We start from the raw sequence: 56,028 nt of genomic DNA on the forward strand, positions 1-56,028 counted from the left end.
AGGCATGGACAAGACCCACACCCGTAACAGCGAGATCACACCGTTCGTCGTCCGCGTCCAGCACCAGGACGGGGGAACCCGCGACCACACCGTGGCCGGGGTCATTGACGCCTCGGGCACCTGGTCCACCCGCAACCCGCTGGGGACCTCCGGGCTTACCGCCATCGGCGAGGACTCCGCCGCGGACCGGATCTCCTCGCCGCTCCCTGACGTGACGGGCCGTGACCGTGGCGCTTTCGCCGGACGCCGTGTCCTGGTCGTCGGCGCCGGCCACTCCGCCGCCAACACCCTGATCAGCCTCGCGGACCTGGCCAAGGACGAACCGGGCACCCGGATCCTCTGGGCGGTCCGCGGCGCGTCCGCCGAGAAAGTCTACGGCGGCGGCGACGCTGACGGGCTGCCCGCCCGCGGCCAGCTCGGTGCCCGCCTGCGCCGCCTCGTCGAGGCCGGGACCATCGAACTGCACAGCGGTTTCGGCATTGCTTCCCTCAAAGCCCTGGATTCCGGCGTGACCGTGGAATCCGTTGACGGACGCACCCTCGAGGCCGACGTCGTCGTCCCCTGCACCGGCTTCCGCCCGGACCTGGACATCCTGCGCGAACTCCGCCTGAACCTCGACCCGGCCGTCGAAGCACCCGTGGAGCTCGGCCCGCTCATCGATCCGGAGTTCCACTCCTGCGGCACTGTTGCACCGCACGGCGCCAGGCTCCTGGCCCACCCGGACAAGGACTTCTACATCGTCGGCATGAAGTCCTACGGCCGTGCGCCAACATTCCTGCTCGCCACCGGCTACGAACAGGTCCGCTCCGTCGCCGCGGCCCTGGCCGGCGACCGCGAGGCCGCGGACACCGTCCAGCTCGAACTCCCCGGAACCGGCGTCTGCTCCTCCGACGCCGGCACCAGCTGCGACGTTCCGGCGGCCGCCGCCACCGCATCAGAGTCCTCGTGCTGCGCCGCTCCCGAGCCGGTGCTCGTCGGCTTCCCCACCGGACTGTCCCACGGACGCTCCGGCGAAGACCGACCGGCCGCATCACTGCTCCACCAACCCAGCTCAGAGAAGGAAGAATCAAACGCATGACCGAGACCACGAAAACGCCCACCGTCCTGTTCGTTTGCAGCAAGAACGGCGGAAAGTCCCAGCTCGCCGCAGGTTTGATGAACCATCTGGCCGATGGGAGCGTCACGGTGCACTCCGCCGGGACCAAGCCCGGTCAGTCGCTGAACCCCCAGGCCGTGGAGTCTCTGAATGAACTCGGCATCGGCATCACCGGCGAATACCCCAAGCCCGTCACCGACGAGGTCCTGGACGCGGCCGACGTCGTCATCGTCTTGGGCAACCAGGCTAAGGTCGAGCCCCGCGAAGGCCAGCGGCTCGAGTTCTGGGATACGGACGAGCCCTCCGAACGCGGCATCGAAGGCATGGAGCGCATGCGCCTGGTCCGGGACGACATCATGGCCCGGGTCCGGAAACTGCATGCGGAGCTGGCTGGAAACTGACCGGGCCCGCGACACCGGAGTGCACATCGTGGACCCGACGAAGGAAGAGATCCTGGCCGGGTACAGCCGCGCCCGCCGCCACCTCGACGCCCTGCTGCAGGACGCGGCGCCCAAGGACCTCGGCCGCAAAAGTACGGGCACCCGCTGGACCAACGAGGAACTGCTCTTCCACATGGTCTTCGGCTACATGGTGGTCCGCGCCTTGCTTCCGCTGGTCCACGTCGTCAGCCGGCTCCCCCGCCCGGCGGGCCGGGCATTCGCTGCTGTCCTCAACGCGGGCACCGGTCCTTTTGATGTGGTGAACTACTGGGGCTCCCGGGCCGCCGCCCTCGTCTACAACAGGCGCAGGATGAGCCGGAAACTGGATAAAACCATCGCCGCGCTCTCCCGCCGGCTCGAACATGAGAACCCGCAGTCCCTCGCCAGGTCGATGCCGTTCCCCGACAGGTGGGACCCCTTCTTCACGCCGCTGATGACGCTCAACGATGTTTACGCCTACCCCACGCTTCATTTCGACTTCCACGCCAAGCAGTTGAGCCTTCGGCATCCGGACGCGCCGGAATCGTCCTGATGGCCACTAACGGTATCCCGTTGATTCGATCGTCTTGAGTGGAGCGGGGTTATATGTAAGTATCTGCGTATGAATGCAGATAATGAGGCTTGCGCGCTCACCGCGGACAGCCAGTACGTCGAGCTGGCCGTGGAGGTGTTTGCCATGCTGGCCGACGCCACCCGGGTCAGGCTCATCCTGGCCCTGCGCCACGGTGAACTGCCCGTCAACGTGCTGGCCGAAAAGGCCGGGAAATCGGCGGCTGCGGTCTCCCAGCATCTGGCCAAGATGCGGCTGGCGCGCATGGTCGCCACCCGCCAGGAAGGCACCAAGGTCTACTACCGCCTGCAGGACGGGCACGCCTGGCAGCTCGTGGCCGACGCCATCCACCAGGCCGAACACACCCTCGGCACGGCCCCGCATCACAGCACAGCCCCGCACAGCCCCACAAGGGAGGCCGGCGCATGAACCGGCCCCCGCACCCCGGCCACGATGTCCACCCGCACGCGCACGGACATGCCCACGACGACGGCCATCACCACGACCACGGCCCGCACGGCCATGTCCACGCGGCCGGTTTCAAGGGGTGGCTGCAGGAGCTCTTCGTGCCCCACTCCCATGACTCGGCCGACTCGATCGACTCCGTCCTGGAGACAAGTTCCCAGGGCATTCGCGCCGTCAAGGTCTCCCTGCTCGGACTGGGGGCCACGTCGCTGTTCCAGCTGGTCATCGTCCTCATCAGTGGCTCCGTGGCGTTGCTGGCGGACACGGTCCACAATTTTTCCGATGCCCTGACCGCCGTTCCGCTGTGGATCGCCTTTCTGCTCGGACGCCGCCGCGCGACCCGGACGTACACCTACGGTTTCGGCCGCGCCGAGGACCTCGCAGGGCTGTTCATTGTGGCGATGATCGCGCTCTCCGCCGTGGTGGCCGCCGTCGAATCCATCCGGCGCTTCTTCGAACCCCAACCCGTCCAGAACCTGGGCTGGGTGCTCGCCGCCGGCCTCGTGGGCTTTGCCGGCAACGAACTGGTCGCGATCTACAGGATCCGCGTGGGACGGCGGATCGGGTCCGCCGCGCTCGTCGCCGATGGCATTCATGCCCGCACCGACGGCTTCACCTCGCTGGCCGTCGTCGCCGGAGTCATCGGCATATGGCTCGGATTTCCGCTTGCAGATCCGATCGTGGGCCTGCTCATCTCCGCAGCCATCGCCGTGCTCCTCTGGGGAACCATTCGCGACATCGGGCGCAGGCTCATGGACGGCGTGGACCCGAACCTTACGGAACGCCTGGCGGCGGTTGTCACTGCCCACGCCCCCGCGGGCGCAACATCCCGGCTGCGCTGGTCCGGCCACCGGCTTCACGTCGAGGTCTCCATCCCCCTGACCACGATCACCGACCTGGGCGAACTTGCCACAATCCACGACGAAATCGAGCACGCCACCCGCCACGCACTCCCGAACGTGGGATCCGTGACAACGGTCCCCACGTTCGGCCAGGCCGCGACGGCCGGACCACCGCCTCCCCCGAGCCACGGATAACGGCGGCCTCGGAGGCCCTGATCCGCACCGGCCTCCACCGCCTCGAGCCTCGCGTCCGGTCCTGCACCCCCGCCGCTCCGAATCACCTTCAAAGACCACGAACAGAAGGTGACCATGGGTGTTCAGCAGGAAACCGCAAGTACGGGGGCTGCCACGCTGCGGCGGCGCACCCTTGCCACGGAGCTGGGCCCCTGCACGGTGCATGTCCAGGAAGGCACCGGGGGCCCGCACGCCGTATCCGGGACGGCGGATGTCTACCTCCACGGCGCCGCGGGCTCCTGGACGTCCTTCCGGGAGCTTCTTCACCCGGCAGTGGCACATGACCGGGTGCTGATAGACCTGCCGGGCTGGGGCGAGTCCACGCAGGACGCCCGGATGGCGAATTTGAGCATCGAAGCGATGGCACGCGCCGTCACCGGTACTTTGACCTCGCTCGGCTACCGGCGGTGGAACCTGGTGGGCCACTCCATGGGAGGCTTCCTGGCATTGCACATCGCCGCGGCGTGGCCCGGGCGGACCGCCAGCGTGACCGCGATTTCGGCGACCACGTTCGGCGTGTCCGAAGCGGCCGGCAAGCCACTGCGCAGCCTGTTCCGGTTCCCGATGTTTCTGGGCATGCTGCTGGCCATGCGCGCCGCGGCAGCCCTCGGCCCGGCAGGGCCCGCGCTGGTCCGTGCAATCGGGTCTACCGCCGTGATGCGGCCGCTGTTGTCCCCGTTTTTCGCAGAACCCGCATCCATCTCCGCGGGGGTGCTTAGAGGGCTTGGCGAGGACGCCCGGCCGGCATGTTTCTCCGCGGCAGCCCGGGCCGCGGCGCACTACGATTTTGGCCAGTGGCGGGGCATTCTGTGTCCGGTGCTGGCGATCCGCGGGGACAGCGATGTGTTCACACCACCCTCTGACCTGCTCCGACTGGCCGAGATAATCCCACGCGTCCAGACGGTGACACTCCCGCATTGCGGCCACTTCGCGAACATCGAACGGCCCGAGCATGTGCAACGGCTGCTCGATGACCTGCTGTATCCGTGACCTGTACGGCAGCGGCTGGCAGCGTCCGTGAGTCAGCGGACGCCGGGTGAATCGACTCTTGACCGCCGATACTCACCGATATATCGTTAATTATCGCCGAACAATCGGCGACCATCATTGATTTCAACTGATTGGGAAGGTCGATGCCGCTATGAAAGGCATGCATGACGACAAATTCACGGAGGGCGGACCCGCCCAGGCACGCTTCGGGCGCGGCAGGAGCCGCCGCGGACCCCACGGACACGGTGGTTTCGGCCCGGGCCGCGGGTTTGGACCGGGCTTCGGACCGGGCTTCGGACCAGGTTTTGGCCCCGGCGGGTCGCGGCGGGCCAGCAGGGGCGATGTTCGTTCGGCGATTCTGTCCCTCTTGGCCGAATCACCGTCCAACGGCTACGGGCTGATCAAGACCATTGCGGAAAAAACCTCGGGCGCCTGGCGTCCGAGCCCGGGCTCCGTCTACCCGACGCTCCAGCAGCTCGTTGATGAAGAGCTCATTGCGCCCGTAGGTGATGGCCGGCGCACCGAGTTCACCCTCACCGATGCGGGCAAGGCCTACGTGGCCGATCACGCCGAGGAGCTGGGGAACGCCTGGAACACCGACCCGGAGGGATCCGGGCCGGCGTTTCACCAAAGCGTCGGAAAACTCATGGGAGTCATCCACCAATTCCGCTTCTCGGCAACCGAGGAACAACGCAATGCCGCAATGACGGTAATCGATGACACCCGCCGCGCGCTCTACCGCATTCTTGCCGACTAACACCGCCGCTTCTGCCGGCGCACTGCCACCGCTGCCAATGGTCCCTGCCAGAATACTCCGGCTGCCGGCATTTGTATTCTGGAACCGTGATCGCCTGACCTGGATTGTTGTCCCGGAGCCGGGAATGGCCCGGACCGCACCAAATGGCCCCCGCTTTCCACGGTTCCGTCCCTACAATTAAGTGTGGCCTCCATGGCATTCACGTCGCGGGGGCGACATAAATAAGGAGGTTCATCATGGGCCTGAGTGACAAGATCCACAATGCCGCCGAGAAACTCCACGGCAAAGGCAAAGAGGCGGCCGGCAAAGCCACCGGCGACGACAAGATGAAGGCCGAGGGCAAGAGCCATCAGGTCAAAGCAGACCTGAAGCAGGCCGGCGAAAAGGTCAAGGACGCTTTCAAGAAACACTGAAAACAGGCCCGCCGGAGGGCGGAGGTGCGGCCCGGATCGCGCCTTCGCCCCGGCATTTGCCCACACGCCCCAGGGACTTCCCTAGCGACGCAGGTCGAATGCCTCAAGGAGCCGGCTGACCGAACCGCCGAGGTTCCATTCTGTGGCGAGACGCTCAAGCTCGGCCCGCGAACCGCCGGAGACAGGGTGCAACTGCGCGCCTGCCTCCTCAAGCGTCGGCAGTTCCAGGTCTCGCACGATCTTCACGACGGTGGGCGCGACCGTGAGGTAGTCCGCCGCCGCGGCGAGTTTGGACCGCACTGCGGTGGACAGCCCACTCGCTGCGTCCGCGGCAGCCGCGAGCAGCCCGTCGAGCGTGCCGTACTCGCCGAGCAGCGACGCGGCGGTCTTCTCCCCGATGCCGGCGACGCCTGGCAGCCCGTCGGAGGTGTCGCCGCGCAGGGTCGCGTAGTCGGCATACTGCACGGGCAGCACACGGTACTTGCCGACGACGTCGGCGTCGGTCAGGACTTCGAGGTTCTTCATGCCGCGCGCGGTGTAGACCACCCGCACCTGACGGGCGTCGTCGACGATCTGGAAGAGGTCGCGGTCGCCCGTCACCACGTCGACCGGAAGATCGGCGTGGCTGGCGTAGGTGCCGATGACGTCGTCGGCCTCGTGGTCGGCAGCCCCGACGACGGCGATGCCGGCGAGCTCGAGCACGCGGCGGATCATCGGAATCTGCGCCTCGAGCGCTTCCGGCACCACCTCCACATCGGGGGCGCATGCCACCTCCTCGGCGACCCGATGCGCCTTGTAGCTCGGGATGAGGTCTACCCGCCACTGCGGGCGCCAATCGTCGTCCCAGCACGCGACGAGATGCGTCGCACCGTAGTCGGTGGTGAGCCGTGCGATCATGTCGAGCAGCCCGCGAACAGCGTTTACCGGGGTGCCGTCGGCGCGGCGGATCGTGTCGGGCACGCCGTAGAACGCGCGAAAGTACAGCGACGCGGTGTCGAGGAGCATCAGGCGGTCGGTCATGACTGATCCTGACACGGATGCGCCCGCTGGCGGTGGAACGTCACGGTCCATCTTCGGAGGGCACAAAGTAATGCTGGCGTCGCTGAGGTCCCCCAGGCACTGGGCATGAACGAACACGGCCGCGAGGTCCTCAGCTTCATCGACGGCGATGCAGCACTCGACGCGTCCAGGATCAGGGTCGCAGCCGCAAGCGGCGAAGCTTCTTCCCTGCCTTGCGGGCTTTGTTCTCCGTCTTCCGGGCAATGCGTTCTTCCATCTCCAGCAAACCCTCGAAGCCGAGGTCGGTATCGGCGGGCCGGTCCGGGGTGGCCGCGAGTCTGCGCAGGAGGGCGGTCGCCATGACGCTGTCCTGATGGTCGCCGAGCACTGTCTGGAGCCGTCCGGCCGCTTTGGTGAGTTTGGCGGCGCGCTTGCCGTGGATCTCCAAGACCGACTCACCCGCGTGGCGGAGGCGCTTGGCGTCTTTTCGGACCTCATGCAGCGCTGTGTCGCGCGCGGCCGTGTCGGCCGAGCCTTTGACGGCCTTCCGGGCACGCTCCACCCGCTTTGCGGCCTTGTTGACCAGCTTGGCCGTCACCTTGCGCGCGGGCCGGAAGGCGCGTGGCTTGGCAGGCGGGTGGTCCCGGAAGTCCTCCAGGGAGCCCAGGAGACGGAAGTAGCGGCCGGTCCGGAGGGTCTCCAGGACGTTTCTGTAGCCTGCGTCGTGGGCTGCGACCAGCTCCTGATCGATCATCTGGGCCAAGAGGCCGGACCTCTGTTCTTCCGGGAGCTCCAGGATGTGCTGGCGAAGCCGCTCCAGCATGACTTCGGCATCGCGGGCCGGACCCAGGATCTGGCCCAGCCACTTCAGTTCAGCCTGGAGTGCTCGCACCGCTGAGCGCTTGAAGAGTTTGCGGTAGGTGGCCAGGGCGGAGCGCGCCCGGCGGGTCGCGGACCGCATCTTGTGGACGGAATCCGGTGTGCCCATCCGCACACCCGGATCATTGGCGATGAAGTCGCCAATCCGCGCGTCTAAATAGGCGGTCACGACGTCGACCGCCGGTCCCTTCTTCCGGGGCTTTGGAGTCCGGGGACTGAACTCGGCCGGCCAGGCATCGCCCAGGGCACGGGCGATCTTGGAAGGATAAGCGGAGTGGCTGGCTCCGGTAGACGTCAGAGTTGCGGCGGCAGCCTCAAAGAGCCCCGCTGTACCGTGGACGAGTTCGAGCTCCCATTCACGCCAGTCGACGGCCGGCCCCGGCGGCCGCAGGGCCTCGGCGTGAACGTGGTCGTCGGCGAAGTCGGCCAAATGCTCACCGCCCGGCCCGTAAAGCCGGTAGGTGGTGCGCCGCGTACTCAGCCGGGCGACGGGCACGAGTTCGTCGCCCCGAATGAGGACCTGCAGATGGTCGGACAGTTCTTCCGGAACGGTCTCCGGCTGCCCGAGCGGCGCATGGATCTCCTCCCGCTGGTCCGCCCCGGCGGGAAGCTTGAGGTGCCAGCCCTCGTCCGCCCCGCCCGTGCGGCGCCGCAGGGTAATGCGCCGTGCCGCGAGGACCAGGGCCGGAGTATCGAAGTACACAGCCTCTAGCTGATCCGTCACAGGCTCCGCGACGTGGTCCACACCCTCGATTTCCTGCAGATCCGGCAGCGCCGCAGAGGTCCCGGCGTCGTACTTTTGTTCCGTTTCAAGTTTTCCCATGGTGTCCATGGCGGTCAGGACTCCCCGCGGGACGCGCGTTCCCGCGGCAGTGAACTGATGGTCCTGTTGATGACTGCCATGGCGGGCCTCCCCTATCGGCACCGCTGGAACATGGACGTGATCTCCGGCGGGCGTGTCCGGCCGGTGCCTTGGCCCGGTGCGCCTAGCCCGATTCTAGGCTCTGCGCGAATCGGCGACCAGACCGCCTATGGCGTGCCGGCCGTTGACAACGTCCGTCGCGGGCTTCACCTAGGGCCAGAGGCTCGTGACACCAGCGAGACCGGGGACCTCGACGGGGGTGCTCGTGCCGGAAGTGGTGCCGTTGCCGAGCTGCCCATGGGGGCCGGCACCCCAGGCCCGGACGGATTTGTCGCTCATCAAAGCGAATATTGCGCGTCCGTTGACCGTGATGGATGTGACGCCCGTAAGTCCTTTGACCTGGACGGGGGCACCGGTGTAGCTGGTGGTGCCGTCACCGAGCTCGCCGAGCCTATTGTTGCCCCAGGCGCGAACGGTGCCGTCGCGCAGCAGCGCGTAGGCGGCGGACTCTCCTGCCGCGATGGAGGTGGCCCCAATAATGCCCTTGACCGGGATAGGCGTGCTGGCGTCGTCGGTGGTGCCGTTGCCGAGCTGGCCGTACCCGCCGCTGCCCCAGACGCGGACCGTTCCGTCCTTCAGCAGTGCGTAGGCGGTGCCTTTGCCCGTCGCGATGGAGGCCACGCCGGCGAGGCCGGCGACCTGGACCGGCACTGTGCTGTCGGTCATCGTGCCAGTGCCGAGCTCACCGGAAGTGCCGCTCCCCCAGGCGCGGACGGTACCGTCGCCCAGCACCGCATAGACCACCACATACTCTGACAGGCTGACCTTCAACGACGTCACCCCGCTGAGACCCTTGGCCTGGACGGGGATGCTGCGGCGGTCCGTCGTGCCGTCGCCGAGCTGGCCGAATTGATTGCCGCCCCACGCGCGGACGGTTCCGTCCAACAGCCGCGCGTAGGCGGTGCCGTTGCTCGCCGTGATGGAGCTGACGCCGGCCAGGCCCTGAACCGGGACGGGCGTGCTGCTGTCGGTCGTTGTGCCGTTGCCGAGCTGGCCCCTGGAGTTCTCTCCCCACGCCAGGACGGTCCCGTCCGCCAGCAGCGCATAGGCAGTGCCGCCGTCCGCCATGACCGACACGGCTCCCGTGATGCCCCGGACCCGGACCGGAACACTCGAGTCGTAGATGGCCATGCCGCTGCCGAGCTGGCCGTACGAGTTGCTGCCCCACGCCCAGACTGTGCCGTCAGCCAGGAGTGCATATTTGGTAGCGGCGCCCTGTGCGGCCATGGCCACACCCGACAACCCCGAAATGCCCACAGGCAAGCTGCTAAACGGCGCTGTGCCACTGACGCCGAGCTGCCGGTCGTAGTTGTCGCCCCAGGCATGGACAGTCCCGTCCGCGAGCAGAGTGAAGACCGAGAACGCAGTGGCGGTGATGGAGGTGGCGCCGGAGATCGTCTTGACCGGGCCGGGGATGTTGCGGTCGGCGTGGGTGCCGTTGCCGAGCTGGCCGACTCGGTTACCGCCCCAGGCGCGGATTGTCCCGTCGTTTAGCAGCGCGTATGCGGTGCCGATGGCGGCAGTGACGGCGCTAACGCCGGTGAGCCCGTCGACCTGGACTGGCACGTTGCTGTCGCCGGTGGTGCCGTTGCCGAGCTGGCCGTACCAGTTGCCGCCCCAGGCACGGACCGTCCCGTCCAACAGCCGCGCGTAGGCAGTGCCTCCTCCGGCCGTAATGGAAGCGACCGCGTTGAGTCCTTTGACTTGGACGGGAACGTTGCTGTTGCCGGTGGTGCCGTTGCCGAGCTGGCCGCTCGAGCCATAGCCCCAGGCACGGACGGTCCCGTCTTTCAGCAGCGCGTAGGTGACTCCACCGTCAGCCGTGAGCGTCGTGACGCCGGTGAGGCCCTGGACCTGGACCGGAGTGCGGCCGTCGTCTGCGCCGCCGCCGTTGCCGAGCTGGCCCCCGTTGTCGAACCCCCAGGCGCGAACGGTTCCGTCGTTCAGCAGCGCGTAGGCCGTGGACGACCCGACAGCGATGGACCTTACACCGGTGAGCCCTTTGACCTGGACGGGCACGTAGCTGTTGACGGTGGTGCCGTTGCCGAGCTGGCCGCCCCAGTTGTAGCCCCACGACCGTACCGTCCCGTCCTTTAGCAGCGCGTAGGCGGCGCCAGAGCCTGCGGTGAGGGCGGTAACGCCGGTGAGGCCCTTGACCTGGACGGGACTGCTGCTCGCGTAGACCGAGCCATTGCCGAGCTCGCCACTCGTGTTGGAACCCCAGGATCGAACGGTCCCGTCCTTCAGAAGCGCATAGGCCGTGGACCAGTCGGCGGCCATGGACGTTACGCCGGTGAGGCCGCTGACCTGGACAGGCGTTGTGCTGCTGCTGGTGGTGCCGTTGCCGAGCTGGCCGTACTCGTTCGAGCCCCACGCACGCAGGGTCCCGTCGGACAGCAGCGCGTAACTCGTACCCCCGGCCCCTGCAAGGGCTCTGACTCCCCTCAGCCCGCTCACGGCAGCCGGGGTGGAACGGTAGGGCGTGGTGCCGTTGCCGAGCTGGCTGAAGCGGTTGTCGCCCCAGGTGAGAGCCAAGTTTCTGGATGCCCCGGGCAGGTAGTAGCCGGAGACGTCGGCAATGAGATGGGTGGTGCCGTAGGAGCGGTTGAACAAGGTGACCTTGCCGTCGGCGCCGACGGGTACGGTGACGGAGTTCGCGACTGTCTGGCCGGCGAGGAAGTTCACGTTGGACGAACCGGGCCGCTGTGTCCCGGAGGCGTAGGCGGTGATAAACCCGATCAACCGTGGCTCGGTGACGGTGAGGTTGAAGGTCACGGCGGAAACCTTCGCCGGAATCCCGTGGGCCCCGCCGGCCTGAAAGGACACGGTCCCGTCCGGGCGCACTGCAGCAGAAGTCCGCGTGTCCAGTGCCCGGAAGGGCGTGACCGGGACCAAAGCACCCGGCACGGTCGGCTTCGCGTACGTCTCGGCCACCGCGACAGGGGACGTCAGCACGTCGTTTGCCTTCGCCGCTGGCGCGGCCACCACTGATGCTGCAAGCAAGACACCCAACGCGGCAGCCAGACAAGCGGTCCGCCGCCGAAATTGCGCACTCAAAGTAGCCATGATTCCCCCAAAACATGGCCCCGGGACAGCAGACCTCGGATACTTCTGGCGAAGCTACCACATAAGCGCGCCCCGTCAAGGTCTACTCCCCGGCCCGGCCGCCGCCACTTCGGCGTCGACCGGTCCGCGGGACGATCAGCGCGCCGGCGACGTGCCTGGTGTCGTCGGCGGCATTCCTCCCGAGGCGGCTACCCGATCAGCGCGAGCACCGCGCCGGCCGTGACAACCCCGCCCGCTTTGGTGCGGACGTCGGTGACGGTGCCGTCCCGGTGCGCGGAGACCTGGGTTTCCATCTTCATGGCCTCAAGGACCACCACCGGGTCCCCGGCCGAGACTTCGGCTCCCGGCTCGACGAGCCATTTCACGACTGTCCCTGCCATGTCCGCGCGCAGCTCCCCAGGGTCGCCAGCGGCGGCGGCACCGCCGTCGGACGCTACCGACACCCCGGCGGGCGCGGAGCTGCCCGAGCGGGCCCAGGCGTCCAGCAGATCGGCCGGAAGGCCGACGGCGAGGCGCCTGCCGTCCACGTCGACAGTGATGGTGCGGCGTTCGCCGTCGGGCGCGGTGGTGCTGTAGTCCGGATCGGCAGGGATGCTGTCCGCGAAGTCGGTTTCGATCCATCGGGTGTGGATGCCGAGGCCGTCCTCGGAGGTGAAGTCCGGGGATTCCAGCACGGCCCGGTGGAAGGGCAGCACGGTGGCGACCCCGGTGATCCGCATTTCGGCGAGGGCCCGGCGGGCACGGCGCAGGGCCTGCTGGCGGTCCGCGCCGGTGACGATCAGCTTCGCGAGCAGGGAATCGAACTGCGGCGCGACGAAGGACCCGGAGCGGACGCCGGTGTCGAGGCGGATGCCCGGGCCGGTGGGACCGGCGAATTCGCCGATGGTGCCGGGCGAGGGCAGGAAGCCGCGGCCCACGTCCTCTGCGTTAAGCCGGAATTCGAAGGCGTGTCCGCGCGGTGCCGGGTCTTCGGCCAGGCGCAGCGGCTCGCCCGCGGCGATCCTGAACTGTTCCTGGACGAGGTCGATCCCCGTGGTTTCCTCGGTGATGGGGTGCTCCACCTGGAGCCGGGTGTTGACCTCCAGGAAGGCCACGGTGCCGTCCGCCGCGACGAGGAATTCCACCGTGCCGGCGCCGGAGTAGCCCGCTTCCCGGCAGACGGCCTTGGCGGCGTCGTAGATCAGCGTGGTCTGCTCGTCGGTCAGGAACGGCGCGGGGGCCTCTTCGAGGAGCTTCTGGTGCCGGCGCTGCAGGGAGCAGTCGCGGGTTCCGACGACCACGACGTTGCCGTGCGCGTCCGCCAGGACCTGCGCCTCGACGTGGCGCGGACGGTCCAGGTAGCGCTCCACGAAGCACTCGCCCCGCCCGAAGGCGGCAACGGCTTCCCGGACGGCGGAGTCGAAGGCTTCCTCGACCTCGTCGATGACCCGGACCACCTTCATGCCGCGGCCACCGCCGCCGAAGGCGGCCTTGATGGCGATCGGCAGGCCATGCTCTTCGGCGAAGGCGCGGGCCTCGGCCGCCGTGTCGACGGGACCGTCGCTGCCGGCCACCAGGGGTGCGCCGGCCCGGACGGCCGCGTCGCGGGCCGTGATCTTGTTGCCGAGCAGCCGGATCGCGTCCGGCGTCGGACCGATCCAGGTCAGCCCGGCGTCGAGGACGGCCTGGGCAAAGTCGGCGTTCTCGGAGAGGAAGCCGTAGCCGGGGTGGACGGCGTCCGCACCGGACTGGGCCGCCACGGCGAGGAGCTTGGGGATGTTCAGGTACGTGTCCGCGGGCGAGTTGCCGTCCAGGCTGAAGGCCTCATCCGCGGCCGAGACGTGCAGGGCGTCGGCGTCGATGTCGGCGTAGACAGCGACGGACGCCAGCTGCGCGTCGTCGCAGGCCCGGGCTATGCGGACCGCGATTTCTCCACGGTTGGCGATCAGGACCTTGCGCATCAGTTACTCGCTTCTTCTGTGGTGGTGGCGGATTCGGTGGGGTGTTCGATGGTGGCGGATTCGGCCCAGCGGAAGCGGATCCTGCCGCCGATCGGGACCTGGGCGGCGAGGTCCAGCTGGGAGTCGACCACCACTGCGATCACCGGGTAGCCGCCGGTGATCGGATGGTCGGCCAGGAAGAGCACGGGCAGGCCCTCCGGCGGGACCTGCAGGGCGCCGGCGACGGTGCCTTCGCTGGGCAGTTCGCCCTGGCGGCTGCGCTGCAGCGGCGTACCGTCCAGCCGCATGCCGACGCGGTTGGACTGCGGCAGCACGGCCCAGTCCTGGGCGGTGAAGGAATCCAGTGCCGCCTGATCGAACCAGTCGGCGCGGGGGCCGGGGACGACGTCGAGGACGGTCACCCCGGTGCCCGGGTAGTCCGGCTGCAGTTCGGGATTTCCGACGACGCCGGTCTCGGCTTCTCCGCCGGCGCCCAGTTGCTGCCCGGCGGCCAGGGGCGCAGGACCGATCCCGGACATGGTGTCCGTGGAGCGGCTGCCCAGTACCGGGGCGGCATCCACCCCGCCGCGGACCGCGAGGTAGCTGCGGAAGCCGCTGTGCGGCGCACCGATGCTGAGCGTTTCGCCGTCGAGCAGCGCGAAGGCAGTGGCCACCGGCACGGTGCGCTGCCACGTATCGCCGGCGTCGTCCGGTGCGGACGCGATGCTCAGTTCCGCCGGCGCCCCGGCGACGGCGAGGACCTGGTCCCCCATGGCCTGGACCTTGAGTCCGCCCGCGACGGTCTCGATGCCGGCTGCGCCGGGGGCGTTGCCGACGAGGCGGTTGGCCCGGCGCAGTGAGGCCCGGTCCAGCGCGCCGGCGGCGGAGACGCCCAGGCCGGAGTGGCCGTCCCGGCCGAGGTCCTGGATCAGGCTCTGAAGGCCCGGTGAAACGATCCGGATCCCGGCCGTGACGTCCTGCCCGGCAACCGGTTCCGGCGCGGTGCCCTCGGCCGCAGGCGCCGCGGCCGGCTCGACAGCTGGCTCGGTGGCTGGCTCGGCCGCGAGGGCGAGTGCATCCCGGACCGGACGGAACTGCACCCGGTGGCCGGGGGCGGCCAGGGCGGGCGGCTCCCGGTCCAGGTCCCACATCTTGGCGTTGGTGCGCCCGATCAGCTGCCAGCCGCCCGGGGAACGGCGCGGGTACACGGCCGAGTAGTTGCCGGCCAGCGCCACGGAGCCCGCGGGAACTGCGGTGCGGGGCGAGCTGCGGCGCGGCACTTCCAGCTGCTGGTTCTCCCCGATCATGTATCCGAATCCGGGGGCGAAGCCGGCGAAGGCCACGGTCCAGACCTGCCCGGAGTGGGCGGCGATCACGCCGTCGGTTCCCAGGCCGGTGAGCCGTCCGACTTCGGCGAGGTCCTCGCCGTCGTACACGGTGTCAATGACCACCAGCTCGCCGTCGCGTTGCACGGGTGCGGTGAGGTCTAGCTGCATCAGGCGGGTGGCGATGCGCCGGGCCGAGGCCGGGGATTCGGCCTTGACCAGGACGGTCTCGGCCGCGGCCAGGATGTCCTGCTGGCCCGGCAGCGGTTTCTCGAGGAGCAGCGCCTGGAGGGCGAGCACGTCCTGGGTGCCGGAGAGCTCTGCGAGGACCGCGCGCGTCCCCACGGCCCGCACGGAGCGGACCTTGTGAACTGCGGTTTCGCCTGCTGCGGCGGCTTGTACCTTCAGGGGTTCCCCTGCTGTCTCAATCACGAGTTGCCTCAATCATTGTGCCGGTGAAATCATGCCGGCGGACAGGATCCGCCGAAGAAGATCCGCGCCGCTCAGGCGCGGGCTTCCTGCAGGAGCCGCTCCTCCTCGTCGGTATGCGGGTTGCGCCCGATGGCCAGCCCGATCACGGTCACGATGGAGGCGACCGCGAGGTAGCCGGCGATCAGGAACCAGTTGCCGCTGACAGCGAAGAGGGCAGTGAAGACCAGCGGTGCGATAGCGCCGCCGACCACGCCGGCCAGGGTGTAAGCCAGCGAACTGCCGGCGTAGCGCAGCCGCGCCGGGAACTGTTCGGTGATGTAAGCCGCCTGCGGGCCATACATGAAGGCGTGGAAGGCCAGCCCGATCACGATTCCGATGGTCAGCGTGAGGACCGACTTGTCCTGAATCATGAGGAAGAACAGCGGAATGTAGACGGCGGTTCCGACGGCGGCGATGCCGTATACGAGTCGGCGGTTGACGCGGTCCGTGAGGGCGCCCGCCGCCGGGATCAGGAACAGTTGGAAGGCTGAGCCGATCAGGATGGCGGTCAGTACGTTGCTGGTGCTCATGCCCAGTTCCTTGGTGGCGTACACGGCCATAAAGACGGTGAGCAGGGAGTACAGCACGTCCGGGCTGATGCGGGACAGGGCGGCCGAGACGAGGGCGCGCGGCTCCTTGGTGAAGACCTCCTTGATGGGGGCCTTGGGCTGTTCGCCGTGGGCCTGGATGGCCTTGAAGACGGGAGTTTCCTCGAGCTTCAGCCGGATCAGCAGGCCGAAGCCCACCAACACCGCCGAGGCGAGGAAGGCCACGCGCCAGCCCCAGGAGAGGAACTCTTCGTTGCTGAGCGTCGCGGCGAGCACGGCCAGAACGCCGTTGGCCATCAGGTTGCCGGCGGGCGGGCCAATCTGCGCGGCGGAAGACCAGAAGCCGCGCCGCTTCGCGTCGCCGAATTCGCTCGAGAGCAGCACGGCCCCGCCCCACTCGCCGCCGACGCCGATGCCCTGCGCCAGGCGCAGCAACACGAGGATGATGGGTGCGGCTATACCGATGGTGGCGTAGCCCGGGAGCGCGCCGATCACCACCGTAGCGATGCCGATCAGCAGCAGGGTGGTCACGAGGACCTGCTTGCGGCCGATCTTGTCACCGAGCCGGCCGAAGATCACGCCGCCGATGGGACGGGCGAGGTAGCCAACCGCAAAGGTCGAGAAGGACAGCAGCAGCCCGACGTATTCGTCGTTACCCGGGAAGAAGACCTTGGGGAACACGAGGGCCGAGGCCACGGAGTAGATCGCGAAGTCGTAGTACTCCAGCGAAGTGCCGGTGAGGCTCGCGACATAGGCCTTGAGGGCACCAGGCGGGATCCTCCTCTTGCCGGCGGCCGGGGTGGCCTGATGCGGTGCTGCAGTCATGGTTTTCCTCCAGGTGTGCGGGGTGCTGCCTGTTGCTTGGGTTTAGGTGCGGGTGGTCCCGGCAGAACCGGGGTGTGAAGCGTGAAGCTGCGGCCTAGACGAAGGCGGCGGTGGTGATGTCTGCGGCGTTGAGCGCTTCGCGGACGGCAGCGGCCATGGCGACGGCCCCCGGGGAGTCACCGTGCACGCAGATGCTTTCGGCGCGGATTTTCAGGATGGAGCCGTCGATGGTGCGGATGGCGGAATCGGTGGCCATCCGGAGGACATGCTCAGTGACGAGAGCGGGGTCCTCCAGCACGGCTCCGGGAAGCGTACGGGACACGAGGGTGCCGTCCGGGTTGTAGGCCCGGTCCGCGAAGGCTTCGGTCACCGCGCGGAGGCCGGCGGCCTCGGCCAGGCGCAGCACTTCCGAGCCCGGCAGGCCCAGGATGGGCAGGTTCGGGTCAACGGATTTCACGGCGTCGACGACGGCCTTCGCCTGGCCGGTGTGCGAGACGATCGCGTTGTAGAGGCCGCCGTGCGGCTTGACGTACTTGACCGTGCCGCCCTCGACGGCAGCCAGCGCCTGCAGCGCACCGATCTGGTAGACGACGTCGTCGGCCAGTTCGATCGGGTCGATGTCCAGGAAGCGGCGGCCGAAGCCGGCGAGATCGCGGTAGCCGACGTGGGCGCCGATCACGACGCCGGCGGCAACCGCCTCGCGGCAGGTCCGGCGGATGACGCTGGGGTCGCCCGCATGGAATCCGCACGCCACGTTGGCGCTGGAGACCGAGCGGAACATCGCCGAGTCGTCGCCCAGGGTCCAGCGGCCGAAGGACTCGCCAACGTCGCTGTTCAGGTCAATGGTTGCCATTTGTGATCCTCGTCTCATGATAGCCCCCTACTAGGATGCATCAATTTCTCGGATTGTTCAACAATCCGACGATTCAACATTGGGACAATCGTGTAGATTCGGCACTATGACCACTCCCGATGCAGCTGCCGGCTCCGCCCTTGGCGCAGCTGCGGCGCGGCTGCGCGTGGCCGTCCCGTCCGTGGCGGACCGGGTGGCGGCCGAGCTGCGCCTGCAACTGGCGGAGGGCCTGCTCCTGCCGGGAGCCCGGCTCACGGAGTCGACCATCGCCGAAGACCTGGGCGTCTCCCGCAACACGGTCCGCGAGGCCTTCGCCGAACTGGCGGCCGAGCGCCTGGTGGTCCGGCACCCCAACCGCGGCGTCTTCGTGGCCAGACTCGAGGCCGGCGACATCCACGACGTCTACACCGTGCGCCGCGCCATTGAAGTCAGTGCGATCCGCGGCGGCGGGAGCCCGGAGCGCGTGGCCGCGGTCCGCGCTGCCGTTGAAGAGGGCAAAGCCGCCGCCGCCGCCAATGACGAGGAGGGCCTGGGCAGCGCCAACCAGCATTTCCATGGCGCGATCGTGGCCCTGGCGGGCAGCCGGCGGCTGGACACGATCATGTCCCAGGTGCTGGCCGAGATGCGCCTGTTCTTCCACAAGGCCACCGTGGACGCGCACTTCTACCGGGGCTACCTGCCGGACAACGAGGAAATCTGCACCGCCCTGGAAGCCGGAGACCTGGACCGCGCCGGCGCGCTGCTGCTGGCCTATTTGAACCGGTCCGAGGAGCGCCAGGCCGCCGTCCACGGCGAGTGAACGATTCCATGGAATCGATTCCATGATTCGTTTTGAGCGCGGGAGGCGTCAGCAGTGACGGGACCATCCATCACCATCAAGGACGTGGCGGCACTGGCCGGCGTCTCCCCCGCCACGGCGTCCGGGGTGCTCTCCGGAAACCCGGCGACCTCCGCCGAGTCCCGCCAGAGGGTGGCCGCCGCCGTCACCCAGCTGGACTTCCACCCCAACGCCCAGGCGCGCGCGCTCCGTTCCACCGGGACCAACGTCATCGTGACGGCAGCGCCCCTCAATTCCGCCCCTATGTACTGCGGCTTCGGGCACCGTCCCGCACCACCGAAGGAGCAGGTCCAATGAGCACGGTTTTTGTGGTCGGAAGCCTCAATATCGACCAGAACATCCGTGTCAGCGCCCTGCCCCGGGCGGGCGAAACCGTCCGGGGCTCGGACGCAACGTACAGCCCCGGGGGCAAGGGCGGCAACCAGGCTGTCGCAGCCGCCCGGGCCGGCGCCGCAGTGAAATCCCGACGGCGCTGGTCCGGCAGGCCGCGCGGACCGCGAAGAATCGCGGGGCATTCGTCATCCTCAACGCCGCGCCGGCCCCCCGGCAGATCGAGGCGCTGCTCGACGACGTCGACCTCCTGGTGGTGAACGAACAGGAAATCCAGGTTCTCGCGGCCCTCACCGGCCTGGCCGGAATCCAAGGAAACCACCGGGACCTGGTCGTGTCGCTCCCGCCCGTCCTAGGGCCCGCCATCGTGTGCACCGCAGGCGCGGAAGGATCCTTCACCGTCGTCGACGGCAGTCCCGTGCACGTGCCGGCAACGAAAGTGGACGCCAGGGACACCACCGGAGCCGGCGACACGTTCGTGGGCTACCTCGCCGCATCCCTCGCCGGCAGCGACCGCGAGATGCCTGCGGCAATGCTCCACGCCACCCATGCCTCCGCTGTCGCCGTGACGCGCCCCGGCGCTATGGAATCGATTCCATGGCGCGATGAAGTACCGGCGTAGCCGCCAAACCCCGCAACACCCCGCCTGAACGTCCCGCACTAAGTCCCACACGAAGGAGACCCATGAAAATCGCACTCGGCAACGACCACGCCGGCTGAACACCCGCGAAACCTGGGGCGCCAAGGAAAAGGCTGAAGTGGACGCCATCATCGCCGGCGAGCCGGCCGCCGCCGCGGAGGACCAGACGGCGCCATCGGCTGCCCGGTAGCCGCACAGCAAAGACCCGCAATAAACGTCCGACCGGGGCCGGCCTCTTGGAGGCCGGCCCCGGTCGCAGCAGTCTGAAGTATCCCGTGCTACTTTCCGGCCGCTACCGGGACCGGATGCTCTGCCGCCGGCTTCCCGGCGTCGACATCAGCCGCGGGCGGGGTTTTCAGTTTGAGACGCTCGATGATCGAGATCCCACCGCCCTTGCCGCTGCGGTTCTTGTTGAAGATGTCGAAGCCGACGGCGAGGAGCAGTACCAGGCCCTTGATGAGCTGCTGGTAGTCGGTGCCGAGGCCCAGGATCGACATGCCGTTGTTGAGGACACCCATAATGAGACCGCCGATCATTGCCCCTGCCACGGTTCCGATGCCGCCTGTGACTGCGGCGCCGCCGATGAACGCCGCTGCGATGGCGTCCAGTTCGAAGCCCGTGCCGCCGGCCGGCTGGGCGGAGTTGAGCCGGGCCGTGAACACGAGGCCGGCCAGTGCGGCAAGGACGCCCGTGTTCACGAACAGCCGGAAGGTGACGACCTTGGTTTTGATGCCGGACAGCTCAGCCGCGTGCAGGTTGCCGCCGAGTGCGTAGGTGTGCCGGCCGAAGACGCTGTTGTTCATCAGGGCCGTGTAGACGATCACCAGGACCGCCAGCACGATCAGGACGATTGGGGTTCCCCGGTAGCTGGCGAGCAGGAAGGTGATGGTCAGCATGAGCAGGGCAATGAACGCGGTCTTGGTGGCGAACCAGGCCATCGGCTCGTTCTCGAGTTCGAACTTCTTGCGGATCCGGCGTTCCTTGACCGCCTGGATCACCAGCGCCAGGGTGGCGCCGACGCCAAGGATGACCGTCAGCCACTCCAGCACCGACGTGCCGCCGGAAATGTCCGGCAGGAAGCCGCCGCCCAGCGCCCGCAGTTCGCCGGGGAACGGCGTGATCTGCTGGTTTTTGAGAACGATCAGTGTCAGGCCGCGGAAAATCAGCATCCCGGCGAGGGTGACGATGAAGGCGGGAATGCCGACGTACGCGATCCAGTAGCCCTGCCAGGCACCCACCAGCGCGCCGATCAGCAGGCAGGCCGGAATAGCAAGCCACCACTCCCAGCCCCAGTGCACGATCATGACACCGGCACAGGCGCCGATGAAGCCGGCGACCGAACCGACGGACAGGTCGATGTGGCCGGCGATGATCACCATCACCATGCCGATGGCCAGGATCAGGATATAGCTGTTCTGGACCACCAGGTTGGTGACGTTCTGCGGCTCCAGCAGGATCCCGTCCGTCAGGATCTGGAACAGCAGGACGATCAGGATCAGGGCGACAAAGATGCCAACCTGGCGGAGGCGGCTTGTCAGGAAGCCCAGGGATTCTCGGAGGGCGGACATGTTCGCTATTCCTTCTCTTTGGTCATGTAGTGCATGAGGGTTTCCTGTGATGCTTCGGCGATCGGGACCTCGCCGGTGATGTGCCCGGCAGACAGGGTGTAAATCCTGTCGCAGATGCCCAGCAGTTCGGGAAGTTCGGAGGAGATCACAATGACCGCCTTTCCTTCCGCGGCCAGCTTCGCGATGATCGTGTAGATCTCAAACTTCGCTCCGACGTCGATGCCGCGGGTGGGTTCGTCGAGGATCAGCACGTCCGGATCGGAGTACATCCACTTGCTCAGCACCACTTTCTGCTGGTTGCCGCCGGACAACTTGCCCGTGACGGCGGCAACCGAGGGGGCCTTGATATTCATGCTCTTCCGGTAGTCGTTGGCCACCACGGTTTCCTGGTTCTTGTCCACCCAGCCGCCCTTGACCAGCTTGCGCAGCGCCGCCATGGATACGTTCCGCTTGATGTCCTCGATGAGGTTCAAACCGTAGAGCTTGCGGTCCTCAGTGGCGTAGGCGATGCCGTGCTTGATGGCGTCGGAGACGGTGGAAGTGTTGATTTCCGTGCCGTGTTTGAACACCTTCCCCGAGGTGGCGGTGCCGTAGCTCCGTCCAAAGACGCTCATGGCCAGCTCCGTCCTGCCGGCACCCATCAGTCCGGCCAGCCCCACCACTTCCCCCTTGCGGACGTTGAGGCTGGCGTTGTTGACCACCACCCGGCTGTAGTCCTGCGGGTGCCTGACGGACCAGTCCTCGATCCGCAGGACTTCCTCGCCAATCCGTGGTTCCCGGTCCGGATACAGGCTTTCCAGGTCCCGGCCCACCATTCCGCGGATAATGCGTTCCTGGGTGATCTCGCCGTCGCCCGGGCGGAGGGTCTCGATCGTCTTGCCGTCGCGGATGATGGTGACGGCGTCCGCAACCTTGCGGATTTCGTTGAGCTTGTGGCTGATGATGATGCTGGTGACACCCTGGCCCTTGAGGTGCAGGATCAAGTCCAGCAGGTGGCTCGAGTCCTCGTCGTTGAGGGCCGCCGTCGGTTCATCGAGGATAAGGAGCTTGACCTCCTTCGAGAGTGCCTTGGCGATTTCCACGAGCTGCTGCTTGCCCACGCTGATGTGCTGGACGGGGGTGACCGGGTTTTCGCTCAGGCCCACCCGGGCCAGGAGTTTTGCGGCCTCCAGGTTGGTCTTGCGCCAGTTCACCCAGCCGCGGTTGGCCTGTTCATTGCCGAGGTAGATGTTCTCGGCGATGGACAGGTAAGGGCTCAGTGCCAGCTCCTGGTGGATGATCACGATTCCGCGCTTCTCGCTGTCGCTGATGCTGGAGAAGTTGCAGGGTTCGTTTTCGAAGAGGATGTCGCCGTCGAAGGAGCTGTGCGGGTAGACGCCGGACAGGACCTTCATCAGGGTGGATTTCCCTGCGCCGTTTTCACCGCAGATGGCGTGGACTTCGCCGCGGTTCACCTGCAGGGTGACGTCCTGGAGGGCCTTCACGCCCGGGAAGGTCTTGGTGATTCCTCGCATTTGAAGAATGGGTGTGTTCATCGCCAATTCTCACTGACTGGTAGTACCTGAGACGTCCTGCGGCTGCAGGGGTCTACGGGAAAGGGTGGCGGCCCGGACTCGACGGCGGCCCGCCACCCTTCGACGTGGCTACTTGACGTCGGCCGCGGTGTAGTAACCGGAGTCGATGAGTTCCTTCTTGTAGTTCTCATTCGTGATGATGACGGACTTGAGCAGGTACGCAGGGACGACCTTGACCTTGTTGTTGTAGGTCTTGGTGTCGTTGACCTCGGGTTCCTGACCCTTCAGGAGGCCGTCAACCATCTTCACAGCCTGGGCTCCCAGCTGGCGGGTGTCCTTGAAGATCGTGGAGTACTGTTCGCCGGCGGTGATGGACTTCACCGAACCCTTTTCGGCGTCCTGGCCGGTGACGATCGGCAGGCTTCCCTTGGCGTAGCCGCCGGTGCTCGTCAGGGCCGAGATGATGCCGATGGAGAGGCCGTCATACGGGGAGAGGACGCCATTGAGCTTGGTGCCGGAACTGTAGGCGGCCGTGAGGATGTCCTCCATGCGCTTCTGGGCCACGGGGGCCTGCCAGCGCAGGATGGCAGCCTGCTCAAACTTGGTCTGGCCGCTGGGCACCTTCAGGGTTCCGGCGTCCAGGTACGGCTTGAGGGTGTCCATGGCGCCGGTCCAGAAGAAGTTGGCGTTGTTGTCATCCGGGCTGCCGGCGAAGAGCTCCACATTGAACGGGCCCTTGCCTTCGACCTTCTTGCCGCTGGCGTCAACAAGGCCCAGGCCGGTCAGCAACGAAGTGGCCTGCTGGACGCCCACCGTGTAGTTGTCGAAGGTGGTGTAGAAGTCGACGTTCGGCGTGCCGTTGATGAGCCGGTCGTACGCGATGACCTTGACGTTCTGCTCCTTCGCCTTGGCGAGGACATCGGTCAGCGTGGTGCCGTCGATGGCTGCGACGATGAGGGCTTTGGCACCCTTGGTAAGCATGTTCTCGATCTGGGACACCTGGGTGGGGATGTCATCATTGGCGTACTGCAGGTCGGCTTTGTAGCCGAGCTTCGTCAAGGATTCCGAGACGTTCTTGCCGTCGGCGATCCACCGCTCCGAGGTCTGCGTCGGCATCGAGATCCCGACGAGGGAACCGGCGGCGTCGGCGCTGGCGGCCGGGGCGGCCGTGCCGGCCCGGCTGCCGCAGCCTGTGGCCCCTACGGTCACAGCGAGGACAACCGCGACGGCGCCCAGGAGTTTCCTGATCTTCACAATTTTCTCCTTCCGCGGACCCATAGTCCGCGAAGTTGCTCCTGATCGCAGTCCTGCACGTCATCGTGCCCCTGCGGGGCGGTAACAGCGGGAGGATTGCGGAGGTCTGAATGGAACGGGGATTCAGCCGTCAAGGGATCTGCGGCTGATTGTTATCGCTAACAATATGGTCAAAGATAGCTTCTTGAAACATGTGAGTCAACGCACATTCGGCGCCAGTCTCCTTCTTACCGCCGCCGGACCCTCATGCGGCGAAGATGCGCCAGGCCACGCGGTGCGAGTCTCCGGGTTCGAGCCGCACGAGGTCCGTGCCGGTGTTGAAGGCATCCGGCGGACACGTCATGGGTTCCACGGCGAGTCCGAGTCGGCCGGGCAGCGGCGGTTCCGCATCCCCGGTGTAGAGCTGCAGCCAGGCGCAGCTGCGGTCCCAGGCCATGCCGACGCCGGTCCCGCCCGGGTCCCGGACCACGACGTGAGCCTGCCCGTCGCCGTCGAACACCATGTCGGTGAAGGCATGGTCGATCTTGGTAGATCCGATGACGCGGGCCGCGCGGAAGTCATATCCGTGTCCTTCAACGGACCGGGTGGCGACCGGGAGCAGCCGGTCCGGCGTGACCTCAAGGAACGTCCGCGCCGGCACCTCCAGGCTCCATTGGTCCAGCGGCGCCGGCCCGGCCAGCAGATACGGGTGGGGACAGACCCCGTAGGGCGCGGACCGCTGCCCCACATTGGCTGCCGTGACGGCAGTGTGCAGGCCCCCGCCGGCCAGCCGGTAGCTGGCGGTGATCGACAACGCGAAGGGGTAGCCCGGCGTCGGCCCGATGGTGCAGGAGAGCTCCACGGCGGAATCCGTCCGGGACTCCAGCCTCCACTCCAGCTCCGGGGTGAAGCCGTGCAGGGCGCATTGCCGGTCGGGTTCGTTGACCGGGAGCTCGTAGTCCGCACCGCCAAAGGTGTACGTCCCGTCGGGAATCCGGTTCGGCCAGGGTGCCACGATGACGCCGCGGAAGTCCGGGTTGGGCCCGCCTGCCGGAAACGGGACGATCAGGTCCCGCCCGCGGAACTGCAGCGTCCGCACCGCGGCACCGCGGGCGGCGACGACGGCGGTGTACTCCCCGTGCCGGAGCCCGTATTCGTCCCCTGTCACAGACCGCCGGCCAGCTTGTAGTAGGCGGCGTTCCAGGCGAGTTCCTTCTTGAAGCCCCTGATGGTGGTGCCGTCGTCAATGGTCAACAGCTCGGTTTGGGCGATCTCGGCGAAGTCCTCGAAGACGTCCATGCCGACGGCGGTGGAAAGCACAGTGTGGTGGGCGGCTCCGGCGGTCAGCCAGGCAGCAGCGGAGGTGGCAAAGTCAGGCTTGGGCGACCAGAGGGCACGGGCCACCGGCAGGTTGGGCAGCGGCTGCTCAAGGTCCACGACGTCGACGGCGTTGGCCACGAGGCGGAAGCGGTCGCGCATGTCGGACAGCGCCACCACGACGCCGGGGCCGGCATCGGTGTCGAAGACCAGGCGGACGGGATCTTCCTTGCCGCCGATGCCCAGCGGGTGGATTTCCACGCGCGGCTTCGCGGCAGTCAGGGACGGGCAGACCTCCAGCATGTGCGCGCCCAGGATTTTCTCCTGGCCCGGGACGAGGTGGTAGGTGTAGTCCTCCATGAGCGAGGCGCCGCCGGGGAGCCCGGCGCCCATGACTTTGGCTGCCCGGACCAGGATGGCAGTCTTCCAGTCGCCCTCGGCGCCGAAGCCGTAACCGTCGGCCATGAGGCGCTGCACGGCCATGCCCGGCAGCTGGCGCAGTGCGCCGAGGTCTTCGAAGGACGTGGTGAAGGCGGCCGAGCCGTTGGTCTCCAGGAAGCTGCGGAGCCCAAGCTCGATCCGGGCGCTGTAGCGCAGCGACTCGTGGCGTGGGCCGCCGGCACGGAGCTCGGGGGCCACCTCGTAGAGCTGCTCGTATTCGGCGACGAGGGAGTCGACGTCGGATTCTGCCGCGCCGTGCACGGCGTCGGCGAGTTCATTGACGGACCAAGTGTTGACCGAGACGCCGAAGCGCAACTCGGCCTCGGTCTTGTCCCCTTCGGTGACGGCGACATTGCGCATGTTGTCGCCGAAACGGGTCAGCTTGAGGGTCCGGACGGCCGCCCAACCCGCCGAGGCGCGCTGCCAGGATCCGACCTGGCGGGACACCTCGGGGTTGGACACGTGGCCGACGACGGTTTTGCGCGGGATGCCGAGACGGGACTGGATGTAGCCGAACTCGCGGTCGCCGTGCGCGGCCTGGTTCAGGTTCATGAAGTCGAAGTCGATGTCCGCCCACGGCAGTTCGACGTTGGCCTGGGTGTGCAAGTGCAGGAGCGGCTTCCGGAGCAGGTCCAGGCCCTGGATCCACATCTTGGCCGGGGAGAAGGTGTGCATCCACGCGGTCACGCCGATCACGGCGTCGTCCGAGTTGGCATCCAGGGCGGTGCGGCGGATGGCGTCCGAGTCCGTGAGCACGGGCTTCCAGACGATTTTCACTGGGACGTCGGCGGAGGCGTTCAGCGCGTCAGCGATGTCTTGGGACTGGGCGGCGACCTGCTTGAGGACGTCCTCGCCGTAGAGGTGCTGGCTGCCGGTGAGGAACCAGACCTCGAACTGCTCAAGGGACGTGTTGTTGGCGTTGGACATGTTTTCTCCTGCGGATGGTGGGGGGCGACGACGGCTTCGCGGCCTGGCGGCCTGGTTTTGGGCCTGGCGGCCTGGTTTTGGGCCTAGCGGCCGTAGACGTTCTGGTAGCGGGCGTAAAGCGAGTCGATCTGGGCCGGGTCGATCGGCAGGGGTTCGCCGAGTTGCCGGGAAATATGGACGGTCCGTGCCACTTCCTCGCACATGACGGCGGCTTTGACCGCCGAGCGGGCATCCTTGCCCACGGTGAAGGGCCCGTGGTTCTGCATCAGCACGGCCGGCGAGCTGGATTGGGCCAGGGTGTCCACGATGCCGCGGCCGATCGAGTCGTCCCCGATCAGCGCGAACGGGCCCACCGGGATCGTCCCGCCAAACTCGTCACCCATCATGGTCAGCACGCAGGGGATCTCCTCTCCCCGCGCAGCCCAGGCCGTGGCGTAGGTCGAATGCGTGTGCACCACTCCCCCGACCTCCGGCATGTGCCGGTAAACGTAGGCGTGCGCCGCGGTGTCCGAAGACGGTGACAGCGCGGGGTTGCTCCAGTCGCCCTCCGCGGGCGTGCCGTAGAGGTCCGTGACAACCATGCTCTCGGGCGTGAGGTCCGCGTAGGAGACTCCGGACGGCTTGATGACCATCAGGTCATGGCCGGGGACGCGGGCGGAGACGTTGCCGGCCGTCCACACCACCAGTTCGTAGCGCGTGAGTTCGGCGTGCAGTTCGCAGACCTCGCGACGGACCTCCGCGATGCTTTCCAGCAGGTTGCTCATGCGGACACTTCCTCTGCGACCGAGCCGGCGGGGACGGCGTTCTGCTGCGGAGCGCCCGCAGCGGCGGCAAACGAGGGCCTGGCCGCACGCTGGATCGCCTTGAGGCGGTGCATCACGCTGTTGCTGCCGCGGCCGAAGTAGTCGTGCAGCGTGCGGTACTCCTGGAAGAGATTTTCGTAGGCGGCAACATTTTCCGGAATGGGAATATAGATGCTGCCGGGCTCAGATCCCATGGCAGCCGCAGCGGCACGGATATCCGCGTATTCACCTGCGGCCACGGCGGCGTGGATGGCCGACCCCAGGGCGGGCCCCTGGGCCGAGCCGATGGTGGAGAGCGGCAAGCCGGTGATATCCGCGTAGATCTGCATGAGCAGCTTGTTCTTCAGCAGGCCGCCGGCCACGATGAATTCCCTGACCGGCACCCCGGAGTCGCGGAAGGCGTCCACGATGGTGCGCGTGCCGAAGGCCGTGGCTTCCAACAAGGCCCGGTAGGTGTCTTCGGGCCTGGTGGCGAGGGTCTGGCCCACCACGACTCCGGAGAGTTCGTGGTCCACCAGCACGGAACGGTTGCCGGAGTGCCAGTCCAGGGCAATGAGGCCGTGTTCGCCGATGGCTTGGCGCGAGGCCAGTTCCGTGAGGTATTCGTGGATGCCCAGGCCTGCCGCCTCCGCTGCCTGGTGGTACTCGGGCGGGACGCCGTTGTTCGTGAACCAGCCGAAGATGTCCCCCACACCGCTTTGGCCAGCTTCGTAGCCCCACAGTCCGTCGACGATTCCGCCGTCCACCACGCCGCACATGCCCGGGACTTCCCGCAGTTCGGCACCGTTCATCACGTGGCAGGTGGAGGTTCCCATGATGGCCACCAGCTGCCCGGGCTCAACTGCCTTCGCTGCGGGCGCCGTGACGTGGGCGTCCACGTTGCCCACTGCGACGGCGATGCCTTCCGGCAGTCCGGTCCAGGCGGCGGCCTCGGCCGTCAGATAGCCGGCCGCATCGCCGAGCCGGCCGATGGTGTGCGCCAGCTTGGCGCTGACAAAATCCTTGAAGTCCGGGTTCAGGGCGGACAGGAATTCCTTGGACGGGTAGCGGCCGTCCTGGTAGATCCCTTTGTAGCCGGCCGTGCAGGCGTTGCGGACGTAGTTGCCGCACAGCTGCCAGACGATCCAGTCAGCCGCTTCCACCCAGCGGTCCATCGCGGCGTAGCTTTCCGGGTCCTCCTCAAGCAACTGCAGGCCCTTGGCGAACTCCCATTCGGAGGAGATGAGTCCGCCGTAGCGCGGCAGCCAGTTTTCGCCGAGTTCCGAGGCCAGGGCGTTGATGCGGTCCGCCTGCGGCTGGGCGGCATGGTGGCGCCACAGCTTCACGTAGGCGTGCGGGCGGTTGGCGAATCCGGGAAGCTCGTTCAGCGGTGTGCCGTCGCCCTTGACGGGGACCATGGTGCAGGCCGTGAAGTCGGTGGCGATGCCCACCACGGCGGCTGGGTCGATCCCGGCGTCGGCGACGGCCGCGGGCACAGCCCGGCGGAGCACGTCGCGGTAGTCGTTGGGCACCTGCAGGGCCCATTCGCCCGGAAGCCGGATGCCGGCGACGCCAGCCGTGTCCTTCGGAAGCTCGCCGGTGACCACGGCATGCGGGTATTCAAATACCCCGCTGCCCAGTTCCTTGCCGTCCCGGACCCGGACGACGACGGCCCGCCCGGAAAGCGTGCCGTAGTCCACGCCTATGACAAAGTTTTCGGTTCCGTCCACTGAGAAGTCCATCAAATCCTCCAATAGGTTCCGCAACATTGCGAACCCCCTTATTGTTAGCGCTAACAAACTTGCTGTCAAGAAGCCTGGCACGTATTGCCGGAACGGAGGGCTTCGGCCCTTAGGAGAGGCGGGGGCGGGGTGCGGTGCTGGCGCGTACCACGAGAGCAGGTTTGACCACCAGGGCGCCGCTGGCGGCATCGCCCTCGACCTGGGCGCGTATCAGGTCCATGCAGCGCTTTCCGAGTTCCTCGAAGTCCTGTCGCACGGTGGTCAGCGGCGGCATGAAGTAGGCGGATTCGGGCTGGTCGTCAAAGCCAACCACGGAGACGTCTTCCGGAACCCGGATGCCCTTCTCGCCGAACGCCCGCAGCAGTCCGAGCGCCATCTGGTCGTTGCTGACGAACACCGCGGTGGCGCTGCGCTGTTCTGCCAGCTGCTGCCCGATCCGGTACCCGCTGTCCGCACTCCAGTCCCCCTCGACCAGAAGTTCGTCGGAGAGGCCGGCTTCCGCCAACTCCTCGCGCCACCCGTCAACCCGGGCTTTGCCGTCCACCCAGTCGAGCGGTCCGGAGACATGGCCGATCCGCTCGTGGCCAAGGCTGATCAGATGGGCGACGGCCAGCCGCGCACCGAGCTTCTGGTCGACCATCGCGCCACTCAACCGCCCTTCTCCGGCTCCGCCGACGACGATTACCGGGAGATCCAGGTTCAGGTCCTCGAGCACCTGAAGTGTCCCGTCGTGCGGCACGATCACAATCAATCCGTCCGCGCCCTGGTCCGTCAGGTGCCGCACCGCATCGCAAATGGCGTTCGCCGCGGCCCCCTTGATCGCGGCAATGCTCACGAAATAGCCTGCTTCCCTGGCGGCTTGCTGGACCCCAAGCAGGGTATTCGCCGGGCCGTATTGCCCGAGCTCGGAGGCGAGGACACCGATAGTCTGGGTGCGCCGGGTCACCAGGCTCCGGGCGGCCGTGTTGCGCCGGTAGCCGAGTTCGGCAATCGCCGCCTCGACCCGGGACTTTGTTCCCGCGCTGACATTCGGGTGGTTGTTGATCACCCGTGAGACGGTCTGGTGGGAAACCTTGGCCAGCGCTGCGACGTCTTCGAGCCGCGGCTGCCGCCGGTCATTGTTGTTCCCCATGCGAGGCCCCTTTCGCTCCGATGCCGTCCATCGGCCTGAATCAAAGTGTGAAATCGAACGATAGGAGGGCACGGGGCGCCCGCTGGTCGCCCGCCCCCCGGCTCCTGTTAGCGCTAACGATAGTCCATAGGGCCCCTGGTGTGATGCCCGCAGGGAACGACGCCCGGAACCGCAACGACGTGCCCGGCGGGGACCCTACCCGGCCGGCGCGGCAGGCACCGGCGCGGCAGGCACCGGCGCGCAGCCGCAGGACGCGCGCAGGACCAGGTCCACGGGGAAGATCCTGTTCCGGGTGGGAGACACGCCGTCAAAGCCAATGAGCGCTTCGACGGCGGCCTCGGCCATGGCCTGGACGGGCTGCGCGACCGTGCTCAACGGCGGCCAGCTGAACTCCGCCTCAGCCGAGCCGTCGAAGGAGAAGACCGCCAGGTCCTCGGGGACCCGCAGCCCGGCCTCGGACACGGCGCGCAGCAGGCCGACGGCCTGCAGGTCGGAACTGACGAACACGGCGGTGGGTCGGTCCGCGGCCGCGAGCAGCCGCTGCCCGGCCCGGTAGCCGCCCTGCCGGTCGAAGTCACAGCGCAGAATGGGTCCTTCCGGGAGGCCGGCCTCCGCGAGCCCCTGCTGCCACCCGACCTCGCGGGCATCGAGATCATTGCCGGCGTTCATGCCCATGACCAGTGCGATGTTGCGGTGGCCGTGGCCCACCAGGTGCTCGACGGCACGCCGGGAGCCTTCCAGCAGCTCCACGCCGACCGAGTTGAAGCCCGGCACCTCGGTGCTGTGGTTGAGCAGCACGGCGGGGATCTCCGAATGCTCCAGCTCGGTCAGGTCGGGTTCGAACAGCACGCTGGAGAGGAAGACCCCGTCAACGCGGCGGCTCGCGAGGTTCCTGACCTGGCGCCGCTCATTGGCCGCCGATCCGCCCGAGTTCGCCAGCAGCAGGGCATAGCCGCGCGCCGCCGCGGCTTCCTCCACGGCGCGGGCCAAAGTGGCGAAGAAGGGGTTGGTGGTGTCCGGGACCACCATGCCGAGCATCTCGCTGGAGCCAAGTTTCAGTGCCCTCGCCGCGGCGTTCGGACGGTACCCCAGGGCGCTGATGGCCTCGCGGACTTTCGCAGCGGTCACCGGGGAGACCCGCTTGGGGCCGCCGTTCACCACATAGCTGACGACGGCGGTGCTGACGCCCGCCAGCCTGGCCACGTCTTTTCGGGTGATCGTGGGCCTGGCGGAGGCGGGCGAGTGTGGCACAGTGACCATGCTACCGCCGGAGTTCCCCGGCTAAGCCTTCCTCGTTGGTTCCCTGCGCAGGCAGCAGGACGGGGGCGTCGCCGTGGTCCGGGACGGGCAACCGCTCCCCGCCGCGGAGGGCGGACTCGTGCGCCACGATCCCCGGCAGCGTGTAGCGGGCGGCTTCCCAGGCGTTGACGGGCGGGAGCGTTCCCGTGTCGACGGCCGTGGCAAAGTCGTCCACCAGGAAGTGGTGGCTGCCCTCGTGCCCGTTGTGAAGTCCGCGGAACTCGGCCGGAAGCCGGCCGGCGTCATGCACGGGTGCCATTCCGGAGCTGAAGGCGTCCCGCAGTGCCGGTGCGACACTGGCCAGCGAAGGATCGTCGGCAGCCAGCGTGGCCCCGGTGGCCAGTTCCGCGCTGACGTCGGTCACGGACTCCTTGTCCTGCCACACACTGACCGTGGCCAGCTGCTCGAAGCTGGCGTCCGTGCCGAAGTACCGGAAGCGGCTTTCGCGCAGGTGGGAGGGGTAGCCGACGCGGCGCATCTCGTTGATGCGCATGGACCCGCCGGTTGAGAGTTCGAACAGCGCGGTGGCATTGGAGAAGTCGTTGCCGAACATGCTGACATCCTTATCGAACACGCCGTCGCCGCGCTCGTCGGAGACGCCAATGCAGCTGACGCTGACGGCATGGCCGCCGATTGCGCCCAGTACCCCGCCGGTGGAGTGAGTCGGATACAGCATGGGCGGGTAGCTGGCAGTGCGTTTCCAGTCCTCCCCGCCGCTGTACTGGTAGGCCTCGTAGAAGCCGAGATCCATGTCGTGGACGTAGTCGCCCTCGGCGTAGAAGATGCGGCCAAAGGCGCCTTCAGCCTTGCGCTTGCGGGCATAGACGGTGGCGGGGTTGTAGTAGCTTGTCTCGCCCATCATGTAGGTCAGGCCCGTCTCCCGGACAGCCTCGATGATCCGGGCGATCTCGTCCTCGCTGATGGCCATCGGCACTGCCGAATACACATGCTTGCCCGCCCGGAGCGCCTGCAGCACCAGCGGCCCGTGCGTCCAGCGCTGGGTGAAGATCGCCACGGCGTCGAGGCCGCCGTCGAGCATGGCCTCAAAGCTGGGATAGGTCCCCGCCAAGCCGAGCCGCTCCCGGAGGGCCTCGGCCCGTTCCGGCAGGACGTCCGTGACATGGACTTCTGAAATCGCGGGATGGGCGTCGAAGAGTTTGGCGAAGGCGCCTGCGAACTGTCCGGCGCCGACAATGCCTAGTGAGAAAGTCATGCACGCAAGTTTTACACCAGTTTCTACTCGAGTCAATAGCAGAAGATGAGCAGAAAGATTCCTCCCGGAAACATAAAAGAAACGCTTGCGCATAAGAAAGTTACTCGTGTAGATTCAGGCCTCAGTTGTAATCCACGTCACAGCATCCACGTAACTGCGGAGGACCCACCAATGACCACCACAACTGCCCGCGGAGCCGTTCCGGCCCGCAAGGCGCCCGGCACGGGAACGGGCAATGCTGCCCCCCGCGGCCGGCGCCGAACCCGCAGCGACCTGAGGGTCGCCCTTCTCTTCATCGCCCCGGCCTTGCTCGGCTTCGTTGCCTTCTACCTGGTGCCGAGCATCCGCGGCGTCTACCTCAGCTTCACCGAGTACAGCGTTTTGGGCGATCCCACCTGGATCGGCACCAAAAACTACACTGCGATCTTCGCGGACGATCTCTTCTGGAACGCCATGGCCGTGACGGTCCAGTACGTGGCACTGAACATCGGCTTCCAGACCGTCATCGCGCTCGGACTTGCCCTGCTGATGCACAACGTCGCCAAGTCCACGCTAATCCGCGGCGCCCTGCTGCTGCCCTTCCTGGTGGCGAACGTGATCGTCGCGCTGCTCTGGTTCTGGATGCTCGACTACCAGCTGGGAATCGTCAACGAGGTCATCAACTGGCTGGGCCTGCCGCGCATCGCCTTCTTCGGCAGCGAGCAATGGGCCATCCCCACCATCGCCGGCGTCAATGTCTGGCGGCACATGGGCTACACCGCCCTGCTGATCTTCGCCGGCCTGCAGTCCATCCCCAACCACGTGTACGAGGTCGCCTCGCTCGACGGCGCCTCCCCGACCCGGACCTTCTGGAGCATCACGATGCCGCTCCTGCGCCCGGTGCTGGTGTTGGTCCTGGTGGTCACCGTCATCGGCTCCTTCCAGGTCTTCGACACCGTGGCAGTGACCACGGGCGGCGGCCCGATCAATGCCTCCCGCGTCATCCAGATGTACATCTACCAGAAGGCCTTCGGTGAATCCGACTTCGGCTACGCCTCGGCCCTGTCCGTCATTCTCTTCGTCATTCTCGCTCTCGTGGCCTTCGTCCAGATGAAGTTCCTCAAGGGCAACGAATCGGATCTGGACTAAGGAACCCCAGCCATGACTACCCTCGTCCCTTCCCGCAAGAAGCCCGCCACCTCCGCTCCCGCTCCCAGGAAGCCGGTCAACTGGCGCCGCGTCGGCGCCTGGACCCTCGTCGCCATTGCCGTCGCCGTGACGATCGCGCCGTTCCTCTGGATGCTCCGCACCGCACTGTCCAGCAACGCCTCCCTGGCCTCGAACGCCAGCAACCTCCTGCCGGCCGATTTCAGCCTCGGCGCCTTCAAGCGGGTCCTGGGGCTGCAGAGCCCCGAGGAAGCAATCGCCGAGGGAGGCTCCGGCGCCGCCATCAACTTCTGGCTGTACCTGCGGAACTCCGTCATCTTCGCCACCGTCACCACCGCCGGGCAGGTCTTCTTCAGCGCGATGGCCGCCTACGCCTTCTCCCGGCTCCGCTGGCCGGGCCGGAACGTGGTGTTCGGCCTGTTCCTGGCCACCATGATGGTCCCGCCGATCTTCACAGCCCTGCCCAACTTCCTGATGATCAAGAACCTCGGCCTGCTCAATACCTTCGCCGGTCTGGCCCTGCCGTTCCTGTTCATGACCCCCTTCGCCATCTTCTTCCTGCGCCAGTTCTTCCTCTCCATGTCCCGCGAGGTGGAAGAGGCCGCCATGCTCGACGGCGCCAAGCACGTGCGGATCTTCTTCCAGATCGTGCTCCCGAACGCCGCGGCCCCCCTGGCCACCCTTGCGCTGCTGACCTTCATCGGCCAATGGAACGAGTACTTCTGGCCGCTGCTGGTGGGCCAGGACGAAAGCGTCCGCGTCCTCACCGTGGGCCTGGGCGTCTTCAAGTCCCAGTCCCCGCAGGGCGCCCCCGACTGGTCCGGCCTGATGGCCGCCACCCTGATCGCGGCCCTGCCCGTCCTCCTGCTCTTCATCGCCTTCGGCAAGCGGGTGGTCAACTCCATCGGCTTCTCCGGCATCAAGTAACCCCGGCCCAACACGCAGTGCCCCGTTAACAAACATTCCCCTCAAAGAAGCACTTCCATGAAAGGTCCACCATGAAGAAGACCCTCGGCGCCGTCGCTGCCGCTGCAGCCATCGCCATCTCCCTCTCCGCCTGCGGCGGGTCCGCCCCGGCATCCTCCGAAGCCAAGGGGGAGATCAACTACTGGCTCTGGGACGCCAACCAGCTCCCGGCCTACCAGCAGTGCGCCGACGATTTCACCAAGGCCAACCCGGATATCAAGGTCAAGATCACCCAGCGCGGCTGGGACGACTACTGGACCACCCTGACCAACGGCTTCATTGCCGGCACGGCGCCGGATGTCTTCACCGACCACCTCTCCAAGTACCCCGAGTACGCGGCGAAGAAGCAGCTCCTGGCCCTCGATGACGCCGTGGCCAAAGACGGCATCAAGCTGGACAGCTACACCAAGGGCCTGGCCGAGCTCTGGGTCGGCCAGGACGGGAAGCGCTACGGGCTGCCCAAGGACTGGGACACTGTAGGCCTCTTCTACAACAAGGCCATGACCGACTCCGCCGGTCTCACCGCCGAGCAGATGGCTACCCTGGACTGGAACCCGCAGGACGGCGGCAGCTACGAAAAAGCCATCGCCCACCTGACCGTGGACAAGCGCGGCAAGCGCGGCGACGAGGCCGGCTTCGACAAGGACAACGTGGCCGTCTACGGCCTCGGCCTGGAGTCCTCCGGCTCGGGCCAGGGCCAGACGCAGTGGAGCTTCCTCAGCGCCACGACCGGCTGGACCCACACCGACAAGAACCCCTGGGGCACCAAGTTCAACTACGACGACCCCAAGTTCCAGGAGACCATTGCCTGGTGGGCCGGCCTGGCGGACAAGGGCTACATGCCCAAGCTTGAAACCACGGTAGGCGCCAGCATGTCGGACAACTTCGGCGCCGGCAAGGCCGCCATCAACACCTCGGGCGACTGGCTGATCGGCCAGTACACCGGATACAAGGGTATCCAGACCGGCTTCGCACCCACCCCGACAGGACCGGACGGCAAGCGTGCAAGCATGTTCAACGGCCTGGCCGACTCCATCTGGGCCGGCACCAAGAAGCCCGCAGCAGCCACCAAGTGGGTTGAATACCTCGCTTCCACCGCCTGCCAGGACGTCGTAGCTTCCAAGGCCGTCGTGTTCCCGGCTCTCACTAGCTCCTCCGAGAAGGCAGCCGAAGCGTTCAAGGCCAAGGGCACCGACGTCTCCGCCTTCACCACCCACGTCAAGGAAGGAACCACGTTCCTGTTCCCGATCGCGGACAAGGCGGCCAAGGTGGACGGCATCATGAAGCCGGCTATGGACGCCGTCCTCTCCGGCAAGCAGCCGGCCAGCTCCCTCTCGCAGGCCAACGAGCAGGTCAACTCACTTTTCAACAAGTAAGCCTGTTCAACAAGTAAGCCCCTGAAGCCACAGCCGCCCGCAACGGCGGCGCCCGGTGCGCGGGGTCCCCAACCCGGGATCCCGCGCACCAGCACCTGACTTCCGCACTACTGAAAGCGAATCCCCATGCACCCCGTGCACCTGCGTTCTGCCGGCACCAGCGTCCTGCTGGCCTTCGACTCCGGCGAGGCCGAGATCGTCCATTGGGGCGCCGACCTCGGGGAGAACCTCCCCGATCTGGCGATCCTCCACGGGGCCGTCCAGCACTCCGCCCTCGACCTCCCCGTCACCGCCGGACTGCTCCCGCAGGCCTCCTCCGGCTGGGCCGGGCGGCCGGGCCTGCGCGGGCACCGGAACGCCGACGGCGGCCCCGGCCTGGACTTCTCGCCGGCCCTGCGGGTCGTTGCCGCCCAGATGCAGGACGGCGGGCGCACCGTGGTGATCATCCACCGGGACTCCGAGGCCGGACTTGAGGTCAGTTCCGAACTCACCCTGCACCCCGGCGGCCTCCTGGAGCTGGCTCACACGCTGACCAACAGCGGCTCTGCCGAATACCAGCTCGAGGAACTCGCCACGGTGCTGCCGGTGCCGCGGGACGCCACGGAACTGCTCGACCTCACCGGGCGCTGGTGCCGCGAAAACCACCCGCAGCGGCACGCCGTCCAGCAGGGCACCTGGGTCCGCACTGGCCGGCACGGCCGGACCGGCCACGACTCGTCCCTGTTGGTGGCAGCCGGGACCGCCGGCTTCGCCAACCGCACAGGCCAGGTCTGGGCCACGCACCTGGGCTGGAGCGGCAACCACGAGCAGTACCTCGACAGCCTCGCGGACGGCCGGCGCATGCTCGGTGCCGCCGAGCTGCTCGGTTCCGCCGAAGTGGTGCTGCGCCCCGGCGGCAGCTACCGGACGCCGTCGCTCTATGCCGCCTACTCCGGCCGCGGCCTGGACGGCATCACCGAGGCCTTCTACCACTGGTTCCGTGCCCGGCCGCAGCATGTGGACACCACCTCCGGCCGGGTCCGCCCGGTGGTGCTGAACACGTGGGAAGCCGTCTACTTCGACCACCGCCTCGAGCCCCTGCTCGAACTCGCCGAAGCGGCCGCCGGCCTCGGCGTGGAACGCTTCGTCCTCGACGACGGCTGGTTCCGCGGCCGCCGCGACGATCACGCGGGTCTTGGCGACTGGTACGTCGACGAGGGCCTGTGGCCCGAAGGCCTGACGCCGCTGATCGACGCGGTCACCGGCCACGGCATGGAGTTCGGGCTGTGGGTGGAGCCGGAGATGGTCAACCTGGACTCCGACGTCGCGCGCGAGCACCCGGACTGGATCGTGGGCCCGTCGCTGCTTTCCCACAAGGACGGCGGCCGGCTTCCGCACGCCTGGCGCCATCAGCACGTCCTGGACCTCGCCAACCCGGAGGCCTGGCAATACATATACGGCCGCCTCGATGCCCTGTTGCGCGAGAACAACATCGCCTACCTCAAATGGGACCAGAACCGCGACCTCACCGAGCACGGCCGCGGCGGCCGGCCGTCCGTCCACGAACAGACGCTGGCCGCGTACCGTCTCTTCGACGCGCTCAAGGCATCCCACCCGGACGTGGAGATTGAAAGCTGCTCCTCCGGCGGGGCCCGCGTGGATCTCGGCATCCTGCAGCGAACCGACCGGGTGTGGGCCTCGGACTGCAACGATGCCCTGGAGCGCCAGACCATCCAGCGCTGGACCCAGGCCGTCCTCCCCCCCGAACTCGTCGGATCACATATCGGCCCCACCACCTCGCACACCACGGCCCGCACCCACGACATCTCCTTCCGCGCCATCACCGCCCTCTTTGGCCATTTCGGCATGGAGTGGGACATCCGCGCAGCCACGGACGAGGAACGGGCCACGCTGCGCCGCGCCATCGCGCTCTACAAGCGCCACCGCGCACTGCTCCACTCCGGCAAGCGCGTCAACGCAGACACCGCCGAGCCCACCCTGAGCGTCCACGGTGTAGTTGCGCACGACGCCGGCGAGGCCCTGTTCGCTGCAGTGTCCCTGGCCTCCGCCCCGGCTGAAGTCCCCGGACTGGCCTCACTGCCGGGCCTTGACCCGAAGCGGAACTACCGCGTCCGGGCCGAACTGCCTACCCTTCTCGACGGCGACTACGCGCACACCTTCACCCAGATCCGGCCGCCGGCCTGGCTGGAAGACGGGGCCGTTGCCACCGGCGCCTTCCTGCAGCACGTCGGCCTGCCCCTGCCGGTCCTGAACCCGGAGCACGCCCTGCTCCTCCACGTCCAGGCCCTCTGACCGTCCGGTCCCGCCCCCTGCTTCCGGGTCGGGCACCGCACGTCCCCTCACTTTCGAAGGAACCCCATGACCAGCATCATCAGCCGCAGCGACGCCCCGGCGTCGGTGTCCGCGGTGACCAGTACGCGCCTCGCCGACGGGCGCGAACTCCTGTATTTCGACGACACTTCCCATCCCCTGCAGCGCCCGTCAAGGGACCGCCGCGACCTTCCCGAGCGCGGCCCGTCCGGGGAAATCCGGTACGACGCGCTGACCGGGGAATGGGTGGCGGTCGCCGCGCACCGGCAACACAGGACGCATCTTCCGCCGGCGGACGAGTGCCCGCTGTGCCCGAGCACCGACGCGCGGCCCTCGGAGATCCCGGCGGATTACGACGTCGCCGTGTTTGAAAACCGGTTCCCCTCGCTCGGTCCGGATCTCGCCGCCGCCCCGGCAGCGCCGGGCTGGGGTACCCGCGGGACCGCCGGCGGCCGGTGCGAGGTCGTAGCCTTCACGCCCGAGCACACCGGGACGTTCGCCGCCCTCAGCACCCGGCGGGTGCGCACCGTGATCGACGCCTGGGCGCACCGCACCGAGGCCCTGAGCGCGCTGCCCGGCGTGGCGCAGGTGTTCTGTTTCGAGAACCGCGGCCAGGACATCGGCGTGACACTGCACCATCCGCACGGCCAGATCTACGCCTACCCCTACGTCACGCCGAGGACCGCGGTGATGGCCGCGGCCGCCCGGCAGTTCCATGAGGCGGCGGGCGGGACGGCCACCCTGACCGGGGCGATTTTGGCGAGCGAACGTGCCGACGGCGCGCGGATGGTGCTCGAGGGCGATTTTTTCAGCGCCTACGTGCCGTTCGCGGCGCGCTGGCCGCTGGAAATCCATCTGGTCCCGCACCGCCAGGTTCCGGACCTCGCAGCGCTGAACGGCGCCGAGCGTGACGAGCTCGCCGTCCTGTATCCGGACCTGCTGGGCCGCCTCGACAGGCTCTACGGCAGCCCGACGCCGTATATCAGCGCCTGGCACCAGGCCCCCCTTGACCCGGTGCTGCGCCCGTCCGGGTACCTGCACCTGCAGCTCACCTCCCCCCGGCGGGCCGCGGACAAACTCAAGTTCCTGGCCGGCTCCGAGGCCGCCATGGGCGCCTTCATCAACGACACCACCCCCGAAGAGGTTGCGGCCCGGCTCCGGGACGCCAGGAAAGGAACGGCATGACCACCACCGACACCGCAGGAACGGCCCTGGCGGACGCGGTGACGCGCGCCTTTGCCGGCCACTTCGGCCATGACGCCGACGGCGTGTGGCAGGCGCCGGGACGGGTCAACCTGATCGGCGAGCACACGGACTACAACGACGGCCTTGTCCTGCCGTTCGCCATCAACCGCACCACCACCGTGGCCGTGTCGGTCCGGGCGGACCGCACCGTGCGGCTGGCCTCGGCGTTCGCGGCCGCCGACCCGGTCGAATTCGATCTCGATGCCTTCGTCCCGGACCAGGCGGCCGGCTGGTCCGCGTACCCGGCCGGAGTGGCGTGGGAGCTGGAACGTGCCGGCATCACGGTGCCGGGCTTTGACCTGTACGTGACCTCCGATGTCCCGGTCGGCGCCGGGCTGTCCTCCTCCGCCGCCCTGGAATGCGCCGTCGCGTTGGCCCTCTCCGACCTCACCGGAGCGGGCCTGGGCCGGGCCGAACTGGCGGACATCGGGCGGCGGGCCGAAAACAACGTCGTCGGCGCCCCCACCGGGATCATGGATCAGTCCGCGTCGATGCTCGGCACCCGGGACTGCGCGGTCTACCTGGACTGCCGCGACCTCAGCTCCCGCCCGGTGCCGCTCGGCCTGGAGGAGTCCGGGCTTCTCTGCCTGGTGATCGACACCAAGGTCTCGCACGCCCATGCCACCGGCGGGTACGCCGAACGCCGGTCCTCCTGCGTCCGCGGCGCCCGGGCCCTGGGCGTCGGCGCCCTTCGCGACCTTGACGCCGCCGATCTGCCGCGGGCCGGGCGCGTCCTCGACGACGTGACGTTCCGCCGGGTCCGGCACATTGTCACCGAGAACGAACGGGTCGCCCGGACCGCGGAATGGCTCACGTCCCATGGGCCGCTGGCAATCGGAGACCTGCTGGACGCCAGCCACCGCTCCATGCGGGACGACTTCGAAATCTCCTGCCCGGAACTGAACCTGGCCGTTGACACCGCACGCGCCAACGGGGCCATCGGGGCCCGGATGACCGGCGGCGGGTTCGGCGGCTCCGCCATCGCCCTGGTTCCAGTGGACGACGCCGATCAGGTCCGGTCCGCGGTCCTGGCCGGCTTCGCCGCCCGCGGGCTGCAGGCACCCGATGTCTTCGCCGTCCTGCCGGCAGAGGGGGCGCGCCGGCTGTGATCAGGCCGCCGGCCGGGTGGTCAGCGCCCGAAGCCGGCGCAGCGCAGTCCTCTGCTGGGTCCCGGCCATCAGTACTTCCTCAGATCCAGCGGATCCTGGCCGTACCAGCGCTTGCGCAGCAGGGCGGTGGCGGCTCCCAGAACACACCTCAGTTCCTCCGTGCTGTTCGAGAGCGACCTCAGCACCAGCCCGGCCGTTCCCAGCACGGCGGCGGTGAGCGAGATGCCGGTATGGGCGCCGAGCCCGGCCGTGATCTCGTGGAGTTCGTCGGCAAGGGCTTGGTCCACCCGCGGGTCCACCACGATCAGCGACCCCAGATGGCTGAAGCCCTCCATGAACGCCAGGCCCGTCACATCGCCCAGGGGCGGCCGGATGAGCACGTTGTCCAGGGCCAGCAGCCCGCCCGCCTCCCCGACGGACGCCTCCGACTCGACCCGGATCTCGGTCCGCAACCGCAGCTCCTCGTACCGGAACGAGGCCCCGTCCGGCGACCACCCCGGGGTCACAATTTCGGCCATGATGAGGCTCGACGACGGCCGCACCGTCACGTGCGTATTCTGCCGGTAGCTGGCCTCCCGGTAGGCGATCACCTGATCCGGGGCGAGCTCCAGCCGGGCCCCCTCCCCGAGCCGCAGCCGCATCCGCTGTTCGGCAAAGGATCCCGGAGTCCGGTAGATCTTGGTGGCCGACTGCGTGGCGAGCAGCAGCTTAGCCTCATCGGCCACCTCCACGTCAATCACATACAGGTCAGCGCCCAGATAGGCACCGCCAGGATTGACGAGCACATAACAAACCTGCCCGCTGCCATCCAAGTAATGCGGCCGCAAAACCCTCAAAGCCCCCCGATGGAACTGATGCGTGGCAACAGAACGTCCGTCCCGATTTTCGACGACGAGTTCCAGCTCCCCCATCGGCGACTTAACCGCTGAGGCGGCGAGGCCGGATTTTGGGGCCGCGGCGTGGCGGGCACCGCGGGGGGCCCACTGCCGCGAGGGTCCCGACTCGAGCTTGCGAGAGTCGGGAGCGGCTGGGGACGGGCACGGCCCCAAATCCGGCGAAGCCGCCGGACTCCGCACAATCGCCGTCACGACGCCAGGTCGAGCATCAGGACGTCCCGCCGCACCCAGTCGATGACGCGGTCCAGCCCTTCGTCGGTCTTGAGGTTCGTGAAGCAGAACGGCCTCTCGCCCCGGAATTCCTTGGAGTCCCGCTCCATGACGGCCAGGTCCGCGCCGACGTGGGGGGCGAGGTCGGTCTTGTTGATGATGAACAGATCGGACTTGATCATGCCCTGGCCGGCCTTGCGCGGGATCTTCTCACCCTGGGCCACGTCGATTATGTAGATGGAAAAGTCCACCAGTTCGGGGCTGAACGTTGCGGAGAGGTTGTCGCCGCCGGATTCCACGAAGATCACCTGCAGGTCAGGGTGCCGCTTCTTCAGCTCCTCGATGGCGGCCGTATTCATGGACGTGTCTTCGCGGATGGCCGTGTGCGGGCAGCCGCCGGTTTCGACGCCGATGATCCGGTCGATCGGCAGGATCCCATTGGCGGCGAGAATCTTGGCGTCCTCGATTGTGTAGATATCGTTGGTGATGGCCGCCATGGAGATCTCCCGGCTCATATGACGGGTGAGCCGCTCCACGAGCTGGGTCTTGCCGGCACCCACCGGGCCGCCGATGCCGATTTTGACGGGCTCAGACATATTCTTCTCCAGACATATTTCGTGTGTAGCTCGGTTAACTCATGAACATGCGGGCGCGCTGGCGTTCGTGCCGCATTTGCGAAATTTCCAGCCCGGGGCTGACGGCCCCAAAGTCGTCAGGCGTGAGGTGACTGGAGCGCTCGGCGGCGGCAGCTACGCCGTCGGCCGCCTTCCGCAGGATCCGCTGGCCGGCGTTCTGCCCCAGGGGGATCGCCCGGACGGCGTTCTGCGTCAAGGACGTCACCGCGGCGAAAAGATAAGCGGCGAGGGCCTCCGGGAGCGGTACGTTCAGGGACCGTGCGACGACGGCGAACGCCAGCGGCTGATGCCCGGCGACACGGCCGGAACCCACCAGCTCCCGGTACTCCGCCAGATCTGCGGACGGAAAGATCTCGGCGCCGATCTCCAGCAGACGCCCGCCCATTTTGGTACTGGCCTCGCGCAACTGCCGGGGCAACAACTGGGCGGTCAACAACGCATCCAGTTCGGCAACCGGAACGTCCTCATAGAGGAACCGGATTGCCAGGGCGTCCGAGTACGTCAGCTGCTGTGAAATGAACGCCGCCAGCCACACCCCAAAGGACTCCTCGTCGTGCACCAGCCCGCGCTCCACATACGTCTCAAACCCCAGAGAGTGAGCAAACGCCCCGGTAGGCAGAGCAGAATCCGTCAGCTGCTGCAACGCCAACTGGTAATGCATCACGGGAGGTCCCCAAAGGCGAGATCACAAGCCGCCGACCCGGATTTTGGGGCCGCGGCGTGGCGGGCACCGCGGAGCGGGCACGGCCCCAAATCCGGGGCGGCGCCCCCGCCGCGGAAGAGAAAACTAGTGCGAGTGTTCGGCATGGCGGAAGGGGACGGGCATCACGCGCTCCTGGCGGTCGTAGGGCGCTCCGACGTGTTTGAGATAGTCCTCCACGGTGTGGTCGTACTGGCAGACCATCACCTCCGCCCCGTACTCCGAGGAAGCGTCGAAGAACTGGGCCTGCAGGTGCCGGTTGCCCAGGGAGTGGGCCACCACCCCCATCTCGTGGATGGAGCGCGGGGCGATCACCAGGACGTCGGTGGGCAGGACTGACACCACGATCATGTTGGTGCCGGCCACGTGCAGGATGTCGCCGTCGCGAAGGTCCCCGGAACCGGCGGGGAGGCGGATGCCGAGTTCCTTCCCGTGGTCGGTGGTGACGCGCTGGATGCGTTTGACCAGCTGGGCGCTGGGCAGCACCACCTTCTCGCGGTGGAGCCCAAGGTAGGGGTCCGGACCGGGAGGGAGGTCGTGGGTGTTGCCGAGGACCTTTTCGATGATCATGGTGGTCTCCTCTGGAAGCCTAGAAAAGGAAGTAGCGCTGCGCCATGGGCAGCACGTCTGAGGGCTCGCAGGTGACGTCCTCGCCGTCGACGCTCACCTGATACGTTTCCGGGTCCACCTCGATATCAGGGGTGGCGCCGTTGTACTTGAGGTCCGCCTTGGTGAGGTTCCTGATTCCGGACACCGGCCGGATGACCTTCTCCAGTCCGAGCTCCGCCGGGATCCCGGCCTCGATGGCGGCCTGGGAGAGGAAGGTGATGGAGGACTGCTGCAGCGCCTTGCCATAGGCGCCGAACATCGGCCGCATGGTGCGCGGTTGCGGGGTGGGAATGGAGGCGTTGGCGTCACCCATGAGGGCGTAGGCGATCTGGCCGCCCTTGAGCACAAGGTCCGGCTTCACTCCGAAGAACGCGGGGTCCCAGAGCACAAGGTCGGCGAACTTGCCGACCTCCACGGAGCCGATGGAATCGGCCATGCCCTGCGCGATAGCCGGGTTGATGGTGTATTTCGCCACGTAGCGCTTCAGGCGGAAGTTGTCGCTCTCCGCGCCCAGGCCTGACGCGGCCCCGTGGCTGCCGCCGGCAGGATCCTTCAGTACACCGCGCTGCCGCTTCATCTTGTCCGCCACCTGCCAGGTGCGGATGACCACCTCGCCCACCCGGCCCATGGCCTGGGAGTCCGAGGACGTGATCGCGAAGATGCCCAGGTCCTGCAGGACGTCCTCGGCGGCGATGGTCTCGGCGCGGATGCGGGAGTCCGCGAATGCCACGTCCTCCGGGATGTCCGGGTTCAGGTGGTGGCAGACCATGAGCATGTCCAGGTGCTCTTCGATGGTGTTGCGCGTGTACGGCAGGGTGGGGTTGGTGGACGCCGGCAGGACGTTGGGCAGCCCGGCGATCTTGATGATGTCCGGGGCGTGGCCGCCGCCGGCGCCTTCGGTGTGGAAGGTGTGGATCACGCGGCCGTCGATGGCCCGGATGGTGTCCTCCACGAAGCCGCACTCGTTCAGGGTGTCGGTGTGGATGGCCACCTGGACGTCGTACTGGTCCGCTACCTGCAGCGACGTGTCGATCGAGGACGTGGTGGAGCCCCAGTCCTCATGGACTTTCAGCCCGATCGCGCCGGCGCGGATTTGCTCGGCCAGGGGTTCGACGGCGGACGCGTGGCCCTTGCCGAACAGGCCGATGTTGATGGGCAGCCCTTCGGCGGCCTGCAGCATCCGCTGGATGTGCCATTTTCCGGGGGTGACCGTGGTGGCTTTGGTGCCTTCGGCGGGACCGGTGCCGCCGCCGACCATCGTGGTCACGCCGCTGCACAGGGCGGCAGGGACCTGGTCCGGGGAGATGAAGTGGATGTGCGAGTCCACCCCGCCGGCGGTCAGGATTTTCCGCTCACCCGCAATGATCTCGGTGCTCGCGCCGATCACGATGTCCACGCCGTCGGTGATCTGCGGGTTGCCGGCCTTGCCGATCCGGAAGATGTGGCCGTCCCGGAGCGCGACGTCGGCCTTGTAGATGCCGGTGTAGTCCAGCACCACGACGTTGGTGATCACGGTGTCCGGGACTCCGCCGCCGGAATCGGTACTGCCGGAACCAATACCGCCGGAACCGTCACCGTCCCGGGTCACCTGGCCGTTCTGGCCCATGCCGTCGCGGATCACCTTGCCGCCGCCGAACACCACTTCCTCGCCGTAAACGGTAAGGTCCTTCTCGATCTCAAGAAACAGATCCGTGTCGGCCAGGCGGATGGCGTCGCCCGTCGTCGGGCCGTAGAGGTCCGCATACTGCCTGCGGGATAGTTCGAAACTCACTTTGCGTCACCTTCCCCTTCGGAAACAGGGAGTCCGCTCTTGCGGAGTGTGCCGTTGACGGCGTTGCTGAGGCCGTACACTTCCCGTCTGCCCGCGAGCTCGATCAGCCGGACGGTCCTGCTGTCCCCGGGTTCGAACCGCGCGGCCGTGCCGGCCGGGATGTCCAGCCGGCGGCCGTAGGCGGCCGCCCGGTCAAACTGCAGCGCGGAGTTGGCTTCGGCAAAGTGATAATGCGAGCCCACCTGGACGGGCCGGTCTCCGGTGTTGGTCACCGCGACGTCCACCGCCTCACGGCCGGCGTTGATGAGCAGCGGCGCGGAACTGAGCACGTATTCTCCCGGAATCATCGAAGCTCCTAACGGATCGGGTCGTGAACGGTGACGAGCTTGGTGCCGTCCGGGAAGGTTGCTTCGATCTGGACGTCGTGGATCATTTCCGGCACGCCCTCCATCACTTCGTCGCGGCCAAGGATGGTGGTTCCGTAGCTCATGAGCTCCGGAACGGTCCGGCCGTCCCGGGCGCCCTCGATCAGTTCGTAGCTGATCACCGCGACGGCCTCGGGGAAGTTCAGCTTCAGTCCGCGCGCCTGGCGGCGGCGGGCGAGATCCGCCGCAACCACGATCATGAGCTTTTCCTGCTCACGGGGCAAGAGGTGCATGACGGTATCCCTTCAAGAACCAGCCGACTGGCGGACCGCAGAAGGCGCGGTGTGACCAGAGTAGGCCGCGGAGATTTCCTGCAGGTTTCCGGGACCCGTCATCATCTCAGGAGCTAACCGCTGACGGCCCTATCCGGTGATCCGCCAGTGCGCCTGGAATTCGGGGTGGTCCGCATACGGCAGCGCCAGGGTGTGCAGGGAGAGCGTCGTCCATTCGATGACGTCCGGCACCCATCCGGCCTCGGCGGGTTCCTGGCTGACCAACATGGCCAGCACGGACTGGCGTGCGGATTCAATGATGCCGATGAGCTGGCGCTTGGCCTCGCACTCACGGAGCAGGCGGCGTTCATACCACTCGCCGGAGACGGCAAGCGTGGGGTCGCCGAGCAGCTTTAGGGCGACGGCTTCGTCTTCTCTAATGCGCGCGGTCAGGAACTCGACGATGTCCACTCACCGAGCCTATGCGCGCCGGTGCCCACACGGCTACGGCCTGGCGTTTGCCCTTTTTCCTCAGGCCGGCACAAGCCGCGCTTGTTAGGGTGGGTGGATGAAACGACGTCTCGCCGCCCTTGCCGCTGCCGCCTTCTTGATCGGACTTACCGGCTGTGGGCAAGTGCAGGACGCTACCGAAAAGGCCGTCAACGACGGGGCGTCACGGGCTGCGACGGCGGCCGGCAATGAAGTGAAGAAGCAGGCCTGCGCCATCGTGAAGAACGGCCTGGTCAGCGCCAAGGACAAGGAACTGCTGGGCGGTCTTGTCACCAGCGCGGAAGCCGCGGGTACACCCGCTGAGATCACCACCCCGCTGCGCCAGATCGCCGACTCCGGCGACCAGGTTCCGGCCGAATCCGTCAAGGCCCTTCAGGACGCCTGCGCCAAGTAGCAGCCCACGTCTAGCACGGCATGGGTTTCGAGGCACCGGGGTTATGAGACAGGCCGCCCGCAAGGGGACCGTCAGCGGTCGGCGTCGGAATCGGTCCGGTTTGTTGGCCAACGCTAGTCGTGGATTGGCTTGCGGCCAATATCCGCACGGTTCGGGGCGTGCGTGCCGGTGAGGTTCTCGGGTTCGTTCAGGAGAGCCCGGCGACGACCCTGTTTTCGAACACTCTGAGTGTCGGTGATGTTGCGGGATCTCAAGGGCGGCGAGCCGAACCTGACGCCGTCGTGACCAGGCCGTGCGAACCCAGCTTCAGCCGCGGGCCGGCGGGACCGTCTTGCGCATCACGGTCTTGCTCTTGCCGATGTGACGCTCGAACGTGAATCCAGCCTTCTCGAACATGGCCCTCGTACCGTTGTGGAGGAATGAGGACGACGTCCTCTTGCCCGGGGCGAGCTCGTTCGGGAACGAGACCACCTCGCCCCCGCCGGCCTGCGCGATTAGCTCGAGCGCGCCATCCAGCGCCTCCCGCGCCACTCCCGAACGTCGGTGGTCGCGGTCGACGAAGAAGCATGTGATGCGCCACGGTGCCGGCTCGGTCTCGCCCGCGTCGTACTCCTTGCGGTGATAGATGCGCGGCAGCTCGACCGGACTGCCGTACTCGCACCACGCGATCGCGTCGTCGCCGTCGAAGACGAGCGCGGCGTGCGCGACGCCCTCCGCCACGAGTCTCTGCTTGAACGTCGGCCCGTCGTACTCGCTCTTGACGGTGCGCTCCGTGTCGTCGTGGAAATACGAGCAGTAGCACCCACCCCAGACCCCGTTGTGCTTCTGCGCGAGCGCCAGCCACGCCGGGAAGGTCTCGGCCGTGAGCGGCTTGATCACGTGCGAAGTCGTCACGCCCACCTCAGGGGTTGTCTCGGGAACGAGTTGAAGAAAGTCAGGTGGTAGATCTCGTCGCGGGGGACTCGGCGACGCATAGGACTCCTGTGTTGCCGTCCTGGTCGGCGATCACGGTGAGCGACGGCGCGCCGGTGTCATCGACGACAGTCCCGCCCGCGGAGACGGCAGCGGCGATTCGTTGCTCGGCCACTTCGGGCGCCACATAGATCTCGACGTGGAACCGCTGACTCGGGGTCTCACCGGTGTCCCCAAACCACAGGTTCGGTACACGCCCTGTGGCGTCCCGGATCTCGTCGCTGGGCGACCCGTGACCCTGGGCCTCGGCGTTCCCGGTCAACAGGGCGGCCCACACTGGGGCGATGGTCGCGGAGTGGGCCGTATCGAGACCGAGCTCGATGACGCTGACCGAGGCCGGGTCGGCGTCGACCTCGTGGTCGGCGGCGATCTCGGAGATCCGTCGCGCGAGGTCGACGTCCTGCTGGGTTACCCATTCGACGACGTGCTCGGTGCCCTCGTCGTCGCGGTAGATGGCGTCGGCGCTGACCATCTTGAGGTCGACGTACCCATTGCCGATCGACACGCTCGGGTGGTGTCCGAGCGCATCGCCCGCCTCGCCTACCGCGGTAACGAACCGTGCACCGGTGCCGAAGTCGTCGACCAGGTAGCGGGCATGGAGTCCCTGGGCCAACTTGCGCCAGTCGGTCAGCCTGGCCTCGGCGATCTCCTCGCCGTTCAGCATGTCCATGTTCGGGACCTCATCTGTGATTCAGTCTCAGCGCTGGAGCTCGTCATTTGTAAGTGCCTCCCGCCCCTTTGCCAACAGTTAAGCCGATACCAGACGCATCTTCAAGGGAAGTCTGCGCCTGCTGCCCAAGCAAGGGCGTCTCCACGAGCGCGGATACTGGGCAACCGCCCGTAAGCCGGTCCCTCACCGGCCGCTTTCCTAACATTTCCACTACGGTGCAAGGATGATCGCTGACTTCATGAGAGACGATGCTCGGTCACTGCCTGCGCATCCGGCCCCAGCTGAGGTGACTGCTCTGCGGGTGTGGCAATGCAAATACAAGTCCCTGGCAGGCCTATCGGAATTCGTCAATCTGAAGACCCTTGTCATTGCAACATATCCGGATATGGGCCTGGCGTCCTTGGGAGGTCTGGGCCGGCTCGATTATCTAAGCATCATGCACTTGCCTAACGTGTCGGACCTCGGCCCGCTCAGTCAACTGCAACGTCTAAGAACGATAAGACTCAGCACACTGCCTAGTTGGGACTCATCTGGGAAGAAAACAATCGTTCAATCGCTGGCCCCGCTAACGGAGTTACCGGTTCTGGCGCACATTGAGCTCTTCGGGGTGCTCCCCGAAGACGGCACACTCAACGTCTTGGAGAACTGTCCGTCTCTGGAAACAGTCCGCGTGAGCAAGTACAGGAAACCTGAGACCGAACGCTTCTACCAAGTCACGGAAATTCCCAATTCATTCGCGCCCTCACCAGACTTACCTGGCTGGTCCTGATACGCAGATATTTGACCGCATAGGACGGCGATCAAGATTCGTGCGCCATATACAGACGTGAGAATGGGCTACCCCGGCTTTCGTTAGCTCTTTCCTGAAGCGCCGGATGACTGGAGGTGTCCAGTGAAGGATCGTTGGGTGGGACACGTCAAGACGGGTTTCGATGCTCCGCAACGTGTCCGTAAGCCGACCCCTCATCGGGCAGCTCAGTTGAAACGCGGACCGAAGGCTATGGCATCCAGACCATGGGCGGTTACGGTGGCTCCAAGAGGGACAGGATGCTGCCGATCATATGCGGGACGACAGAGTTCAATGATGCCCTCGACCACGACAAGACGGAAGGCTGGCGCCGTGCGAAAACTGATCTACGGCATGAATCTGACCTTGGACGGCTACATCGCCGCGGCCGGCGACGACATCAGCTGGGGCGGGCCGAGCGACGAACTGTTCCAGTTCTGGCTCGACCAGGAGCGGGCCAGCAGCCTGTCGTTGTACGGCCGCAAGCTCTGGGAGACCATGAGCTCCTACTGGCCGACCGGCGACCAGCAGCCCAACGCCACCCTGGCGGAGATCGAGTTCGCGCGGAACTGGCGGGACACGCCGAAGGTGGTGTTCTCCTCGACGATCGACAAGGTCGACTGGAACACCCGCCTGGTCACCGGCGACGCGATCGCCGAGATCACCCGGCTCAAGGCCGGCGACGGCGGACCGATGAGCGTCGGCGGCGCAACGCTCGCCGGGGCGGCCATGCGGGCCGGGCTGATCGACGAATACGCGCTAGTCACCCATCCGGTCGTGGTGGGCGGCGGCACTCCGTTCTTCACCTCGCTCGACAGCTGGGTGAACCTGAATCTGGTGGAGACGCGGACGTTTCCCGGCGGCGTGGTCCTGACCAGGTACGAGACGAGGCGCTGAGCGCGATTGCTCCGCGCGGTCGGGGAAGTACTTCACCACCCGCGGCCCCACGTCGACGGGCAGCAGATAATCCGGAATGTGCCTGCGCACCGCTGCTGCGAAGCTCCGGCTGGGCAGAATGCAAACACCAGCCGAGATGCCGTTAAGGTCGCGTTGTCGCATAGAGCAGCATGTCGCGCCGGGTGTTACCAATCTCCTGGTGGCTGCGGAGCAGGCCCTCCCGCTGGAAACCAGACGCCTCGGCAACGCGACTTGAGTTGCTGTTCCACGGCTCGATGTACAGCTCGATCCGGTGCAGAGTGGGGATGGTCCAAGCGAACGCGGTCAGTGCCTTTAACGCGCTGGTGGCAATCCCGCGACCCCGGTGCGCGGGGGCAACCGAGTAGCCGACCGTTGCGCGGCCGGCCGACATGTTCTGAAGCCACAGTCCGATCGCACCGACGGCGTTGTCGGATTCGGCATCGGCGATGGCGAAGGACAGCCCTTTTCCTTCGGCGAACCGGCCGCGCTGCCGGTAGATCCACTCCAGAGCCTGCTGTGCCGTGGGGAGTGCGGGAAGGCTGCCAATGAGAGGGATGTAAGGATCGTCTCCCAACTCGGTGGCGAGATGTACGTCGTCGTCGGTGAACTCGCGCAAAACGACTGAACCGTAGGTCGGTGGTGTGGTCGGCCAGGACGGTAAGTGCTCAGTCATGCGTCGATTATCGTCGTGATCATAGTCCCGGGCTGCTCAGATTCACCCGATCATGCCGCTTCTCGCGTGATCGCGGAGACAAAAACTGGATGTTTCTCTGCGCCCAACCAAAAACCACAGAACCGAGCCAAGTAGCGGTACTGCAAGAACGATGAGGGCCCAAACGACAGTACCGCCAGTGGTGTGAGTCCTATTGCGCGCAATGCTCACGAGCGCTGCAATGAACAAGATTGCGTTCAGGGTCAGCGGGAATCCCATGATGCCCCATGACGGCACCAGTGGATTTACTTCCGATGTAGAAAGCGCCAATATCATTTTTCCCCAAGGTAGTGCGGCTACTGATGCTCAACCATATCGCCAGCTCTTGGCACTATCTGGGAATACCAACAGCGCAACAGCCACGGCGCTGCGGCAGCCTTAGCTCCTCGCTAACGTTTTGTAGGGGGTCTCCTCAAGTGATTGGAAGCGTCTCGTTAGCTTCCGAAACTCCGAAAATATTGATTCCGGCGGTCCTCACGGCAGCAACCGTGGCTGTCGCCCTGATCTTCGGTGTTTTTGAACTGGGCCTCCTTCATTCGGCAGCAGTTGCCATTCTCGTGGGAATCTATTTGAGTTCTGTTGCCCTTTTTGGAGGATGTATTTTGATGGTGATAGAAACGAACCTGTCCGCATGAGCGGGCCAATCTGACGGCCTATCTTCGCCATTCCCGCAACGGCTGAGCGCCACGTCAACTCCACAGGCCTAGCGTTTCCCCTTCTTCCGGGATCCCTTGCCGCGGCCCTTGTCCGGGTTGGGAGCGTAGCGCTGCGCCACCTTGGGCTTCTTCGCGGCTCCGGTGCCGCGCCGGTCCGGCTTGGGCTCGCGTTTGGGTTTCTCCTGCTGCGCCGAGGGCTGGCGGGAGCTCGCGGCGGTGCGTCCGCGGACAATACCGATGAATTCCTCGATGACCTCGTCCGTGGCGTCGCTCGGCCAGGCCAGGGCGATCTCCGTGCCGGGCGCCCCCGTGAGTTTCCGCGCCACGGTGTCCTTGACGTTGAAATGCCGGGCCACGGACATCGGCAGGATCACCAGCCCGGCACCGGACGCCACCACCTGCAGCGCCATTGCCGGGCCGCCGAGCTCCTGCACATCGAGAAACGTCTCGGCGGACAGGTCCGCCAGGTCCACTTCTTCAAACAAGGAGACCTCGTGCCCCTTCGGTGCCACCACCACGGGCTGCTCCTCGTAGAGCGGGATCACGCTGAGGCCCTCGCGTTCCACCGGGAGCCGGACGAAACTCAGGTCCGCGGAACCGTCGCGGAGCACGGACAGTTGCGCGCCGTCGTCGGACATAAAGGAGTGCAGCGGAACATCGGGCATCCGTTCTTCCCAGCGGCGGATCCATTTGCCCGGTGTCACACCGGCGACGTACGCGAAGCGCAGCTCCCGCCCGACTGCGACGGCTGGGACGACGGCGGTTTCGTCGGGGGTCTGGGATGGTTCTTCTGCTGCGGACACATGTTCACAGTACCGCCCGGGGTGGCGCGGGGGTCCGCCGCGATGGCGGCACCGTGCTGATCCGGTGCTGGTTTGGTACTGGGTTGGTGCTGGGTTGGTGCCCTGCGGGCGTGCCGCCGGATACCCTTGGACTATGACCTCTGCAAACTCCCAGTCCATGAAACCGGCCACCGTTGCCAAGAAGCTTGGCATCTACCTGCCGGCGACACCCCAGGAGTTCCAGGATTCAACCATCACCCGCGCTGATTTTGCCGATCTCCAGGCCAACCCGCCGGAGTGGCTCGCGGAACTGCGCCGCAACGGCCCGCACCCGCGCCCCGTGGTCGCGCAGAAGCTCAACGTCTCCATCGCCGGCCTGGCCCGCGGTGGTGTTGAGGAAGCGCTGACGACGGCGGAAATCACCGCACTGCTTCAGGCTCCCCCGGCCTGGCTGGTGGCCGAGCGCGCCACCCACGCCGCCGTCCGCGCCGAGGCCCAGCGGGTCAAGGACGAGGCCGCCAAGAAGGACGCCAAGAAAGCCCGCGCCAAGGCCGAATAGCGGCACGCGCTTTCTCCCGGCCCCTCTTTTCAACCCGCGGACGCAGGACTACGCTCGCGGAATGGGTCGGGGCCGCCGGTCCGATCCCCTCCATATCCCAATTCACCTGCCACCGGCGGCGTATCGGGAAGGAACAAGGCCATGGGCTTCAAGATCGGATATTTTGTCGGGAGCCTCTCGAGCAATTCCATCAACCGCACCTTGTCCAGGGCGCTGATCCGGCTTGCACCTTCGGAACTGGAGTTCACGGAGATCCCCATCAGGAATCTGCCGTTGTACAGCCCGGATTTTGATGCCGCTTTCCCACCCGTTGGGCAGGCCCTCAAAGATGCCATCTCGGCTTCCGACGGCATCCTGTTCGTCTCGCCCGAATACAACCGGTCCATCCCCGGAGCGCTCAAAAACGCCATCGACTGGGGATCCCGGCCCTGGGGCACGAACTCCTTCGCCCGCAAGCCCACCGGGATCATCGGCGCCTCCCCGGGCGGCATTGGGACGGCCGTGATGCAGTCCTCTTTCCGCAGCGTGCTGAGCTTCCTCGACGCGCCGCAGCTGAATGCTCCGGAGGCCTACATCCGCTTCGTCCCGGAGGCCTACGGCGAGGACGGTGAGGTCAAGGACGAGGCTACGGCCGGGTTGCTGCGCCACTATATGGAGGAGTATGCCTCCTTCGTGGCCCGGGTCCTGGCCGCCAATGCACCGGGCCATATCGGCGACGAGCACCCGGACAAGGACAAGACGAGCCGTTAGGCAGAGTCGGGGCGCGGTGGTCCGGCATCTAGTCCTGGTGCAGCTGCACGAAGTTCCCGCAGCCGTCATCCAACACCACACTGGTCCCGCCGGGCCCCTCGGACGGTTCCCCCTGGAACATCACGCCCTTGGCCGCAAGCCGGTCGTATTCGGCGCGCACGTCCGGCACGCCAAAGACGATCGCGGGAATCCCGGCGTCGTGCAGACCGTTCATGTAGGCCGCGCCGATCGGGTTGTCACTGGGTTCCAGCAGCAGTCCGGCGCCTCCGGCACCATCCGGATCCTTGATGATGAAGAGGTTGTGCTCCGGCATGGCCATCAGCGTTTCGAAGCCCAGCGTGCCGGTGTAGAACTCATGGGCCGAGGCTGGATCCTTGACGTGGATACTGCACATTTTCAGTCGCATGGCCCCTAGGCTACGCCGGGAGGCTCGGCGTAGGAACCGCGACGCGGCCTCCGCACCGGCCCTGGCGCCTGGGTTTGCGTCCGCGCTGGCGCCGGGCATTGCCCCGGCCCGGCAGGCATTGACGGCCCCGCCGCCAGGGATTCCAATGGAACTAGCGGAACAGCGCCCGCCCGGGACCGTTCCGGGGAGGTGTGCAATGACGCTTTCACTATCCGGCGCCCTGGCGGCCTGGCAGTTCCTGGCCCTCGCCATTCTGGTTGCCGGGGCAGCTTTCGCCTCGGTCTATTTCGCCCGCAAGCACCTGGCGGCCGACGACGGGCCTTCCGAAGGCGCGGACGGCGCGTTTTGGGACGCATTCGCCGGACTCGCCGTCATTGTGCCCGCCATCGTCCTGGCCTCTTCCACATGGCCCTGGGCCGGCCTGGCGCTCGGGATGCTGGCCGCGGGGGCTGCCCTGGCGGCCGTCGCTGCGGCACCCCGGCTGCTCCGCCGGCAGGAAGCCCGCCGGGCCAGCCGGGAAACCCGGCTCTTGAACGAGGCGGCCGCCGCACGGCACCGGAGCGCCCTCGCCCGGTGGCAGCGGTACGAACTGGATCCGGGGTTCTCGATTGACTATCCCGCGATGAGCGATACCCGGCAACCGGAAACCGCGGCACTGATCCGGGCGATCAAGGCCGCCGAGGGCCTCGGCGGCCGTACGGACCGCGCCTGCACCGATGCCGCCTACGCCCCGGCCGTGGAACGGCTGGAACATGCCCTCGCTGCCGCCGAACGCGCGGCCGGCGTCAGCGCCGCCGGGCCGCCTGGCCCGGACCACGCGCACGGCTGATTCCCCGGAATTGCCGATCCGGCAGTTCGCGGCCACCTTGGAAAGGTTCCATCATGACTGACATCACGATCATCGGCAGCGGCAACATGGCACGGGCGATCGGGACCCGGGCTGTCGCCGCCGGGCGCTCCGTCCAGATCCTGGACCGGACGCCGGAGAATGCCGCCAAGCTCGCTGCTGAACTTGGCGGCACCACCAGCTCCGGCGGCCTGAGCGAGGTTCCCGAGGGCGACATCGTCGTCCTCGCGCTGTACTTCGGCCCCGCCAGGGAAGTTGCCACGCATTTCGGCGACACGCTCAGCGGCAAGACGGTGGTGGACATCAGCAATCCGATTGACACCGAAACCTTCGACTCGCTGGTGGTCGCCCCGGGGACGTCGGCGGCGGAGGAAATCGCCGGACTGCTCCCGGGCGCACGGGTGGTGAAAGCCTTCAACACCACCTTTGCCGGCCCGCTCGGGTCCGGGGCAGCCGGCGGCCAGCCGATGGATGTCTTCATCGCCTCGGACTCCGAAGAGGCCCGCAACGAGGTTGCGGTCTTCGCCGAAGCCGCTGGGCTGCGTCCGCTCCAGGTGGGCGGACTGCGTCACGCCCGAGAACTCGAGGGCTTCATGCTGCTGGTCATGGCGCTGCAGGCCAACCCCGCGTATCCAACCTTCAACTGGGGCACCGGCCTGAAAATCACCGACTAGGAGCAGTCCGGTCCCGATCGGCCGTCATCAGCCCAGAGCGGTGATATCGAGCGGCAATATCCACCGGTGAGACCGGGCGCTGGCCCGGGTTCGGCGCGCTACAGCTCGACCGTTCCGCTGTCGCCGACGCTCATCCGGCTGTTGGTCACCTTGGACTTGATCCACTGCAGCACGGTGGCCGCCGTGCCGCCCGGGCTGGTCCAGTACTCGG

Annotated in this window: 57 protein-coding genes and 1 pseudogene (2 of these 58 running past the window's edge); 26 read left to right on the forward strand and 32 right to left on the reverse strand. The window is 67.1% G+C overall.

The features are described 5' to 3' along the window. From AC1DHX_RS01550 to AC1DHX_RS01585, 8 genes are all read left to right on the forward strand, one after another. Nucleotides 1–1,078: the 3' portion of an FAD-dependent oxidoreductase gene (locus tag AC1DHX_RS01550; RefSeq protein ID WP_476859574.1), read on the forward strand. The gene continues 353 nt to the left of window position 1, outside the view; only the last 1,078 of its 1,431 coding nucleotides appear in the window; its start codon lies off the left edge, out of view; the stop codon is at nt 1,076–1,078. After that, a complete protein-coding gene (locus tag AC1DHX_RS01555) occupies nt 1,075–1,497 on the forward strand; it encodes an arsenate-mycothiol transferase ArsC (RefSeq protein ID WP_476856052.1) in 423 nt (140 codons plus the stop codon). Before AC1DHX_RS01550 ends, AC1DHX_RS01555 begins: the two co-directional genes overlap by 4 nt. A 28-nt stretch (nt 1,498–1,525) precedes the next feature. Beyond that, on the forward strand, nt 1,526–2,068 hold the full coding sequence (locus AC1DHX_RS01560) for a DinB family protein (RefSeq protein WP_476856228.1): 543 nt from the start codon (nt 1,526–1,528) through the stop codon (nt 2,066–2,068). A 69-nt stretch (nt 2,069–2,137) separates the two neighbouring features. Further along, complete coding sequence (locus AC1DHX_RS01565) at nt 2,138–2,515, forward strand: ArsR/SmtB family transcription factor (RefSeq protein ID WP_476856051.1); 378 nt, start codon at nt 2,138–2,140, stop codon at nt 2,513–2,515. Then, complete coding sequence (locus tag AC1DHX_RS01570; RefSeq protein WP_476859575.1) at nt 2,512–3,588, forward strand: cation diffusion facilitator family transporter; 1,077 nt, start codon at nt 2,512–2,514, stop codon at nt 3,586–3,588. Before AC1DHX_RS01565 ends, AC1DHX_RS01570 begins: the two co-directional genes overlap by 4 nt. A 114-nt stretch (nt 3,589–3,702) precedes the next feature. Continuing rightward, nucleotides 3,703–4,617, forward strand: a complete 915-nt coding sequence (locus tag AC1DHX_RS01575) for an alpha/beta fold hydrolase (protein WP_476859576.1) — start codon at nt 3,703–3,705, stop codon at nt 4,615–4,617. 151 nt (nt 4,618–4,768) lie between these two features. Next, nucleotides 4,769–5,374, forward strand: a complete 606-nt coding sequence (locus AC1DHX_RS01580) for a PadR family transcriptional regulator (protein ID WP_476859577.1) — start codon at nt 4,769–4,771, stop codon at nt 5,372–5,374. Nucleotides 5,375–5,610: 236 nt separating this feature from the next. After that, on the forward strand, nt 5,611–5,787 hold the full coding sequence (locus AC1DHX_RS01585; protein ID WP_223914801.1) for a CsbD family protein: 177 nt from the start codon (nt 5,611–5,613) through the stop codon (nt 5,785–5,787). Nucleotides 5,788–5,868: 81 nt separating this feature from the next. Here AC1DHX_RS01585 and AC1DHX_RS01590 read toward each other — a convergent pair whose 3' ends face one another. From AC1DHX_RS01590 to AC1DHX_RS01620, 7 genes are all read right to left on the reverse strand, one after another. Further along, on the reverse strand, nt 5,869–6,807 hold the full coding sequence (locus tag AC1DHX_RS01590; protein ID WP_476859578.1) for a 5'-3' exonuclease: 939 nt from the start codon (nt 6,805–6,807) through the stop codon (nt 5,869–5,871). Nucleotides 6,808–6,979: 172 nt separating this feature from the next. After that, nucleotides 6,980–8,488: a CYTH and CHAD domain-containing protein gene (locus AC1DHX_RS01595; protein WP_476859579.1), complete on the reverse strand. Its 1,509-nt coding sequence runs from the start codon at nt 8,486–8,488 to the stop codon at nt 6,980–6,982. A 249-nt stretch (nt 8,489–8,737) separates the two neighbouring features. After that, nucleotides 8,738–11,542 (reverse strand): RCC1 domain-containing protein, encoded by a 2,805-nt coding sequence (locus tag AC1DHX_RS01600; RefSeq protein WP_476863699.1) that lies wholly within the window; start codon nt 11,540–11,542, stop codon nt 8,738–8,740. Nucleotides 11,543–11,841: 299 nt separating this feature from the next. Next, nucleotides 11,842–13,593 carry an acetyl/propionyl/methylcrotonyl-CoA carboxylase subunit alpha gene (locus AC1DHX_RS01605; protein WP_476859680.1) on the reverse strand — a complete coding sequence of 584 codons (1,752 nt, stop codon included), beginning with the start codon at nt 13,591–13,593 and terminating at the stop codon, nt 11,842–11,844. Further along, nucleotides 13,593–15,326, reverse strand: a complete 1,734-nt coding sequence (locus AC1DHX_RS01610) for a 5-oxoprolinase subunit B/C family protein (RefSeq protein WP_476859691.1) — start codon at nt 15,324–15,326, stop codon at nt 13,593–13,595. The genes AC1DHX_RS01605 and AC1DHX_RS01610 overlap by 1 nt, the downstream gene beginning before the upstream one ends. Nucleotides 15,327–15,400: 74 nt before the next feature. Beyond that, the gene (locus AC1DHX_RS01615) at nt 15,401–16,741 is read right to left on the reverse strand and encodes an MFS transporter (RefSeq protein WP_476859679.1); all 1,341 of its coding nucleotides are present in this window, start codon (nt 16,739–16,741) and stop codon (nt 15,401–15,403) included. A gap of 94 nt (nt 16,742–16,835) precedes the next feature. Next, nucleotides 16,836–17,594: a LamB/YcsF family protein gene (locus AC1DHX_RS01620; RefSeq protein WP_223914816.1), complete on the reverse strand. Its 759-nt coding sequence runs from the start codon at nt 17,592–17,594 to the stop codon at nt 16,836–16,838. Nucleotides 17,595–17,700: 106 nt separating this feature from the next. On the opposite strand from AC1DHX_RS01620, the gene AC1DHX_RS01625 reads away from it, so the two are divergent. The 4 genes and pseudogenes from AC1DHX_RS01625 (at nt 17,701) to AC1DHX_RS01640 (ending at nt 19,384) form a co-directional block, all read left to right on the forward strand. Continuing rightward, nucleotides 17,701–18,393 (forward strand): GntR family transcriptional regulator, encoded by a 693-nt coding sequence (locus AC1DHX_RS01625; RefSeq protein WP_459383518.1) that lies wholly within the window; start codon nt 17,701–17,703, stop codon nt 18,391–18,393. A gap of 54 nt (nt 18,394–18,447) precedes the next feature. Then, nucleotides 18,448–18,729 (forward strand): LacI family DNA-binding transcriptional regulator, encoded by a 282-nt coding sequence (locus AC1DHX_RS01630; protein ID WP_476859678.1) that lies wholly within the window; start codon nt 18,448–18,450, stop codon nt 18,727–18,729. After that, a pseudogene (locus AC1DHX_RS01635) lies at nt 18,726–18,826 on the forward strand (ribokinase); the annotation flags it as partial. The gene AC1DHX_RS01630 and the pseudogene AC1DHX_RS01635, both read left to right, overlap by 4 nt. Before the next feature lie 66 nt (nt 18,827–18,892). Then, nucleotides 18,893–19,384, forward strand: a complete 492-nt coding sequence (locus AC1DHX_RS01640) for a PfkB family carbohydrate kinase (protein WP_476863702.1) — start codon at nt 18,893–18,895, stop codon at nt 19,382–19,384. A gap of 296 nt (nt 19,385–19,680) precedes the next feature. Here AC1DHX_RS01640 and mmsB read toward each other — a convergent pair whose 3' ends face one another. The 10 genes from mmsB to AC1DHX_RS01690 form a co-directional block, all read right to left on the reverse strand. Then, nucleotides 19,681–20,970, reverse strand: a complete 1,290-nt coding sequence (gene mmsB / locus AC1DHX_RS01645) for a multiple monosaccharide ABC transporter permease (protein ID WP_476859676.1) — start codon at nt 20,968–20,970, stop codon at nt 19,681–19,683. 5 nt (nt 20,971–20,975) lie between these two features. Further along, nucleotides 20,976–22,505: a multiple monosaccharide ABC transporter ATP-binding protein gene (gene mmsA / locus AC1DHX_RS01650; protein WP_476859675.1), complete on the reverse strand. Its 1,530-nt coding sequence runs from the start codon at nt 22,503–22,505 to the stop codon at nt 20,976–20,978. Nucleotides 22,506–22,613: 108 nt separating this feature from the next. Beyond that, entirely contained in the window at nt 22,614–23,738 is a 1,125-nt protein-coding gene (gene chvE / locus AC1DHX_RS01655) for a multiple monosaccharide ABC transporter substrate-binding protein (protein WP_476859674.1), read from the reverse strand. A gap of 244 nt (nt 23,739–23,982) precedes the next feature. Then, entirely contained in the window at nt 23,983–24,885 is a 903-nt protein-coding gene (locus AC1DHX_RS01660) for an aldose 1-epimerase family protein (protein ID WP_476859673.1), read from the reverse strand. Beyond that, complete coding sequence (gene araA, locus AC1DHX_RS01665) at nt 24,882–26,402, reverse strand: L-arabinose isomerase (protein ID WP_476859672.1); 1,521 nt, start codon at nt 26,400–26,402, stop codon at nt 24,882–24,884. Before araA ends, AC1DHX_RS01660 begins: the two co-directional genes overlap by 4 nt. Before the next feature lie 83 nt (nt 26,403–26,485). Continuing rightward, nucleotides 26,486–27,166, reverse strand: coding sequence for an L-ribulose-5-phosphate 4-epimerase (locus tag AC1DHX_RS01670; RefSeq protein WP_476859671.1), 681 nt, complete (start codon nt 27,164–27,166; stop codon nt 26,486–26,488). Then, on the reverse strand, nt 27,163–28,926 hold the full coding sequence (gene araB, locus AC1DHX_RS01675) for a ribulokinase (protein WP_476859670.1): 1,764 nt from the start codon (nt 28,924–28,926) through the stop codon (nt 27,163–27,165). Before araB ends, AC1DHX_RS01670 begins: the two co-directional genes overlap by 4 nt. A 109-nt stretch (nt 28,927–29,035) precedes the next feature. Beyond that, nucleotides 29,036–30,058, reverse strand: a complete 1,023-nt coding sequence (locus AC1DHX_RS01680) for a LacI family DNA-binding transcriptional regulator (RefSeq protein ID WP_476851778.1) — start codon at nt 30,056–30,058, stop codon at nt 29,036–29,038. 195 nt (nt 30,059–30,253) lie between these two features. Beyond that, entirely contained in the window at nt 30,254–31,318 is a 1,065-nt protein-coding gene (locus tag AC1DHX_RS01685) for a LacI family DNA-binding transcriptional regulator (protein WP_476859669.1), read from the reverse strand. A gap of 1 nt (nt 31,319) precedes the next feature. Further along, on the reverse strand, nt 31,320–32,570 hold the full coding sequence (locus AC1DHX_RS01690) for a Gfo/Idh/MocA family protein (RefSeq protein ID WP_230006160.1): 1,251 nt from the start codon (nt 32,568–32,570) through the stop codon (nt 31,320–31,322). A gap of 171 nt (nt 32,571–32,741) precedes the next feature. Here AC1DHX_RS01690 and AC1DHX_RS01695 point away from each other — a divergent pair, with 171 nt between their 5' ends. From AC1DHX_RS01695 to galK, 6 genes are all read left to right on the forward strand, one after another. Further along, nucleotides 32,742–33,698: a carbohydrate ABC transporter permease gene (locus AC1DHX_RS01695; protein ID WP_476856738.1), complete on the forward strand. Its 957-nt coding sequence runs from the start codon at nt 32,742–32,744 to the stop codon at nt 33,696–33,698. Between the two features lie 12 nt (nt 33,699–33,710). Further along, nucleotides 33,711–34,643: a carbohydrate ABC transporter permease gene (locus tag AC1DHX_RS01700; protein ID WP_476859668.1), complete on the forward strand. Its 933-nt coding sequence runs from the start codon at nt 33,711–33,713 to the stop codon at nt 34,641–34,643. 71 nt (nt 34,644–34,714) lie between these two features. Further along, nucleotides 34,715–36,058, forward strand: coding sequence for an ABC transporter substrate-binding protein (locus AC1DHX_RS01705; protein ID WP_476859667.1), 1,344 nt, complete (start codon nt 34,715–34,717; stop codon nt 36,056–36,058). A gap of 126 nt (nt 36,059–36,184) precedes the next feature. Then, nucleotides 36,185–38,350: an alpha-galactosidase gene (locus AC1DHX_RS01710; RefSeq protein WP_476859666.1), complete on the forward strand. Its 2,166-nt coding sequence runs from the start codon at nt 36,185–36,187 to the stop codon at nt 38,348–38,350. A gap of 66 nt (nt 38,351–38,416) precedes the next feature. Continuing rightward, complete coding sequence (galT, locus tag AC1DHX_RS01715; RefSeq protein ID WP_476859665.1) at nt 38,417–39,553, forward strand: galactose-1-phosphate uridylyltransferase; 1,137 nt, start codon at nt 38,417–38,419, stop codon at nt 39,551–39,553. Further along, nucleotides 39,550–40,722, forward strand: coding sequence for a galactokinase (gene galK, locus AC1DHX_RS01720; RefSeq protein WP_476859664.1), 1,173 nt, complete (start codon nt 39,550–39,552; stop codon nt 40,720–40,722). Before galT ends, galK begins: the two co-directional genes overlap by 4 nt. Nucleotides 40,723–40,790: 68 nt before the next feature. On the opposite strand, the gene AC1DHX_RS01725 is transcribed toward galK, so the two are convergent. The 8 genes from AC1DHX_RS01725 to AC1DHX_RS01760 all read right to left on the reverse strand — a co-directional run bounded on the left by AC1DHX_RS01725 (nt 40,791) and on the right by AC1DHX_RS01760 (nt 46,651). After that, nucleotides 40,791–41,507, reverse strand: coding sequence for an urease accessory protein UreD (locus AC1DHX_RS01725; protein ID WP_476859663.1), 717 nt, complete (start codon nt 41,505–41,507; stop codon nt 40,791–40,793). A gap of 299 nt (nt 41,508–41,806) precedes the next feature. Continuing rightward, entirely contained in the window at nt 41,807–42,424 is a 618-nt protein-coding gene (gene ureG, locus AC1DHX_RS01730) for an urease accessory protein UreG (RefSeq protein WP_476859662.1), read from the reverse strand. A gap of 34 nt (nt 42,425–42,458) precedes the next feature. Further along, nucleotides 42,459–43,124, reverse strand: coding sequence for an urease accessory protein UreF (locus AC1DHX_RS01735; RefSeq protein WP_476859689.1), 666 nt, complete (start codon nt 43,122–43,124; stop codon nt 42,459–42,461). 126 nt (nt 43,125–43,250) lie between these two features. Continuing rightward, nucleotides 43,251–43,733, reverse strand: coding sequence for an urease accessory protein UreE (gene ureE / locus AC1DHX_RS01740; RefSeq protein ID WP_476859661.1), 483 nt, complete (start codon nt 43,731–43,733; stop codon nt 43,251–43,253). Between the two features lie 19 nt (nt 43,734–43,752). Next, entirely contained in the window at nt 43,753–45,543 is a 1,791-nt protein-coding gene (gene ureC, locus AC1DHX_RS01745; RefSeq protein WP_476859660.1) for an urease subunit alpha, read from the reverse strand. Next, entirely contained in the window at nt 45,540–45,890 is a 351-nt protein-coding gene (locus tag AC1DHX_RS01750; RefSeq protein WP_476851765.1) for an urease subunit beta, read from the reverse strand. Before AC1DHX_RS01750 ends, ureC begins: the two co-directional genes overlap by 4 nt. A gap of 8 nt (nt 45,891–45,898) precedes the next feature. Then, nucleotides 45,899–46,201, reverse strand: coding sequence for an urease subunit gamma (locus tag AC1DHX_RS01755; RefSeq protein ID WP_223914842.1), 303 nt, complete (start codon nt 46,199–46,201; stop codon nt 45,899–45,901). Nucleotides 46,202–46,330: 129 nt separating this feature from the next. Next, a complete protein-coding gene (locus AC1DHX_RS01760) occupies nt 46,331–46,651 on the reverse strand; it encodes a DUF6221 family protein (protein WP_230010922.1) in 321 nt (106 codons plus the stop codon). Nucleotides 46,652–46,748: 97 nt separating this feature from the next. Between AC1DHX_RS01760 and AC1DHX_RS01765 the strand changes: the two genes are divergently transcribed. Continuing rightward, nucleotides 46,749–47,084 carry a hypothetical protein gene (locus AC1DHX_RS01765; RefSeq protein ID WP_476859659.1) on the forward strand — a complete coding sequence of 112 codons (336 nt, stop codon included), beginning with the start codon at nt 46,749–46,751 and terminating at the stop codon, nt 47,082–47,084. 306 nt (nt 47,085–47,390) lie between these two features. Here AC1DHX_RS01765 and AC1DHX_RS01770 read toward each other — a convergent pair whose 3' ends face one another. Then, nucleotides 47,391–47,984, reverse strand: a complete 594-nt coding sequence (locus AC1DHX_RS01770) for a GNAT family N-acetyltransferase (protein ID WP_476859658.1) — start codon at nt 47,982–47,984, stop codon at nt 47,391–47,393. Nucleotides 47,985–48,018: 34 nt separating this feature from the next. Further along, the gene (locus AC1DHX_RS01775; protein ID WP_476859657.1) at nt 48,019–48,726 is read right to left on the reverse strand and encodes a VOC family protein; all 708 of its coding nucleotides are present in this window, start codon (nt 48,724–48,726) and stop codon (nt 48,019–48,021) included. Nucleotides 48,727–48,949: 223 nt separating this feature from the next. On the opposite strand from AC1DHX_RS01775, the gene AC1DHX_RS01780 reads away from it, so the two are divergent. Next, complete coding sequence (locus AC1DHX_RS01780; protein ID WP_476859656.1) at nt 48,950–49,495, forward strand: hypothetical protein; 546 nt, start codon at nt 48,950–48,952, stop codon at nt 49,493–49,495. Nucleotides 49,496–49,846: 351 nt separating this feature from the next. After that, nucleotides 49,847–50,410: a dihydrofolate reductase family protein gene (locus AC1DHX_RS01785; protein WP_476859655.1), complete on the forward strand. Its 564-nt coding sequence runs from the start codon at nt 49,847–49,849 to the stop codon at nt 50,408–50,410. Nucleotides 50,411–50,552: 142 nt separating this feature from the next. Here the strand turns inward: AC1DHX_RS01785 and AC1DHX_RS01790 are convergent, their stop codons facing one another. After that, on the reverse strand, nt 50,553–51,104 hold the full coding sequence (locus AC1DHX_RS01790) for a GNAT family N-acetyltransferase (protein WP_223914846.1): 552 nt from the start codon (nt 51,102–51,104) through the stop codon (nt 50,553–50,555). Between the two features lie 42 nt (nt 51,105–51,146). After that, nucleotides 51,147–51,419, reverse strand: coding sequence for a PLD nuclease N-terminal domain-containing protein (locus tag AC1DHX_RS01795; protein WP_476863700.1), 273 nt, complete (start codon nt 51,417–51,419; stop codon nt 51,147–51,149). Between the two features lie 26 nt (nt 51,420–51,445). Between AC1DHX_RS01795 and AC1DHX_RS01800 the strand changes: the two genes are divergently transcribed. After that, nucleotides 51,446–51,778 (forward strand): hypothetical protein, encoded by a 333-nt coding sequence (locus AC1DHX_RS01800; protein WP_476859654.1) that lies wholly within the window; start codon nt 51,446–51,448, stop codon nt 51,776–51,778. 68 nt (nt 51,779–51,846) lie between these two features. On the opposite strand, the gene AC1DHX_RS01805 is transcribed toward AC1DHX_RS01800, so the two are convergent. After that, nucleotides 51,847–52,602, reverse strand: a complete 756-nt coding sequence (locus AC1DHX_RS01805) for a LysR family substrate-binding domain-containing protein (RefSeq protein WP_026538047.1) — start codon at nt 52,600–52,602, stop codon at nt 51,847–51,849. Between the two features lie 133 nt (nt 52,603–52,735). Here AC1DHX_RS01805 and AC1DHX_RS01810 point away from each other — a divergent pair, with 133 nt between their 5' ends. After that, nucleotides 52,736–53,140 (forward strand): DUF5997 family protein, encoded by a 405-nt coding sequence (locus tag AC1DHX_RS01810; RefSeq protein ID WP_018775636.1) that lies wholly within the window; start codon nt 52,736–52,738, stop codon nt 53,138–53,140. Nucleotides 53,141–53,281: 141 nt separating this feature from the next. Then, nucleotides 53,282–53,890, forward strand: coding sequence for an NADPH-dependent FMN reductase (locus AC1DHX_RS01815; RefSeq protein WP_476859653.1), 609 nt, complete (start codon nt 53,282–53,284; stop codon nt 53,888–53,890). Nucleotides 53,891–53,918: 28 nt separating this feature from the next. On the opposite strand, the gene AC1DHX_RS01820 is transcribed toward AC1DHX_RS01815, so the two are convergent. After that, the gene (locus AC1DHX_RS01820) at nt 53,919–54,296 is read right to left on the reverse strand and encodes a VOC family protein (protein ID WP_223914848.1); all 378 of its coding nucleotides are present in this window, start codon (nt 54,294–54,296) and stop codon (nt 53,919–53,921) included. 196 nt (nt 54,297–54,492) lie between these two features. Here AC1DHX_RS01820 and AC1DHX_RS01825 point away from each other — a divergent pair, with 196 nt between their 5' ends. Both AC1DHX_RS01825 and AC1DHX_RS01830 read left to right on the forward strand, forming a co-directional pair. Continuing rightward, complete coding sequence (locus AC1DHX_RS01825; protein WP_230008241.1) at nt 54,493–55,125, forward strand: hypothetical protein; 633 nt, start codon at nt 54,493–54,495, stop codon at nt 55,123–55,125. Between the two features lie 53 nt (nt 55,126–55,178). Then, nucleotides 55,179–55,817, forward strand: coding sequence for an NADPH-dependent F420 reductase (locus AC1DHX_RS01830; protein ID WP_230008242.1), 639 nt, complete (start codon nt 55,179–55,181; stop codon nt 55,815–55,817). A gap of 98 nt (nt 55,818–55,915) precedes the next feature. Here the strand turns inward: AC1DHX_RS01830 and AC1DHX_RS01835 are convergent, their stop codons facing one another. Further along, on the reverse strand, nt 55,916–56,028 hold the 3' portion of the coding sequence (locus AC1DHX_RS01835; RefSeq protein WP_018775641.1) for a pyridoxamine 5'-phosphate oxidase family protein. 370 nt of this gene lie beyond the right edge of the window; 113 of the gene's 483 nt are visible here — the last part of the coding sequence; the start codon falls outside the window, past its right edge; its stop codon occupies nt 55,916–55,918.

It is taken from the genome of Arthrobacter sp. 05N33_2 (genome assembly GCF_056397425.1).

Excerpts from the sequence above, each read along its gene's own strand:
- AC1DHX_RS01555 (WP_476856052.1), top strand. The coding sequence starts at position 1,075 with ATGACCGAGACCACGAAAACGCCCACCGTCCTGTTCGTTTGCAGCAAG.
- AC1DHX_RS01565 (WP_476856051.1), top strand. The coding sequence starts at position 2,138 with ATGAATGCAGATAATGAGGCTTGCGCGCTCACCGCGGACAGCCAGTAC.
- AC1DHX_RS01570 (WP_476859575.1), top strand. The coding sequence starts at position 2,512 with ATGAACCGGCCCCCGCACCCCGGCCACGATGTCCACCCGCACGCGCAC.
- AC1DHX_RS01575 (WP_476859576.1), top strand. The coding sequence starts at position 3,703 with ATGGGTGTTCAGCAGGAAACCGCAAGTACGGGGGCTGCCACGCTGCGG.
- AC1DHX_RS01580 (WP_476859577.1), top strand. The coding sequence starts at position 4,769 with ATGAAAGGCATGCATGACGACAAATTCACGGAGGGCGGACCCGCCCAG.
- AC1DHX_RS01585 (WP_223914801.1), top strand. The coding sequence starts at position 5,611 with ATGGGCCTGAGTGACAAGATCCACAATGCCGCCGAGAAACTCCACGGC.
- AC1DHX_RS01590 (WP_476859578.1), bottom strand. The coding sequence starts at position 6,807 with ATGACCGACCGCCTGATGCTCCTCGACACCGCGTCGCTGTACTTTCGC.
- AC1DHX_RS01595 (WP_476859579.1), bottom strand. The coding sequence starts at position 8,488 with ATGGGAAAACTTGAAACGGAACAAAAGTACGACGCCGGGACCTCTGCG.
- AC1DHX_RS01605 (WP_476859680.1), bottom strand. The coding sequence starts at position 13,593 with ATGCGCAAGGTCCTGATCGCCAACCGTGGAGAAATCGCGGTCCGCATA.
- AC1DHX_RS01615 (WP_476859679.1), bottom strand. The coding sequence starts at position 16,741 with ATGACTGCAGCACCGCATCAGGCCACCCCGGCCGCCGGCAAGAGGAGG.
- AC1DHX_RS01620 (WP_223914816.1), bottom strand. The coding sequence starts at position 17,594 with ATGGCAACCATTGACCTGAACAGCGACGTTGGCGAGTCCTTCGGCCGC.
- AC1DHX_RS01625 (WP_459383518.1), top strand. The coding sequence starts at position 17,701 with ATGACCACTCCCGATGCAGCTGCCGGCTCCGCCCTTGGCGCAGCTGCG.
- mmsB (WP_476859676.1), bottom strand. The coding sequence starts at position 20,970 with ATGTCCGCCCTCCGAGAATCCCTGGGCTTCCTGACAAGCCGCCTCCGC.
- mmsA (WP_476859675.1), bottom strand. The coding sequence starts at position 22,505 with ATGAACACACCCATTCTTCAAATGCGAGGAATCACCAAGACCTTCCCG.
- araA (WP_476859672.1), bottom strand. The coding sequence starts at position 26,402 with ATGTCCAACGCCAACAACACGTCCCTTGAGCAGTTCGAGGTCTGGTTC.
- AC1DHX_RS01670 (WP_476859671.1), bottom strand. The coding sequence starts at position 27,166 with ATGAGCAACCTGCTGGAAAGCATCGCGGAGGTCCGTCGCGAGGTCTGC.
- araB (WP_476859670.1), bottom strand. The coding sequence starts at position 28,926 with ATGGACTTCTCAGTGGACGGAACCGAAAACTTTGTCATAGGCGTGGAC.
- AC1DHX_RS01680 (WP_476851778.1), bottom strand. The coding sequence starts at position 30,058 with ATGGGGAACAACAATGACCGGCGGCAGCCGCGGCTCGAAGACGTCGCA.
- AC1DHX_RS01685 (WP_476859669.1), bottom strand. The coding sequence starts at position 31,318 with ATGGTCACTGTGCCACACTCGCCCGCCTCCGCCAGGCCCACGATCACC.
- AC1DHX_RS01690 (WP_230006160.1), bottom strand. The coding sequence starts at position 32,570 with ATGACTTTCTCACTAGGCATTGTCGGCGCCGGACAGTTCGCAGGCGCC.
- AC1DHX_RS01695 (WP_476856738.1), top strand. The coding sequence starts at position 32,742 with ATGACCACCACAACTGCCCGCGGAGCCGTTCCGGCCCGCAAGGCGCCC.
- AC1DHX_RS01700 (WP_476859668.1), top strand. The coding sequence starts at position 33,711 with ATGACTACCCTCGTCCCTTCCCGCAAGAAGCCCGCCACCTCCGCTCCC.
- AC1DHX_RS01705 (WP_476859667.1), top strand. The coding sequence starts at position 34,715 with ATGAAGAAGACCCTCGGCGCCGTCGCTGCCGCTGCAGCCATCGCCATC.
- AC1DHX_RS01710 (WP_476859666.1), top strand. The coding sequence starts at position 36,185 with ATGCACCCCGTGCACCTGCGTTCTGCCGGCACCAGCGTCCTGCTGGCC.
- galT (WP_476859665.1), top strand. The coding sequence starts at position 38,417 with ATGACCAGCATCATCAGCCGCAGCGACGCCCCGGCGTCGGTGTCCGCG.
- galK (WP_476859664.1), top strand. The coding sequence starts at position 39,550 with ATGACCACCACCGACACCGCAGGAACGGCCCTGGCGGACGCGGTGACG.
- ureG (WP_476859662.1), bottom strand. The coding sequence starts at position 42,424 with ATGTCTGAGCCCGTCAAAATCGGCATCGGCGGCCCGGTGGGTGCCGGC.
- AC1DHX_RS01735 (WP_476859689.1), bottom strand. The coding sequence starts at position 43,124 with ATGCATTACCAGTTGGCGTTGCAGCAGCTGACGGATTCTGCTCTGCCT.
- ureE (WP_476859661.1), bottom strand. The coding sequence starts at position 43,733 with ATGATCATCGAAAAGGTCCTCGGCAACACCCACGACCTCCCTCCCGGT.
- AC1DHX_RS01750 (WP_476851765.1), bottom strand. The coding sequence starts at position 45,890 with ATGATTCCGGGAGAATACGTGCTCAGTTCCGCGCCGCTGCTCATCAAC.
- AC1DHX_RS01755 (WP_223914842.1), bottom strand. The coding sequence starts at position 46,201 with ATGCACCTCTTGCCCCGTGAGCAGGAAAAGCTCATGATCGTGGTTGCG.
- AC1DHX_RS01765 (WP_476859659.1), top strand. The coding sequence starts at position 46,749 with ATGAAACGACGTCTCGCCGCCCTTGCCGCTGCCGCCTTCTTGATCGGA.
- AC1DHX_RS01775 (WP_476859657.1), bottom strand. The coding sequence starts at position 48,726 with ATGGACATGCTGAACGGCGAGGAGATCGCCGAGGCCAGGCTGACCGAC.
- AC1DHX_RS01780 (WP_476859656.1), top strand. The coding sequence starts at position 48,950 with ATGATCGCTGACTTCATGAGAGACGATGCTCGGTCACTGCCTGCGCAT.
- AC1DHX_RS01790 (WP_223914846.1), bottom strand. The coding sequence starts at position 51,104 with ATGACTGAGCACTTACCGTCCTGGCCGACCACACCACCGACCTACGGT.
- AC1DHX_RS01795 (WP_476863700.1), bottom strand. The coding sequence starts at position 51,419 with ATGATATTGGCGCTTTCTACATCGGAAGTAAATCCACTGGTGCCGTCA.
- AC1DHX_RS01800 (WP_476859654.1), top strand. The coding sequence starts at position 51,446 with ATGCTCAACCATATCGCCAGCTCTTGGCACTATCTGGGAATACCAACA.
- AC1DHX_RS01810 (WP_018775636.1), top strand. The coding sequence starts at position 52,736 with ATGACCTCTGCAAACTCCCAGTCCATGAAACCGGCCACCGTTGCCAAG.
- AC1DHX_RS01815 (WP_476859653.1), top strand. The coding sequence starts at position 53,282 with ATGGGCTTCAAGATCGGATATTTTGTCGGGAGCCTCTCGAGCAATTCC.
- AC1DHX_RS01820 (WP_223914848.1), bottom strand. The coding sequence starts at position 54,296 with ATGCGACTGAAAATGTGCAGTATCCACGTCAAGGATCCAGCCTCGGCC.
- AC1DHX_RS01825 (WP_230008241.1), top strand. The coding sequence starts at position 54,493 with ATGACGCTTTCACTATCCGGCGCCCTGGCGGCCTGGCAGTTCCTGGCC.
- AC1DHX_RS01830 (WP_230008242.1), top strand. The coding sequence starts at position 55,179 with ATGACTGACATCACGATCATCGGCAGCGGCAACATGGCACGGGCGATC.